Source organism: Parvibaculum sp. (assembly GCF_049671045.1).
Taxonomy (GTDB): domain Bacteria; phylum Pseudomonadota; class Alphaproteobacteria; order Parvibaculales; family Parvibaculaceae; genus Parvibaculum.
Genome location: NZ_JBATUH010000021.1, coordinates 1 through 57671 on the forward strand (window position 1 = coordinate 1; position 57671 = coordinate 57671).

Consider the following 57671-nt stretch of genomic DNA (forward strand, 5'->3'; position numbering starts at 1 on the left):
CCCAATCGCTGTCGCAGACGACCCAGTTCACGTGGCACTTGCGCGGGTCGGTCTGCCAGCGCGTTTCCTTCGACGTCGTGAAGTTGACGAAGGCCGTCGAGCCGGTGGGGTTGTAGGCGTCGAGGATTGCCTTGACCGGACGATCGCCGGCGAGCGTTTCGGTGATGGCGGCCTTGATCCGTTCGGCCGCCATGTCGGCGATCTCCTTGTAGATCAGCTGCGCGGGATAGGTGCCACCCGAGCACTTGAGATAACCGCCTTCGAGCCATTGGCGCGTGATGCGCTTGAGCTGCCCGAACAAATGGAGCTTCGGCTCCTCTCCCGGATCGCGGTACTTGTTGTAGAGCAGGTGTCGCGCGAGGTGGAACAGGACGGTCGAGGACCGCATGTCCTCCAGATGCGCGACAGTCAGATCGACGCCTTCGCCGATGATGCCCTGGTTCTTCGTGACCGACGGACCGACAAGTTCCGGCGTCAGATGGAGGACGTGATCCCGCCCGAAGGCCGCTTCCAGCCGCTCGTCGGGCAGTTCGACGCGATAGCCCTCTACGCGCGGAAACACGATCTCGAGCGCATCGTGGTCCGGTTTGACGGCATGGACCCGCACCGTCTCGCGCGGTTTGGCGGGTGGGGAGACGACCGGTTTGGCGGCAAAGTCGAACGGAATGCCGAGCACGTCGGCATACTCGACGTTGAACAGCCCCTCCTCGTTGAGGTCATAGGACTGTCGACGCAGGCCGCGACCGACCACCTGCTCGCACAGCAGCTGCGTGCCGAAGGCGCGAACGCCGAGGATATGAGTGACGGTGTTGGCGTCCCATCCCTCCGTCAGCATCGAGACCGAAACGACGCAGCGCACTTGCTCGCCAAGGCGGCCCTTCTTGCCGACGGTGTTCATCACCTCGCGCAGGAGCGTGGCGTCGTCGATGCTGTCGGCGGCGTGTACGTCGCCGGTACGCTCGATCATCTCCCGTCGGAAGCGTTCGATCTCGTCGCCCGCCATCTCGCGGAAGTCCTTGTCGAGGGCTTCGCCCGATTCGAGCTGGGCCGAGTCGATCAGGATCGTGTTCGGACGGGCGATGCGGTTTCCGTAGTCGTCATAATTCCGGAACAGCGCCAGGCGGCCGTTCTCCAGCGTGCTCGACCCGTCATCATTTTCGCGGTGGAAGCCGGCGATGTATTTGTAGATCAGCTCCGAGGTCGAGGTGTTATTGCACACCACGATGAAGACCGGCGGCACGCCGATGCCCTCATTCTCCCAGAGCTCGAACGTTTTCTGATAGTGACCATAGAGCGCTTCGAGCGCTGTGAGCAGCTCGGCTGGCAGGCTCAGCGGGTCGAGCGACTTGCCTGTGCCGCGACCTTTCTTCGGCAGCTTCTTGCCGATGTGCTCCCATAGATTGCGGAACTTGGGCGTGTCGCCGCCTGGAACATTGTCGGCGACCGGAACGCGCGGCAGCTTTACGATGCCGCATTCGATCGCGTCCATGAGGGAGAAGTCGCTCATGGTCCAAGGGAACAGGGTGCCTTCCGCATAGCCCGAGCCGCGCAGGAAAAAGGGCGTGGCCGAGAGGTCGTAGACGAGCGAAATTCCGAGCTTCCGCTTGACCGCCTCGAGCCCGGAGATCCACATCCGGGCTGCCTCGTTGTTGGCCTTTGCCTCGTCCTTATCCTCGCCCTTGAGGTCGGCCTCGGTTTCGCCTTCGGCGTCTTTCACCCGCTCGCGATAGCAGTGATGCGCCTCGTCATTCAGAACGACGATGTTCTTGAGCCCCATGAGTTCGGGCATGACTCGCTGGAGCATTTGGCCTTCGGTCTCCAGCGTCTGCAGCGTCTCGCCGCGCCAGCCTTCCAGAGCGGTGCGGGTGCCTTTGGCGACGGAAATGCGCTCGCGCAATTTGAAGGCGTGGTAGTTGGTGATGACGATTTTCGCCCTATCGATATCGGCGAGCATGTCGGGCGGCACGATCTCGCGATGCCGGTAGTAACTCTCCGGATCGTTGGGCAGAAGGACACGCAGTCGGTCCTTGATGGTGATGCCCGGTGCGACGATCAGAAACCCGCGCGAGAACTGCTTTCTGTTCGGATGCCGGACCGCATTCACCGTCTGCCAGGCGATCAGCATCGCCATCACGGTCGTCTTGCCTGCGCCGGTTGCGAGCTTCAAAGCCAGGCGCATGAGTTCTGGATTGGCCTGTGCGTTGCCGCCCTTGATATGGGCCCAGAATTTTTTCGTCCGGGGGCCGAGCTTCGGCGCAACCTCGGTCAGCCATATCGCGGTTTCGACCGCTTCAATCTGGCAGAAGAAGGGGCGGATGCCCTCGAAGTTGTGGTGGCGCCAATGCGTCAGAAGGCGCGCGGTTTCCGGCGTGACCAGCCATTGGTCGGGATTGGGCAGCTTGCGCCATTCCTCGACGTAGGTGCGAACCTCGTTGATAATTGGAGTCGGGTTGTACTCCTGCTCCTCCGATGACAGACCGTCTTCGTCGCTAAAGACCATCTGCGCCTGATTGCCCCGCCCCTGGCGACGCTTCTTCGGCTTCGGCACCGGCGTGATGAGGTCGGATCGGCGCCGCGTCTCGATGATTCGATTAGTTGGCTGCCCGTCCTCGTCGAGTTCCCAATGTCGGCGGGGATACTCGTAGGGCGAATTCAGGATCGGGCGTTCGAAGAATGTCTCGCTCATACCCGAGCCTCTCCATTGTCCTGCCGCGCCAAGCCCGGGCCAGTTGCATCCCGATTGAGCAGTACGATCTGTTGATCTTGAGGACGCCGCGCGGCCGGATCGGTATCAAGGCCGAGCCTGCGCAGCGCGTAGTAGAGCAGCGCCTTTCGAACCGGGATCTTGGCTTTACCGCCGCGCATTCCGTAGTCGAGGGCGATTACCTTTTTCTGAGTCTCGGAAAGATCGGGATGCGGGCCAATCTCCAAGGTTACCTGCTCGTTCCAGTCGGTATCGGCGTCAGGGCCAACCTCGCTCGGCTTGGTACCGCGAACCTCGATGATCCGCGAGAGCAAGAAGTCTTTGAAGCTGTGGTCAGTTGGGCAGAAGGCTCGCGTGTGCCAGCGGAACCCGTCGAACCCGATGGCGTGTGGCGCGATCCAGCGCCAGCGAGGCTCGGGCCGGGAGAGCGACTGATACTTCACCTCGATCGCCTCGGACCGGCGGATCGCAGCGACTACCGAGCGCAGCGTCTTGGCGTTGACGCCCCGCACGGGCGTCGGCGCGGCGTCGTAGGACGGAAACTGGCCGATCCAGGCGTCAGCCCGGTCAAGGATGCCGTCGGCGACGGAACGCAGCTGTGAGAGGTAGCGGCTGGCGTCTGGCTTCAGAAACAGAGGTTGGAACTCGGTGCCTCTGATGTAGGTCCGGGCGCTCTTGTCGTAGACCATGTTGTCCGGAGCCATACCGATGTAACGATTCAAGTCGGTGGACGCTTGGTTCACCGAGACGCCGAACGCATCCATCAGATCGCCCCGATTCACATGCCCCTCCCAAAACAGGCGGAACTCGATGAATTCGAGCCGGCGCTCGACGCCCCATCGAAGGTCAGCCTTCTCTGTTCCCACCATGCACTCCCAGTGACATGATCCGTCCCAAAACTAGGCGAGCCCAGTTTCTGGATTTTCCGGTCAAGCTATCCGAGAAGCGGAATGGGTTCAATCGAAATTGGGAGAATCTTCGCGCAGGCGCGAGTGCGGGGATAGCGGCGGTGTCTTGGCCCCCGCCATCCCGGAGCTGTGTCAGGCACCAGTTTGCTGAACTTGGCCAGGGTCTGAGGTGCTGGAGCGGATCATCGCCTGCTCATATTCCTCGACGTCGGACAGGCGGTAGACCACCCGGCCGCCGACCTTGAGGAACTTCGGTCCCTCACCGGTCCAACGCCACCGCTCAAGCGTGCGGTGGCTGATCCCCCATCGCACCGCCAGTTCAAGTTGGTTCATGCATGTTGCCTTCATTTTCGTGCCCTTTCGTTCTGGCAAGTTTGGCTGCGACACGACGAAGGCGTGGGCGGAAAACACTATCAAGGTAATACTTGGCCTGAGCGCCAAAACCGGGACGTTCGGCACCTCGTCTTGAACAGAGAAGTTCCACGAAAGCGAAGAATCACCTACGGTTACGAGGGCGTACTGGCGCGATGTGGGGCATACTTCGAGAGAGTTCGCCGGGAGGTGGTTTCCCTCCAAGATTTACGAAGCAATTCGCCACGATTCTCCTGGATTCACTCGTGAGCGCTATTCTTTGCACAAACCTGTCAGATTGTTGCGCAATGGTGAGCAGGGCTACGTGAAATGTCCGCATGAGCGCGGCTGGCCACTCGCGTTTGCGAACTGCGTAAAGCTGCGCATACGAGGAAATGCTTGGGAGTGGGCGGGAGTTGTGGGCGATTCGCCATGGCTTATCAGAGAGTTAGAGGATGAGTCCTCTCCCTCCGCCATTTTCCTTTGAAAACAATAAGTTGTTTGAACGTCGCGCCCTTCGGCCCGGGCGCGGGGCTGCGCCGGTACGGGCGGAGGTCAGTGGAAGTTCCGCCCCTTCGGCATGACGGCTCCCAGCCGCTCGGGATCGTGATCGTCATTATCCCCTTTTTCCGGAATGCTGACCCGCCAGACCGATCGAACACGGTCGATCGGCCGCCGCTTGCGGCCGGGCCTCAGATTTTTCGGCGGATGAAATGCTTCACAGCGCCTCTTTCTCCAGAGAGACATCAGCCGCAAGCTACTTCAGCCGCGTCATCTCGGCTAGGTCAACCCAGCGTACTTTTTTGTGCCGGTTGTAGTAGGTCGCCTCGGAAATAACCGCCTTCTGGCAGACCTCACCGACCGTAGCCCCTTCCTCCACCTGGCGTAAAATGAAGGCCATCTTTTGCTCGCTGAGCTTCGTCTTTTGCATGGAAGATCCTGTGCCTAGCCAGGGACGCTAAATTACTATTTTCCAGCTACAAACGGTTCAGTTCCCGGGGCTAGGTCAAAAATCAGATCCCCGCGTGCGCGGGGGAGCCTGGCCTTCGCCGTTGATCATGACCGGCATCATGGGTCGATCCCCGCGTGCGCGGGGGAGCCGAACAGACCGACGGATGAGCCGAGGTCGGACGAGGTCGATCCCCGCGTGCGCGGGGGAGCCAAGTATACGGCGGCCAGCTGGATGAATACTCCGGGTCGATCCCCGCGTGCGCGGGGGAGCCTCCGGTTCACCTCCGGCGCGGCGGTGGGCCTGAGGTCGATCCCCGCGTGCGCGGGGGAGCCACAACAGGATCATCCGCCACCCGACCGTGCGCGGGTCGATCCCCGCGTGCGCGGGGGAGCCCCGTCATTCGCCAACCGCACGACGCATAGATGAGGTCGATCCCCGCGTGCGCGGGGGAGCCTCAACGACCGTTCCGTCTGGCATGTCGGCGTGAGGTCGATCCCCGCGTGCGCGGGGGAGCCCGAGCCGCGCAATCGGCTGGGGAGATCGCATGAGGTCGATCCCCGCGTGCGCGGGGGAGCCATCAGATTGGCGTTGGCGTCCGCCCGGTCGAAAGGTCGATCCCCGCGTGCGCGGGGGAGCCCGTTCCTAAATTTGGGTACGCGCCGTAGCCACGGGTCGATCCCCGCGTGCGCGGGGGAGCCCGCCGAAGAAATGAAAGACCGCCTGCATCAAGAGGTCGATCCCCGCGTGCGCGGGGGAGCCAACAAGCTTGAACTGTCTAACTCGGAACTCGCGGGTCGATCCCCGCGTGCGCGGGGGAGCCCCATGGAGAAGGCGAGGCAGCGCGCGCCCTCGGGGTCGATCCCCGCGTGCGCGGGGGAGCCACCTCGCCAGAAGCCGTTAGTCGGGCCGGGACAGGTCGATCCCCGCGTGCGCGGGGGAGCCGCCGACCGGCTGCCGCGCGGCGAGGTGCTGACAGGTCGATCCCCGCGTGCGCGGGGGAGCCCGCGATTTGCTCGCGCTCTACGGGGACAAGCCGGGTCGATCCCCGCGTGCGCGGGGGAGCCTCGTCAATGTCACCAATGGAGGTCACGGGCCAGGGTCGATCCCCGCGTGCGCGGGGGAGCCTCGACAAGCACATCGGCAACCGCCTTGAAAAGGGGTCGATCCCCGCGTGCGCGGGGGAGCCGCCACCGGGATAAGACCGATACAGTTCATAGAGGGTCGATCCCCGCGTGCGCGGGGGAGCCAGTAGCCCCGTTCGTTATGCCCGCTATGGGCTGGGTCGATCCCCGCGTGCGCGGGGGAGCCCCGCCTATCTACGGACCCTAGCACCATGCGAACGGTCGATCCCCGCGTGCGCGGGGGAGCCCACCCACGACGGATCAAGCGCCATCTTGACGAGGGTCGATCCCCGCGTGCGCGGGGGAGCCATGCGTTGCGCTCCATTCAAAATCATCGAAGGGGGTCGATCCCCGCGTGCGCGGGGGAGCCAACTGCTCGACCAGCATGCCGACCTATCTCTATGGTCGATCCCCGCGTGCGCGGGGGAGCCATGAATTGCGTCTTCAGGAACTCCGCCGCGATGGGTCGATCCCCGCGTGCGCGGGGGAGCCTCAACGCGGCGAGCTTCGTCTTCAGCTCTTCGAGGTCGATCCCCGCGTGCGCGGGGGAGCCTCTGGCAGTCTGGCAAACCAGGCTGCGAACCAAGGTCGATCCCCGCGTGCGCGGGGGAGCCCGCGATTTGCTCGCGCTCTACGGGGACAAGCCGGGTCGATCCCCGCGTGCGCGGGGGAGCCGTAGCTCCGTTCGTTACGCCCGCTATGGGCTTGGGTCGATCCCCGCGTGCGCGGGGGAGCCGCGCGTGCCGGGCTCGTACACATACCGCGACGAGGTCGATCCCCGCGTGCGCGGGGGAGCCCTTGGCGGCAATTTCCTTGCGAATGCCCTCTTGGGTCGATCCCCGCGTGCGCGGGGGAGCCCTCGTGACGGGAAATCTGCAAGGCCCGCGTCAGGGTCGATCCCCGCGTGCGCGGGGGAGCCGCAACCCGCGTAAGGCGAAGTTCTAATGGCTGGGGTCGATCCCCGCGTGCGCGGGGGAGCCCCGCGCGAGAAAGAGCGCAAGGCGCGGGTGCGGGGTCGATCCCCGCGTGCGCGGGGGAGCCCCACATCGCGTTGAAGCGCACCTCGCCGGTGAAGGTCGATCCCCGCGTGCGCGGGGGAGCCGCCCGTGATCGGGTTCCACGTCGCATCGGTCCAGGTCGATCCCCGCGTGCGCGGGGGAGCCGAAGCGCAACCTTGCCCAACGAGTACCTGGCAGGGTCGATCCCCGCGTGCGCGGGGGAGCCGGGCTAATTGGGATCGGTACAAGTACTTCATCAGGTCGATCCCCGCGTGCGCGGGGGAGCCATCGCACCGACACGATAAGCGGTCTTTATCTCAGGTCGATCCCCGCGTGCGCGGGGGAGCCGTTCCTTGGGTCTGCGCCTCGATCGTCGCGAGAGGTCGATCCCCGCGTGCGCGGGGGAGCCGCGCCGAAATAGACCGGGTCGAAGCCCGCCCCAGGTCGATCCCCGCGTGCGCGGGGGAGCCTTGACCATCAGTGCGCCGGGCTCGGCGGTCGGCGGTCGATCCCCGCGTGCGCGGGGGAGCCAAGCCACCAGCCAATGAGACGAGAACGAACCGGGGTCGATCCCCGCGTGCGCGGGGGAGCCAAGGACCGGTTTTTCAAGGAACCGGGGTTCCTGGGTCGATCCCCGCGTGCGCGGGGGAGCCTGTGGCCGAAGCTCATAAGTCCGGGGACCCGCAGGTCGATCCCCGCGTGCGCGGGGGAGCCCGGGACGACGCTTGCACCGCTTTTCGATGCGATGGTCGATCCCCGCGTGCGCGGGGGAGCCTCTGTGCGTCAAGTGCCGGATTTTGCTTCACATGTCAAAGAACAAGCATCCCTCACACCTGAATTTCACTAACTGGGGCGAAAGCCAAGATAGAGGCCGTCTGCGTCAAATAGGCTATAAGGCGGAGAGCCGAGGGTTTCGATGCCTAGGTGTCCGGGCTGGCTGCGGTCGCGCCAACACATGACGATTGCGCCCCTGCCGATTTCGGTGAACCAGTCTTGCAGTACTGTCCATACGCGCAGACGTACGCCCTTGGTCATGCTTGGCGCCACATAGACGCCCGGCGCAATCTCAAGCATGACAGATGACAGGAAGCCTCGAAATCTGTCGGCGACATCTCTTGTCACAACAATCACCATGGAGGCTCCGCCGCTAAATTGGCCCCTGCCTGATTTCGGTGGGACCGTCAGTGTCGCCATCGTCCATGACGCCGGCGTCACGCTCCTGCGGCTCGAAAAGGATTTTGATCCGTTCGATCATCGCCGGGATGACAGTATCGGTGCGCAGCCTACGTCCAACATTCCGACGAACCTGCCGTTCGAGCGTTATCGACGGCTGTTTTTCATATTGCCGGACGCTTTCGAAGGCGGCAGGCAACGTCACCTGATCGCGGTAGAGATCCGCAATGTCGAGGATGAATGCGTTGCCGGAATCCTCATGAATGAAGCCCAGGGAGGGGATCGTTGCTGTCGCCGCGACCGCGATGGCGGCTGCCGCCTCAACGGCCGATGCGGCGTGATTGATGGCCTGGTTTGGCAGGTCGGCGGCCTGTGGATTTGCCCGGTCGTAGCGGCGGCCTTCCCAGCGCACGCCGAATTTTTGTGCAAGCAACCGGTAAGTCTCTTTCATGCGCGCACCCTCGATGCCCCGGAGTACGGCGATATCTTTGTGCGGCAGCACTTCGCCCAGACGCCAGGCATAGAGGCGCCGGGCTATTTCCAACCGGCCAGACCGCGCGGTCACTTTTGTGCTTGTCCGAATATCCGCCCACGCCAGTGCCTGCAGACGCGCCAGCCTGCTGTCGTCCTGCCCGATGGGAGGGGCCGTATAAATACGCACGCCATCCTCACCTATTGCAGAAAGGCCCGTGCCATGCCGCGCTAGCAGACGCAGAGCATCATGCGAGATCGTGCTGCCGGGTCCGAGCAGTAGGAGAGAGACAGACTGGAACGGGATGGCGTAATCACCTTGCGGCAAGCTGTCGCTTCCGGCGGAACGGAATCGTAACGTACCGTCCTCGACATAAAGATTGCCGCGCGACAGCCAGAGCAACCCTTCCCGGTCTGAATGCGGGACGCGAGCAGTTTCCAGGCCGAGCCGCCCTTTGAGCATGGCGGTTCATCCGTTCGACGGTTTCAATAAAATCATGCCGTATCCAAAAGCACGGTGGCGGCCAACGCCGCGCATGAGGCAGGCGCGGAAGGCTGCCGGGTCGCGTACGATCAAGGTGCCGGCCATGTCGATATCCGGCTGCTGCGTGGAAATGTGCCGAGTTCCGTCGGCGCGTTTACGTAGAAGGACGCTGCGCCGCCGGCGTACAGTCTCGATTGCGATCGTCTCCGCCCCACCGCGCGCAAGCCGCTCGTTTAGCCAGTTTTCATAAATGGTTTCGCGGTCCGGTTTTGACGCGGCGCGGTCTGCCTCGGCTTTCAGAAGGAACACATCCACTTCCGCCCCCGGCCTGAACGTCGGATGTTGTCTTCCCGCACGAGACATCGGCAGTATGCGGACGAAAAAATCAAGGCATTGATCCTGCCCAAAGTTGTCCGGCATGGGCTTCGAGGCCGCGGCCTCCCATCTCACGGTTTCATAGACATCAGGTGCGGCATAAAGCCGAGCTGCTTTCTCGAACGCATCCCAAGGCTGTGAGGCATAAGCAAGCAGGCTGGCATCTTGCCCCTTTCGCTGGAGGGAAAAGGGTTTGGGCGCGGCGGCATCGAACAGGGCAGAAAGCAGAGCGTGCAATATATAACCTTCATCCGTCTGATCGCGTCCCGATAACCCTTGGGATGCGGCGAAGGCATAAAGACGCCGCTCGTCGATCGGCAGTTTGAGCATGTAGAGAGGAGCATTCATCCGTCGACACCCCTGCGGTGGGAGATTGGCAAGAGGCCGAGTGCCACCAGCCTTTCGCCGCCATGAAACTGGTTCGACCAGTCACGCATGTCTATGACGGTTTCGATGCGGCAGCCTAGGGGGGCCTGGCTGGTGCCGGTGGGCAAGGGCCATTCTGCACGAAGGTCTGCCAGGTCACCGGGCTCGTTTTCCAGCTGAGGAAGGATCAAGCTGTGGCCTTCCATGAGTGCCGATACCGGATCGCCAGCCTCGAAACGCCCAGCCAGAATTGGGCGCGCGGGCAGGCATGTCTTGCGTCCGAGAAAGAGAGGGCGCGCGGGCTGCTCAACAGCATTGCCGAGCTCCTCGATGGTGGGGCTTTCCGCCGCCGGGTCGAGCGTCAATACGACAAGGCGCAGCGCGCTTGCCAGGTATTGCCGATAGCGGATGTGGGTGCCCGTCGCTGCAGTACCGCCTTCGCGGCCCTGAGGAATGCCGCGCGTTGTCCAGCCTGCCCGGAGAAAGGGCTGCCCGAGATCGACGGTGTGAAAATCGGTGAAACGATCGCCGGGGCGGAGGCTGAGCGTGGCATGTACGAGCCGTGATTGCAGTTTCTCGAGCTTGTCCGCCTCACGATGGTCGTAGCCGAGCGCATTGCCGAGCAGACCGGTCAGCATGGCGCGGCCGGGCATGTCGCGTGTGACGCCATGCTGGTCGATCATGGGGCCGCCGAAGCTCATCAGCGGCGCGTCGAAAATAAGAGCGAGCCAGACTGCCATGACGGTTCAGGCTTCGGGTTTGAAGGGCAGGGTGCCTGCTGCAATGGCACCCGCCCAGGCGGCGAGATCAGGGAGCGGCACAGGTGCGCGGCCGTCGATGGAGAAGTTGTCGATGAGCGACGATGCCTGCCGCATTTCGGCGCGGCCATACATGCCGTCGAGGCGAGTCAGATGCTTGAGCAACTCCCCGCTTGCGGCTTCACGGAGATCGTTTCTGGCAAGCACCGGCTTGTAGAAGGCATTGGCGAGGCTGCGCGGCTGACGATTGCCCGCTTCCACCACCACAGTGTCGGCGCTGCCATAGGGCGCTGTCGAGCCGAGCTTGGCGCCCGGCGATACGGTTGCGATCAGGCCGATGAGTTGTTCGACGACCTTTCCAGCCAGCGACCGGTCGGCGTTCGCCCAATCCCTCTGATGACAGCCTTGTAGGTTCGATACAAGCAGCGGCAGGTCGATGACGACATAACTGTAATAGAGGCCGCTGGTCAGCTCCGAGATGTTGATATGGCCACTGCCTTGTTCGCCCGAATCCTGCGTGATGTCATCGACAGCGGTGAAATAATCCGGCTCGGTTTCAAGCGCGTTGACGGTAAATGCATGGGCGACATGCACGGCCGCGTCGGAGCGGGCGAGAATGTCGCCTGTAATCATGCGGCCGAACAGCGCGGCGTCGAGGCCCGCTCCCTCTCGCATCGAGGCAAAGTTGGGCTTCTCCTTCTTGAGAAGCGCAGCGACGGCGGCCTTCAGTTCCTTCATGGAAGCGGTATCTGCGACCAGGGTACGGACCAGTGATTTCACATATTCGATCTCGGCGTGGCCTAGCACGATGACCTGGTTCGTCTTCAATTCGGCGACATAGTCTTCCGCTTTCTTTTTGGCTGCCGCCTTCTTGCTCTCGCCGAGGAGTTCCGCCTGGATGGCGAGGACGGCTTCCGCGACTTTCTCGGGATCCAGCCCCTCATCATTTGTGAGCGGTTCGGCGACATGCTTCACAAAAGTCTGGCGGGAGCGTATGGCCAGGTTGCCGAGCGGCATTAGCGACCATTCGCCGGTGGCGCGTCGCCAGTGTCTTTTCTGGCATTGAGATGAAACGCGTCCGCGAATTGTGCCGCCAAGCGGGAGCCTCTTGGCCTGGCCGACATCGTCCCGATTGAGAAGAACGCCGATATAGGGTGTCAGCGTATGGATCTGCAGAAAGCGTGTTTGGTCCGTCATCACTGGGCAACCTCTTTGCGGGATATGGCGGTGAAATAATCGCGGGCGATCTTGCGGGCGGTTCTGTGATCGCTGCCTTCTGTTGACTGGATTCGCGAGAAGACAAATCTGGCCAACTCAAGCCAGTCACAGCTCCGGCCATGCGCGGAAAGCCAACGAGCCGCTGCGGTGACCTCATCGGCGATACGTTCTCGATCGGCGCGCAGCAGCCGTAAAAGCCGTGGCTCGCTATAACCCGTCGTGGCAAGTGCACCTCCGATCGTCTCTCCGCGCCCGTTGCCGAGCGGAGCGAGCAGCGCAAATGAGGCAAGAAGCGCCGCCCAAAGATCCTCTTCGATCCGGCCAGAAGCGAATTCGTCGGGTACCTCATTTGTCAGCACACGCCAGAAGACTGCATTCTTTTCGCCGGTAACAAGGCGCCGCAAGGCAGCAAGCTCGCCGGGATCATTGCGCTCGCCGGAAAGGCGCGCCGTCAGTCTGCCGATGGTTGTTGCGAGGGTTGGCCGAGGCGCCTCTGCCTTCAGCAAGGAGGTATCTTCATTGGCGACATTCATGCAGCGCTGTCCTCCTCCTGGGTGGATTGTACTTCGAATGCTTTGGGCAGGTTCTTCCGTAGCATGGCGTGGAAGATGCTGGCGGCGGCGACACGAGCGCGCTCACGGCGTTCCGCCGGGGCGGGTAGACCGTCAATGCCTTCCTCGAAGCGGTTCGTGGCGCTCCGGGCCAGCCACGACTGCCAAGCGGCATGTGCGGCCTCCTCGTCCTCGGCCATGACGCGCCGCCAAAGCTGGTCCAGAAAAGCGTTGTCCATGTCGCGGTCGAATGCCTGCACAAAGGGCTGCACGCGCTCATCGGTGTAGTCGATATTCTCCGGTGCGCCTTGCAGATAGGCGCGTAGGCCGGTGCGTAGTGCACTGACGGCGAACTTGCCAACATCGTCGAGCATTTGCGCCGAGAGATATTTCAATCTTTCGTTGAAATCCGGATCGTCGAGGCGGTCAGCGATGCTGCGGGAAACGGGGACGATGCGCTCATGGAGGCCGTCGGTGCGACCTTGGCCGCGTACGAGCACGGAAAATTGAAGATCAAGTTCACTGTCGGGGTCGTCGTCAGATACGCGTAGCGAGGGCGGCAGGCCTGCTGTATCGGTCAGAATCTGCACGATGCGGCGATAGTCGAAGCCGCTGGCGCCGACTGTTATGGCCGTTCCTTTCCGCGTGTCGAGCGGCGCCCAGGGGTCGCCCAGCACGCCTTTTGCCTCGGCTGCCTCGATGCGCGCACTTTCGCTTGGTCTCGTCATGGCGCCGATTCCCCCGTCCTTCGTGACGAGACGGATGCGCCGGCAGATTTCGATGAAATAGGGATCGAGGTGGTCAAGCGTGATTGGGCTTTCCTCGTCCCACGCTTCGAGCCAGACGAGGCCGAGGCCGCCGCACTCCTGATAATAGGGAGCATATCGCTGCAGCAAACCGGTTCGTTTCTCGATCAGCATAGAGAGGTCGCGCCTGAAGCGCGCGGCCCAGCCGGGGCCGTTCACGCGATCGATAAAAACTCGACTTGAGAAACCACCATTCATTCGCGCAATGCCGTAATTTCCGCGACCCAGGAAACCTTGAAGCGTTTGCAGATTGAGCAGCGCATAGGCCCAGTGATGCGGCGCCGCGCTTGCGCCCCGCTGCATCTTCAAGTCGTGGTTTTTGGCAAGGATCAGGATATCGAGCGAATCGGGTTCTGTGACAGGCCCACGGAACTTGTCCCATGCGCCTTCGCTGCGGATGGGCGGTTGCAGGAAGGCTGGGCGGGAGGTGTCCTCTGTTACCAGTGTGAAGGCGGTATCCGCGTCGTCGCCCGCAAGCGCTGAAATCAGATCACGCCATCCGGCCTCGTCCTCCGGCAGTTCGTTTCGTTCTGCGTTAGATAGGGCCAGAGCACCAAGCTGGACGAGAAAACAGAACCATGCCTGCCGCTGATGCGCAGCGAGCCCGTTGAATGTGATTTCCCGGCCGGCGGACAACGTCGCAAGAATGCCGGCCAGGCTCAACGCAGGCTCCAATATTCCCTCTACCGGAAAAACCGGCTCTCTCAGTAAATCATGCATGAAAAGCCCCTAATTTAGGTACTTCACACTGAGTCGGGACTGAAAGTCTATCTTTGGGGCCCTGTTGAAAAAGAAAGGCCAAATTCCGTGTAAAGAAACTCTCTGTACCCTAGTGCAAAACTGAAGCCTCTGGGTATCTCGGTTATGTCGTCAGGCACGGCATCAAGCGGGATTTCCCTTACCATCCAGTTCGGTAATGTGAGTTCATGCACGGGCTCCCCGAAGGGGCCGGCCATGGGGACGGCAAATCGCACCGCGCGATTGCCGGTACCAAGCCGTGTCGCGATTTTGGCATCGAGGTCCACGGGCGGCATGATGCGCTCGTTGAATTCCAGAAAATTCAGGCGGGCAATCTGTGATTGGGCGGCCGAAAGCCCGGAGATGAGCCGATGATGCGCCACCCATGATGCGCCGAGATCATCTGCCATGCATGCGAGAAATGGTCTGTGGGTCGCGCGTTCGACCAATAATCTATTATGGCGTGGAATCTCGATAGTGCCGAGTTCCTGGAGAGTGCGGCGGGTTGAGGCGATGCCGACAAGATCGGGATAGACCTTGCCGAGGCCCAGCAGTGTGCCTCTTATCGAGCCGTCGGCCGCGAGCAGCGTGCCGAGCCGGTTCTCATCAGGAGCCAGAACGAGCGCTTGAGCACGATCAAAGCCCTCGGGCCGCTTCCGATCATGACGGTGCAATCGGCCGAGGCGCTGCAGAAGGACGTCGGCCGGACAAATATCCGTTAGAAGAATATCGGCATCAATATCGAGGCTTTGCTCAGCCGTCTGAGTTGTAACTGCGATGATGGGATGCGAGCTGGCGCGGCCGAGGGCACTTTCAAGTGCAGCGTCGAGCAAGCGCCGATCTGATGGTGCGAAGCGCCCATGATGGACCGTGCTGGCTCCCCGACACCGGAAAACGAGGTCCGGGCAGCCTCCCTCCTCGGCCAAGGCGGAGGCGAGTTGCGCTGTCTCCACTGCATCGTCAACCCTGTTGCGAATGACGAGAACCCGTGCGCCCGACAGAGCGGCAGCCACGGCGCGTTCTGCGAGCATCTGATTGGCATCCCCGGTGTCGAGCAGTTCGATGTCGATCTTCTTTGGCGGCATGGACGATACGGGTAGGGCGGGAATGTGTGCGCTCGCGGCATGAATGGCGGGGTAGGGGGCGGCAGCCAATTCCGCTACGGTCGGAAGGTTATTTGTTTCCCGCTCGCTGCTTCCCATCAGGCGCAATCGGCTGGCGGTGCCCAGCGTTGCAGACATCAGAAGCGCGTGTCCGCCCGCCATACGATGCTGTTCCAGCAGATGTCGCAGCACACGCTCCATATACGGATCGCTGGCGTGAACCTCGTCGATCGCGAGCAATTGGCGGAGCATGGGGCCGGAGCGCAAATGGGCGTGGCGCACATTGAGTGCGCCGAGCATGAGCTGATCGACGGTTCCCACAGCCACGGCTGATGCCATATATCGTTTGGGATGTTCCGCCGTCCAGGCGCGGTCCTTGAGGTAATCTGCGGGATCGTCAGGCCAATGGACATCAAAGGGAGCAAGCTTCATGCCGTCCTGATCGTCCACACGCAGATAGCCGGGCACGGCCAGAACGGTCGGTGGAGCCCGATCACCCAGCAGGGCTTTGAGCGCCTCGAATATCCGGCGATGAATCTGCACGGCAGCAGCGCGTGTCGGCAGTGCGAAGTAGAGGCCGTCCACCTGGCCGGCTCTGAAGAGATTGAGGAAATGGATAAGCGCCGCTTCGGTCTTGCCGGAACCCGTTTCCGCTTCGATGACAATGACGGAGCCGGGCTCGACCTCGGCTTTTGCAATGGCTGCCTGAGCGGGTCTGGGCGAGTGGCCGACACCGATGATCGGCGTCATCAAATCGGTGATACGTTGTACGGGCTGGCGGCTTGTCGTCGGATCGAGATGAAATGCCCTTATGATCTCGTCCGCCTTTGTGCGTGCAAAGTCGATCCGGTTCGGATCTGGCAAAGCCTCGAACCGGAAGAATTTTTCGTCCGATGCGATCCAGTCCGCGAGCATGACGAGGCCCGCGTAGGCATGAAGAAAGCGCTCCTTGATCGGCAAGGGCATGAGACCAGAGGTAAACGCCTCCGGATACCAGTGGTCGAGGGCTGAGCCCAGCCGATAAAGTTCTGTTGCCGGATCATATCCGTCCGCCTCCCGCCATAAGCCATCATTAATGTTGTGGCATTCTGGGAGTCTCCCATGATGCATGAGAACTGCATCGAGAAGAGGAGAAAATGCTTTTTGCCCGGCGGTCCAGGCGAAGAAGCGATCGAGTCCCAGGGCATCGGCGAATAGTGTGTGGCTTTTTGGTTTTGTTCGATAACCCTGGATATTTTTGGGGTGCATGAGATCAACGACAGGTCCGACATGCCCTGCCTTGAAGCTGATATCCCGCTCTGTGCCGCCGCTAGCCAGCAATCGTTTATTCCAGAAACCCCGATTGGCCTTGCCTGCGTCGTGAATGCCGGCGAGGAGGCAGAGGCGGGCTCTGGTCACCGGATCGAGCTCGCGAATTTCTAGCAGCCGCGCGAGTCGGTTCGCTATTGTCGGGATTTCAAGGAGGCGCTCCATGACGGCTGCGACGTCGGCACTATGAGCCACGAGGCTATGAGTTTCGATACCTGCCGCAGTTTTCTTGAGCTTTGCCCATGCGGTCATGATTGAAGATGCCTTTCATGTTGCCAACGTGAATCTGATCGTATTGCCAACTTGTTGGATAATGAAAAATCGCTTGTGTCTGAAGGAAGCTCGTTCGGGCTGACCTATTATCGTCTGGATTGGTTGGAGAACGGAAGACTTGGCTTCTGATCGCCTATGAGGAAAAATACGGCAGTGGCGCTACGAGATGGCTCCGTGCCACTATGGCTTTATCCGCATTGACCAATTTCCATAGTGAATATCGTGGCAAATGATTTCATCGCGGCTGCCGTGAGGGAGCTGGAGACGATACAAAGGCTGCCAATGCCTGGCAGGCAAGTGCCAAATGAGACACGCTGTTGCGCAACTCGACGACGGAGCGCTCACTAGACCTATCCTGAGTGCTAATTTCTTTAGTGTATTTTTGTAATTAGGATCTTCGCCGCAGATTTCGCGCAGGCTGGACTCCAGCGCGGCCAGAGCTCGCCGCGGCTTCATCCCGGCTGCCGTATCGGTCAGAACTGGGGTTTGAAAGACCCAAAGGTGATGGTGGTGTTCTGTGCCTGGCGAAATCGCGGTGCAGGGCTGGGAGAGCAAACTGCCTGGCAAACTCGGTCCGCCATTTTCCGCTTATTGCTTGCGGCACCTCTCCAGGGGCCAATTCACGCGCAGACGGAATAGTCCGCGATCGACGCCTTCTTCATCTCGATGCTGAAGCCCGGCACAAGCGGCGCGAGATAGCGTCCCTTCTCGACGATGCAGGGCGACACGAAGTGCTCGTGCAGATGATCGACGAACTCGATGATGCGCCCGTCCATCGTGCCCGAAATGGCAAGGTAGTCGATCATCGACAGGTGCTGCACATATTCGCAAAGGCCGACGCCGCCGGCATGCGGCACCACGGGTTTTCCGAACTTCGCCGCCAGAAGCATGATCGCCAGATTCTCGTTGAGCCCGCCCACGCGCGCGGCGTCGATCTGCACGACGTCGATCGCCTCCATCTGGAGGAACTGCTTGAACATGATGCGGTTCTGGCACATTTCGCCGGTCGCGACCCGGATCGGCGCGATGGCATCGCGGATTTCCCTGTGGCCGAGAATGTCGTCGGGGGCGGTCGGCTCCTCGACGAACCAGGGATCGAATTCGGCGAGCGCGCGCATCCAGCCGATCGCCTCATCGACCTCCCATACCTGATTGGCATCGACCATCAGCTTCATGTCCGGGCCGATTTCCTCGCGCAGGATGCGGCAGCGCCTGATGTCGTCCTGAAGGTTCTTCCCGACCTTGAGCTTGATATGGGTCCAGCCTTCCGCGCGCGCCTTGCGGCTCAGCATACGGAGCATTTCGTCGTCATAGCCGAGCCAGCCGGCGGATGTCGTATAGGCGGGATAGCCCGATGCGAGGAGCCTCGCCCGCCGCTCGTCCTTGCCGGCCTGCACATTTTCGAGGAGGCGGAGCGCTTCCTCCGGTGTCAGCGCATTGGTGAGATAACGAAAATCGACGCAGCTCACGATCTCTGCCGGCGTCATGTCGCCGACCAGTTGCCAGACCGGCTTTCCGGCGGCGCGCGCCCAGAGGTCCCATACGGCATTGACGACGGCGCCCGTTGCGAGGTGAATCACGCCCTTGTCCGGGCCGAGCCAGCGAAGCTGGGAATCGCCCGTGACATGGCGCCAGAAGCCGGCCATGTCGGCCTTGATCTCGGCCAGCGAAAGGCCGATCAAGCGTGGCATGATCGCGTCGATGGCGCGCACGCAGAGTTCATTGCCTCGCCCGATGGTGAAGGTGAGGCCATGTCCCTCAACTCCGGGGATCGAGGTTTTCAAAGTGAGGTAGGCGGCGGAATAATCGGGATCGGCGTTCATGGCATCCGAGCCATGCCGTCCGGCCGACGTCGGAAAGCGAATGTCGTAGCTTTGCCAGCCGTCGATCTTCAGTCCGTCGAGCACGTTCACTCCCGATGAATGTTTTATGAGTGAATGTGTATGTCATATATAAAACCACTTCGTCCACTGTGATCCGAGCAGGAAACTGAAACCATGGCCAAGAAAACCTCGGCAAAGCTCCCGGCGGCGGAGGCTGCGGCCGAGTTCCCGAGGGAAACGGGGCGCTATTCGGCCCCCGCGCTCGAAAAGGGGCTCGATATCCTGGAGTACCTTTCGGAACGCGGCGATGGCTCGACGCTGGCGCAGGTCGCCGACGGCATCGAGCGCACCAAGGGCGAGATATTCCGCATGCTCGCCGTTCTGGAGGCGCGCGGATATGTGGAGCGCGAGGACGAGCGCTACCGGGTGACGGACAAGCTCTTCCGGGTCGGAATGCGGCGCCCGAAATATCGCGCGCTCGCCGATATCGCCACGCCGCTCATGCGCGACTTTTCGGAAGCGACGCGCTATCCCTGCCATCTCGCCATTCCGACCGGCGGCCAGATCGTCGTCATCGCGCGGGCGGAGGGGCCGGACCTCGTGGGCGTGACGGTCCGCATCGGCTATCGCCAGCCATTCCTCGTCACAGGCTCCGGCTACTGCCTGCTCTCCTTCATGTCGGAAGCGAGCAGGCTCAGGGCCTTCGAGGCGATCCGGGCCGAGAATGACAGCGTCGACTGGGCGGCGCTCGAAACCCGCCTCGCGCAGATCCGCAAGCAGGGCCGGGTCGTCGAGCCGAGCCGCATCATGGACGGGGTCTGGGACGTCTCCTGCCCGATCCTCGGGCCCGACGGCAAGAGCGCCGTCGCGGCGCTTACGGTTCCCTATGTCCGCCTCGTTATCAATCCGGTCACCCCGGAGGCGGTGGGGGACGCGCTGTGCGAAACGAGCGCACAAATATCCGCCGCGCTCGGCGCTCTCTAGTTTACATATAAAATAGCAACGTATATATAAAACCAGAGGGGTGGCTAAAAAGCCAGACCGGGGGGGCATATGCTTGCGCGAAGTCGATTGCTCGGCCAATCGGGGGTCGAGGTGTCCGAACTCGGGTTCGGCGCCGCGCCGGTCGGCAATCTTTATCGCCGGATGAGCGATGAAACGGCGGGCGAGTTGCTTGCGGAGGCGTGGGGCGACGGTATCCGCTATTTCGACACGGCGCCGCTTTACGGCTTCGGCCTGAGCGAGGAGCGGATCGGCAAATTCCTGCGCAGGGTGCCGGCAGGCGAAGCCGTCATTTCCACCAAGGCAGGGCGCCGGCTCAGGCCCAATGCGGCATGGCACGCGGAGCGCGAGAATTTCATCGATGCCGCGCCATACGAACCCTGGTTCGACTATTCCTATGACGGCGTCATGCGCTCCTTCGAGGACAGCCTCGTCCGGCTGGGCGTCGACAGGGTCGACATTCTCTTCATGCACGATATCGGCGTGGCGACGCATGGCGAAGAGGCGCATCCCTCGCTGATGAAGACCGCCATGGAAGGCGGCTACCGCGCGCTCGACGAATTGCGTCGCGACGGCCGCGTGAAGGCGATCGGCCTCGGCGTCAATGAATGGCAGGTCTGCGCCGAGGCGATGGATCATGGCGACTGGGACTGCTTCCTTCTCGCGGGCCGCTACACGCTGCTCGAGCAGGAGCCGGTCGAGCATTTCCTGCCACGCTGCGAGAAGGACGGCATCGGCATCATCATCGGCGCGCCTTTCAATTCGGGCATCCTCGCAACCGGACCGCGCGAAGGCGCGCGCTACAATTACGGGCGGGCGCCGGAGGAAACGCTGCGGCGCGTTGCGAGCCTTGACGATCTGTGCCGCGCGCATGGGGTGCCGCTCGCTGCCGCCGCGCTGCAATTCCCGCTGGCGCATCCCGCCGTGGCATCCGTCATTCCCGGCATGGCGAGCGTCGCGGATCTCCAAAGCTGCCTCGCGCTCGCGGCGCATGTCATTCCCGGCGCCTTCTGGGCCGATCTCGCGGCGCGGGGGCTCATCCATCCTCGCGCACCCGTTCCGGCGGGGCCCGCTGCATGAGGATCGACGCGCACCAGCATTTCTGGCGTCTCGGCAATGGCTATTACGGCTGGCTGACGCCGGACCTTGCGCCGATCAATGTGGACTTCGGTCCGGCCGAGCTTCTGCCGCACATGATGGGCGCGAATGTGGACGGCACCGTGCTCGTGCAGGCAGCGGCCGATATGCGCGAGACGGAATTCCTGCTCGGGCTTGCGGCGGAGCATGGCTTCATTCGCGGTGTCGTCGGCTGGGTCGACATGGAAAGCGGGGAGTGCCGCGCGCAACTCCGCCGCCTCGCTGAAAATCCCGTCTTCAAGGGCATAAGGCCGATGATCCAGGACCTGCCGGACAGGGATTGGATGTTGAAGAGTGAACTCGATCCGGCATTCCGCACACTGATGGAGCTTGGACTCAGTTTCGATGCGCTGGTAAAGCCGGAGCATCTCGACAATCTCGCCATTCTCGTCCGGCGATATGACGGGCTTTCCTTCATCGTCGATCACGGCGGGAAGCCGGACATTGCGGGGGAAGGCGGGAAGGGCGATGGGTTCGACGCCTGGGCGGAGCGGATGGCGCGCCTTGCGACGGCGCCGAATGTCGCCTGCAAGCTTTCCGGCCTCGTCACGGAAGCGCGGCCCGGCGCCGGGCTTGGCGACCTCGCGCCATATCTCGACCATCTCTACGACGTCTTCGGTTCGGCGCGCCTGATGTGGGGAAGCGACTGGCCCGTGCTCCTTCTCAAGGGCAGCTATGCGGGCTGGTTCCGCATCTTCGCGGAATGGGCGGCGGGAAAATCCGCCGAGGACCGGCGCAATTTCTTCGGCGCAACGGCCGCGCGCTGGTATCGCCTTGACTTGCAGCCCGGCACGCAGCCCGAGGCGCCTCGCGGCACGCGCGCGCAAGACGGAGCCCGATGACCATGGCCCGGATCGAGCGCGTGGAAATCCTGAAAGTGCCTCTGGCGCCGAAGACCGCCCGGACCGATGCCATCCAAAGTTTCGTGTGTCAGGAAACGATCATCCTGCGCATCCACGATGCCGATGGTGCGGTCGGCGCGGGCTACAGCTACACGATCGGCACGGGCGGCTCTTCCATCCTCGCTCTTCTGGCCGATCATCTGGCGCCGAGACTCATCGGCGCGGAGGCCGAGGCCATAGAGAGCATGTGGTCCGACCTCAAGTTTCACACCCATGCGACCACGGTTGGCGCGATCACTTCGCTTGCGCTGGCTGCCATCGACACGGCGCTCTGGGATCTGCGCGCGCGCCGCGCCGCGATGCCGCTTCATCTGCTCGCAGGCGGCGCCAGGAAGAGCATTCCTCTCTACACGACCGAAGGCGGGTGGTTGCATCTTTCCGAAGATGCGCTGATCGAAGAGACGCTCGAAGCGCGCCGCCAAGGCTTTTCGGGCGCGAAGATCAAGATCGGCAAGCCGTCCATCGCCGAGGATATGAGGCGGCTCGAGGCTGTGCGGGACGCCGTGGGGCCCCGCTTCGAGATCATGACCGACTGCAATCAGGCCTTCCGGGTCGACGAGGCGATCAGGCGGGCGCGCCAAATGGAAGCTCTCGACATTGCATGGATCGAGGAGCCGCTGCCGGCAGACGACATTGCCGGGCATGTCAGGCTCTCCGCTCTCACATCGCTTCCCGTGGCAGTGGGAGAGTCGATCTATTCGATCCGCCATTTCCGCGACTACATGCAGCAGGGCGCGTGTTCGGTGGTGCAGGTCGATGTGGCGCGCATCGGCGGCATCACGCCGTGGCTCAAGGTTGCCCACGCGGCAGAGGCGTTCAACCTCGCCGTTTGCCCGCATTTTCTCATGGAGCTTCATGTGGCGCTGGCCTGCGCCGTGCCGAACGGGAGATGGGTCGAGTTCATTCCGCAGCTCGACGACATCACCGCATCCGGCATGACGATCGAGAACGGCCACGCCATTCCCTCGGAGGAGCCGGGCCTCGGCATCGACTGGGACTGGGATGCGATAGACGCGCGGCGGGACAGCTATTTCGACATCAGGCGGCCGGGTTAGGGGCGATCATGCAGCGAATGGGAATGGTCATTGGCGTAAGGCCCGAAAAGATCGCCGAATACAAGCGATTGCACGCGGCCGTCTGGCCGGAAGTGCTGGACATGATCTCGGCCTGCAACATCCGCAACTACACGATCTTTCTGCGCGAGCCGGAGAACCTCCTTTTTTCCTGCTGGGACTATGTGGGCACCGATTTCGAGGCGGACATGGCGCGCATGCGGGCGCATGAGCCGACGCAGCGCTGGTGGGCATTGACCGACCCCTGCCAGCAGCCGCTTGCAAGCCGCGAGGCGGGCGAACACTGGGCGCGCATGGAGGAGGTGTTCCATGTCGATTGAGGGAGCGGGCGGAAGGCTTTCGGGCAAGCGCATATTGGTGACGGCGGCGGCGCAGGGCATGGGGCGCGCAGCCGTGCAGGCGTTCCGGCGCGAGGGCGCGGAAGTGATTGCAACCGACCGCGACGCGGAAAAGCTCGCGACGGTCGAAGCGGCGCGACTTCTTCCGCTCGATGTGACCGATGCGCGCGCCATCGAAGCGCTGGCGGCGGAGATCGGCGCGGTCGATGTTCTCTTCAACTGTGCCGGCTTCGTTCATCACGGAACGATCCTCGATTGCGACGAGGACGACTGGGAGCGCTCGCACGCGATCAACATCCGCTCGATGTACCGCATGTGCCGCGCGTTCCTGCCGGCGATGATCGCGGCGGGCGGCGGGTCGATCATCAACATGTCATCGGTCGCGTCCTCCATCATCGGCGTGCCGAACCGTTTCGCCTATGGCGTGACGAAGGCGGCCGTCATCGGCCTTACGCGCTCCATCGCCGCCGATTTCGTCACACAGGGCATTCGCTGCAACGCCATCTGTCCGGGAACGGTCGATACGCCGTCTCTCGACGAGCGCATGCGCGCGCAAGGCGACTACGAAGCCGCCCGCGCCGCCTTCATTTCCCGTCAGCCCATGGGCCGCATCGGCAAGCCGGAAGAGGTCGCCGAATTGCTGGTCTATCTCGCCAGCGATGCCTCGGCCTTCATGACCGGCAGCACGCTCGTCATGGATGGCGGCTGGACAAACACATAGGAGACAGGCCGATGAAACTCTTGCGCTATGGCGAACGAGGAAAGGAAAGGCCGGGGGCGCTCGACCGGCAGGGGCGCATACGCAGCCTTGCCGGGCTCATCGACGATATTCAGGGCGACTATCTCGTTCCGGCGGAGCTTGCTCTGCTGCGATCGATCGATCTCGAGACGCTGCCGATCGTCACCGGGACGCCGCGTCTCGGCCCTTGCGTGGCGAATGTGGGCAAGTTCATTTGCGTCGGGCTCAACTATGCCGATCACGCGGCCGAATCCGGCATGGAGACGCCGAGCGAGCCCGTGCTGTTCTTCAAGGCGACGAGCGCGATCTCGGGTCCGAATGACGATGTCATCATTCCCCGCAATTCCAGAAAGACCGATTGGGAGGTCGAGCTTGGCGTCGTGATCGGGCAGGAGGCGCGCTACGTGTCCGAGGCCACGGCGATGGACCATGTCGCGGGCTATTGCGTCATCAACGATCTTTCCGAGCGCGAATTCCAGCTCGAGCGCGGCGGACAATGGGTGAAAGGCAAGAGCGCCGACACGTTCGGCCCCATAGGCCCCTGGCTCGTGACGAAGGACGAGGTGCCCGATCCGCACGACCTGCCCATCTGGCTCGAACTCGACGGGCGCCGCGTCCAGAACAGCAGCACACGGATGATGATTTTCGGAATTCCGTTTCTGGTGAGCTACATCTCGCAATTCATGAGCCTCCAGCCGGGCGACATCATTTCCACCGGCACGCCGCCTGGCGTCGGGCTCGGCATGAAGCCGGAACCCGTCTATCTGCGCGCGGGGCAGGTCATGCGTCTCGGTATTGACGGGCTCGGCGAGCAGCGGCAGCGGACCGTTCGCGCCGAGAGCGCCGAAGAACGTCTTCTTGCCGGAGTGGCGGCGCGATGAACGGAGAAAGCAGAATGACTTACGCGCCCGAACTTCAATCGCTCAACAACCGGCCTCTGCCTGAATGGTACGATGCCGCGAAGTTCGGCGTTTTCATTCATTGGGGTGTTTTTTCGATCCCGGCTTTTGCGCCGCAGCTTGGAAGCATTTCGGATGCGTTCAAGCTCGAATATGATCGCGCCGTGGCGATGGTGCCTTATACGGAATGGTATGCGAATGCAATCAAGGTGCCGGGCACGCCTTCGGCAAAGTTCCATGAAGAGCATTACGGCAATGCGCCGTATGAGAATTTCAAGGAGCCGTTTCTCGAGGCGCTGAAACAGTGGGACCCGGCCCAGTGGGCCGAGACGTTCCGCGACGCCGGGGCGCGGTATGTCGTGCTGGTGACGAAGCATCACGACGGGTTCTGCCTCTGGCCGAGCGCGGTTCCCAATCCCCATCGTCATGGCTGGCACAGCGGCCGCGACATTGTGGGCGAGCTTGCCGCCGCCGTGCGGGCGGCCGGCATGCGCTTCGGTGTCTATTATTCCGGCGGCATCGACTGGACCTTCAATCCGGAGCCCTTGCGCACCATCGCGGATTTCGTCGGCTCCGTGCCGGGCGGCGACTATCCGCGCTATGCGATGGCGCAGACGCGCGAACTCATCGAGCGCTACGAGCCGAGCGTGCTCTGGAACGATATTGCCTGGCCGACCAAACTTGATGAGCTTCTGCCGCTTTTTGCCGATTACTACAACGCGGTGCCGGATGGCGTCGTCAACGATCGCTGGCCTCATGTGAACTGGGGCACGAAGGTGATGCGGACGAAAGTTGGACGCAGGATTTTCGATCTGATCGCCAAACGTCACATCAGGCGCAACCCGGACGCGCTCGACGGCATGATCCCGCCCGTCGTTCCGCATAGCGACTTTCGCACGCCGGAATATGTGCGCTTCTCGACCATTCAGTCGAAGAAGTGGGAAGCGACGCGCGGCATGAGCTACTCCTTCGGTTACAACCGTCTGGATCGCGAAGCCGACTACCAGCCTTCGGAGCAGCTTTTGTCCGACTTCATCGATGGCGTTTCCAAGGGCGGCAACCTGCTTCTCAATATCGGCCCGCGGGGAGAAGACGCGCAGATTCCGCAGGCGCAATTGTCGCGCCTCAGGGATTTCGGCGGCTGGCTGCGCCGCAATGGCGAGGCGATCTACGGCACGCGGCCCTGGTTGCAGGCCGAGGCCGAGACGGCCGATGGCCTTTCCATCCGCTTTACCGACAAGGGCGGAGAAATCAACGCGATCGTGCTCGGGCGGCCCGCGGGCGAGGAACTGCGGATCAGGAATTTCAATTTCGCCGGGCGCGCAAGGCGCCTCGAGGACGGGAGTCCCGTCACATTGCATCAGCAAGGGGACGATCTCGTCCTCGGCTTCACGAGGCCGCTCGCGGGTGATTTCGCGCCGGTCGTCGTCATGACACCGGAGGCGTGAACGGAACCACGAAATTCGCGCCTTCGATATCGAATCAGGGGAGGCCGCCACATCGCGCAACGAAGGGTTTGAGAGGTGAGTTGCGGAGTGCGGAAGGAATGTTCGATTTCAATTCAATGGAGGGGAGGAAATGAATATGACGGATTTCCGGAGGGAGACGAGACGACGCTATCGGACGGGATTGCTGTGCGGGGGAACATTGCTCCTTGCAACGGCGCTGGGCGCGCCGGCCATGGCGGCCGAATGGACGTTCGGCGATGTCGAAATGCGCTTGAATTCGACGGTTTCGGCGGGTGCGGGTATGCGCCTCGTAAACCCGGACGCCGACTATGTCGGCGTCACGAATGGCGGCAAGGATCCGAACGGCGTCAATTTCGACGACGGCAATCTCAATTATCGCCGGGGCGATTTCTATTCGGCCTCGACGAGACTTCTGAACGAGCTGGAGATCACAGCCGGAAACTTCGGCGCCTTTCTCCGGGTCAACACCTTCTATGACGCCATCAACAACGATGCGGAGAGCACGCGGCGAACCGATCTGAGCAAGACCGCGCGCCATCGGATCGGACGCGGCGTCGATCTGCTCGATGCCTATGTGTCCGGGAATTTCGAGATCGGCAATTCGCCGCTCTCCATTCGTGCCGGCAATCAGGTGATCAACTGGGGCGAGGCGCTCTACACATCGGGCGGCATCTCGCAGACAAATGCGCTCGATGTCGTCAAGCTCGTCACGCCGGGCACGAACATTCGCGAGGCTTATCTGCCATCGCCGATGATCTACGGGAATATCGGCCTGTTCCCGAATTTCAATCTCGAAGCCTATTACCAGTTCCAGTGGCGGCAGGGCAAACTTCCGCCCGTGGGCACTTTCTTCGCCACCGACGATCTCTTCGGTCCCGGCGCGCAAGGCCTCTTCTACCTTGCCGATCCCGGCGGATCTGGGCTCGATCCGGCGACGCTTTTCGCCTTCGACCTCGGCATTCCCAAGGCTGAAGACAAGGCGCCGAAGGATCAGGGTCAGTTCGGCGTTGCGGCGCGCTATTTCGTCGAGGACATGTCGGCGGAACTCGGTCTGTTCTTCGTCCGCTACCACGCCAAGCTGCCATATTTCGCGGGCTCCGCGGAGGCTGTTCCGATTGTTGTCTTTCCGTTCATTGATATCGTGCCGACCAATTACTTCGCGGCGTTTCCTGAATCGATCGATCTCTGGGGCGCGTCGGTCAGCTTCCCGGTCGGTCAGTTCTCGGTCGCGGCGGAAGCGAGCTATCAGCCGGACTTCCCGGTGCCGACCAACGAGAACTCGCTCCTTGAAGCGGCAATGAAGGTTGCCGTCGATCCGTTCCTGCGGCCGGCTTCCGTCTTCACCTATCCCAAGGCGGAGCGCTTCAACATGATTGCGAATGCCGCGATCTCGATGGGGCCGACGGATCCGTTCTTCGGCGTTGCGACCACGGCCATCGGCGCGGACAGCATCGATGCCATCGTCGAAGTCGGGGCTGTGTCTTTCGACAAGCGGCCGATCGACACCGCGGGCGATCTCTTTGCCTGGGGATACAAGCTCTCTGCATCCGCCACCTACAGCAATGCATTCGGAAGCAGCGTGACGCTGACACCGCATGTCGCTTTCTCGCATGACGTTCACGGCACGCCCATCGATCGGACTGCCACCGGCAATTTCATCGAGGGGCGCAGGGCGGTCACCATCGGACTTGATGGCACGTACAACGCCAATCTCAAGGTTGGCGTCGCCTATACCAACAATATGGGCGGCGGACTCGTGTCCAGAAATTCCGATCACGACTACGCCACTGTGGCTGTGAGCTACGCATTCTGACCGGCCATCGACAGGGATCAATGAGCCAGGAGAAAGAAATCATGTCTTATTCAGTCAAACTGAGAAGTGTTCTGACGGCCGGTCTTTTGTCGGTTTCCTGCATCGCGATGGCCGAGGCGGCAAGCGTTGACGATCTCGGAAAATCGCTGACGCCGGTGGGAGCGGAGAGGGCAGGCAATGCCGATGGCACCATTCCGGAATGGGCGGGCGGCATCACCACGCCGCCTGCGGGATGGACGGTCGGGCAACCGCGCGTCAATCCTTACGCGGGCGACGCGAAGCTCTTCAGCATCGACGGTAGCAATGTCGATCAGTACAAGGATAAACTTTCCGAAGGCCAGATAGCGCTCATCAAGCGTTATCCCGGCTACAGGATGGACGTTTATCCGACGCGGCGGAGCTGCGCCTATCCCGAGCGCGTCTATGAACGCACAAAAGCGAATGTCGCCGAAACGAAGATGGACGAGAGCGGCCACATAACGGCTGGCTATGGCGGCTTCCCGTTCCCTATCCCGACGACCGGCTGGGAAGTCATCCAGAACCACCGCTCGGCCTATCGCGGCTATGGCGTCATCAGCTCCCCGGCCATGGCCGTGATGCAGGGTGGCGATCGCTATATTCTCAATGTGGGCGATCAGGTGTCCTACACGCCGCAATACGATCCGAAGACGACATCCTTTGCCGATACGAAGGGCTTCAGGGGCAAGTTCATCTATACGCAGACCCAACCTGCCGCGTCGGTCGGCGGCGTGCTGCTCGTGCATGAATATTACAACGGGCGGAAGGAGTCATGGGGCTACATCCCCGGACTTCGCCGTGTGAAGCAGGCGCCCAACGCCGCCTATGACAACCCGGTGCCGGGGCAGGACGGGCTGCGGACCTTCGACCAGACCTTCATGTTCAATGGCGATGGCGACCGCTATGACTGGAAGCTCGTGGGCAAGAAGGAACTCTACGTTCCCTACAATGCCTGGGCGCTCAAGGATCAGAAGCTCAAGCTCAAGGACATCGTCGGGCCGGATTACCCGAACCGCGATCTCATCCGCTACGAGCTGCACCGCGTCTGGGTGGTGGAGGCCACGGTGAAGCCCGGCATACGCAACGTCCTTCCGCGCCGCACATTCTATGTGGACGAGGATAGCTGGACGATTGTTCTGGCCGATCTTTACGACACGAAGGGCAATCTCTGGCGTACGCAGGAGAACAGCCTTTATGTGGCGTCGGAACTGCCTGCCTGCGTCACGGCGGCGGACTTCTATTTCGACCTCTCGGCCGGACGCTACATCGCCGACAACATGATCCTCGGCAATGCGACCGAGAATTATCTCGCCGGTGCCTCCGTCGATGGAGAGCGTTTCACGCCCTCCAGCCTGCGGCAAACGGGCATGCGCTAGATTTCCTCCTGCGAGACCTCCCGCTCGTAGACCTGCCGGCCGCAATCCCTCTTGCGGCCGGCTTTTTTATGTGCGGCGTTTCCTATCTGATGAATACGTGATTTCCGATGCGTACCGTCTCCTCGTTGTTTTCGGCCCATTGCGGCGGCGACTTGCGGAACTGGAGCGTGGAGTAAAATGATGTCGCGCCGCTCGTCGTGTCGGCGATCGTGCCAGCAATGAGCCTGTCGGCGATGGCCGAAGCGGCGCGCCACTGGCGCGACTTGCCCACGGCGACCTGTTTGCGCGATATGCGCCGCGTCCAGCCGAATTGCCCCGGCTCATAGACGACATCGCAAATGGTGGTGCCGGCCGGCCTTGCGCCGAGCCGGTTGAGGATCACATGGCCGACGCCGATCATGCCGTCGTCGCCTTCGCCATGTGCTTCGTAGTATATGGCGGCGGCGAGGCATGTATGCTCGCGCGAACCGAGATATCGAGGACGGGGGAGAGGAATTCGCAGCCCGGGTGCCGCATGCGCGGAGGTGAATGCCGTGCGCGCGTCGCTCTCGCCGATGGAGCTTGTTGTCGTCATGTCAGCCACAATTTCGTCTGTGGCTGCGCTCGCCGCGGCCGTGGCCGCAGGCGCTGCGCGTTCGTTCGAAGTCGCGCAAGCGCTTAGCGCCATTGCGATTGGAGCGGCTATGATCGGCGAGAGGCTGCGGCGCATTGACATCTCGTCATTGTGGAAAGGCGGGGGATTATGGCGTCACCCATCCACGGCCGATAGCCGGAAATATCGGAATAATATGATCGAAAACGCGCGAGATGTACCGAAACGGATCAGTTTCGCAAATCGTTTACATAATCAGCACACATAACTCGACATGATGGACGAAGGTCATTGTGCTCAAATCCGGAGCCTGAGCGCGTTCGGGGACAGGACATGCTGGAACGGAGAATAGGCGCCGCATTGCGCGAAGCGCGTTGCGAGAAAAATCTGACGCTGGCCGAGATAAGCGGGCGTCTGCACATCAGGGAATCCCATCTCGACGCCATTGAGCGCGGAGAGGCGGAGGCGTGCTTTCCGCGCTTCTATCTCGTCGCTCATGCGCGCAGCTACGCGAATGTGCTCGGCGTGGACATGGGCGACGATCTCGATGCGCTCTCGGCGGAACTGCGGCGCGAGCGCGATCAGACGGTGCCCGAATTCAAGGTTCCCGAAAGCACGAGCTTGTTCCGTCGCGCACAAGGCTGGGTACTGATGATCGGCCTGGCGTTCGGCGGACTGCTCTTCTATCTGGGCGCCGGCGATGCCGCGCCCGAGGTGCATGTCGCTGGCGGCGACACGGTAGAGGCGGTTGTCGATAAGGCACCGGAGCAAGCGTCCACATCGGAGCAAGCCCCCGCGTCGGCGCAAGCTTCTGCACCGGAGTCGCGCGCCGTGGAGGTTTCGTCCGCTCCCGCTCCCGTGGAGACGAAAGCGCCGGAGGCAGAGAAGGTTGCGGCGACGCCAGTGGTGGCCGCACCCGATGTGGCTGCTCCTGTCGCGGCGGCGCCCGATGCGGTGAGGGAGCGATCAGCGCCTGCCCGCACGAAGTTGGTGGCGAAGTCCGTCTATCTGCGGCAGGGGCCTACGGTTGCGAGCCCGGCCGTGGGCACCGTCATCCGCTGCACGCGCGTGGTGGTGGAGCGCGTCGATTCCAGATCGGGCTGGGTCGAGGTCGTGAATTCCGCCGAGCGCGGCTATCTCCACCGAAGCTTTCTCAAGGACGCGATGCCCGCCTGCCGCGAGGACGGGGCCGACGGGACCCGCTAGCCGGCGTCGCGACCTTCCGCTCGCGGTCAATTGCAGCGGCGGGCCTGTTGCGGGTAATCTCGCATACCGGGCCTGAGGAAGGAATATCATGCGGATGAACAGGGTGGGGCTGGCGCTCCTTGCGATGCTTGCGGTCGCGGGCTGTGACACGAATCTGGGTCGCTCGGCGGGGCTGAACGCGCCGGAGGATGTCGGCGCGCTGCCTGCCGACTACCGCGAACAGGCGGTCGCCTTCACGAGGGCGAAGCTCAACGATCCCAAGGCAAATATGACGGTGCTCGCGCCCTCGAGCGAGATTGCCGCCTGCAATGTCAGCGTCATCGGAAGCCATTTCGGCTGGATGGTGCCGGTCGTCTATGACGCGCCGGATGGCTGTGGCGATTGCGAAGGCCACAAGACCATTTATCTCTGGTTCAGCCACGGCAAGATCGAGCACATGTCCTATTTCCCGGACCAGTGCTGACGGACACATGACGGCCTAACGGCGCGCGTCGCCCTCAAGGCGCTCCACCGCGACGGCGGTGAGTTTGTATTCCGGCGCATGCACGACCCTGTCGCGACGCGGGCTCGTCACGCGATTGAGAGCGTTCTCCGGATCATGGAAGGTGGCGAAGACCTCGCCCGTCTTCATTCCCTCATCAAGGCGCAGTGTCAGGCACGCTTCGCCATGGCGGCTTCTGATGCGCACACGCGCGCCCGCTTGCAGGTCGAGACGGGCGGCATCCACCGGCGCCATGTCGAGCGTGTCGGCCGGCCGGAGCTTCGCATTTTCCGTGCGCATGGTCATGGTTCCGGCGTTGAACTGGTAGAGATCGCGGCCGGTCATGAGCAGGAACGGAAACACGTCATCGGTCACTTCCTCGCTCGGCATGTAGTCGATGCAGCGCAGGGGCGCCGCGCGGGCATGGGCGAATTGCGAAACATGCATGATCTCCGTGCCGGGATCGGCTTCGCTGCGGCAGGGCCATTGGAGGCCGCCCGCCTCGAGCCGGTCATAGGCGATGCCGCGACCGTCGGGCCAGAGCGCGCGGATCTCGTTCCAGATCGCTTCGGGCGACGCGAAGGAAAATGAAGAGCCATGCCCCATGCGCGCGGCGATTTCCTGAACGATCTTCCAGTCAGGCAGGGTCTCGCCCGGCGGCGCGACGGCCTTCCTCACGCGCTGGATGCGGCGTTCCGAATTCATGAAGGTGCCGTCCTTCTCGAAGGCCGAGGCGGCGGGAAGAACCATATTCGCGCAAAGGCGCGCGGTTTCGTTGATGAAGAGGTCCTGCACGACAATGAATTCGAGCCGGGAAAGGGCCTCGCGCGTCCTGTCCATGTTGGGGAGGGTCGCCAGAATATCGTAGCCGACGACCCAGAGCGCCTTGAGCCTGCCGGCTGCGGCGGCGTCGATCATGCCCATGAGGTCGAGGCCCGGGCGCGCAGGAATGGCGGTCTTCCAGATCGCTTCGAAGCGGCTTTGGCCTTCCTCGATGGCAATGGCGCCGGTGAGGCTTGCGGGCTCGCAGCCCATATGCGCCGCTCCCTGAACATTGTTCTGTCCACGGAGCGGATTGATGCCCGCGCCCGGCTTTCCGAGATTGCCCGTGAGGAGGGCGAGATTGGTGAGCGCCATCACCCCCTCGGTTCCCTGCGTGTGCTCGGTGAGGCCGAGCCCGTGAAACGCCATGGCGGGAGATGTTGCTGCATAGAGGCGCGCTGCGTCGCGGATCGCATCGGCCGGAACGCCGCAGATCGCCGCCGCGCGTTCCGGCGTTGAGCCTGCAATGAAGCGGCGGAATTCGTCCCATGCGGAGGCGCGCTCGCGAATGAAGGCCGCGTCGAACAGTTCCTCTTCGACGATGACATTGGCGAGCGCATTGAGCAGCGGCACATTCGTGCCCGGCCGGGGCGCGAGATGCAGCGTCGCATGATCGGCAAGCTCGATCCTGCGCGGGTCGATCACGATAAGTTTGGCGCCGTCGAGAACGCGCTGCTTGATGCGCGCGCCGACGACAGGATGATTGCCGGTCGGGTTGGCGCCGACGATGAGAAACGCACCCGCCTTCTCGATGTCGTCGAAGGAATTTGTCGCCGCGCCCGTGCCGAGTATGGCCTTGAGCGCGGCGGCGCTCGGCGCATGGCAGACGCGCGCGCAGCAATCGACATTATTGGTGCCGAGCACGGTACGGGCGAATTTTTGCAGGTGATAGTTTTCCTCATTCGTCGCGCGGGCGGAGCCGAGGACGCCGATGGAATCGGGGCCATATGTGCTGACAATGCGGGAAAATTCGTTTGCGCACTGATCGAGTGCGACATCCCAGGCGAGAGGCTCCCATCCATCACGGCCGCGCTTCAGCGGGTGCCGCAGGCGATCGGGTGAGGCGTTGAAGTCGAAGGCATAGCGCCCCTTGGAGCAGAGATGGCCCTTGCTGACGGGGCTGTCCGCAGCGGGCCGAATTTCCAGCACCTGCGCGCCGCGGCTATGGATCTCGATCTCGCATCCGACGCCGCAATAGGCACAGGTCGAGCGTGTCCATTTGTCGTCGTCGCGGAACGCCGCCGAGAAGATGTCCGTGAGCGCGGCCGTGGGGCAGGTGTCGACGCAGGCGCCGCAGGCAACGCAATCGCTCGAGGCGAGATCGGGCGCGTCGCCCGGCACGATCTCGGTTTCGGCGCCACGGCCGACCGCATGCCAGACGAATTGCCCCTGCACCTCGTCGCAGATGCGCACGCAGCGGAAGCAGTCGATGCACTGCGCCATATCAACCTTGATGATCGGGTGCGAAAGATCGCGCTCGCGCTTCGGCGATTGTTGCCCGCGCGGTTCGACGCCGTAGCGGCGCATGAGCATGTGAAGCTCCTTGCCGGGCAGCGCGTCGTAGCTTGCCGGTGAAACACGATCCGCTATCCAGGCGAGGATGGTCTTTCTGAACCCGTCGAGCGCGGGCGAACGGGTCGTGATGGCCATGCCTTCGGCTGCCGCTGTCGTACAGGCCATGCGAGGATGCGGTTCACCGGCGATCTCCACGGCGCATATGCGGCAGTCGCCGGCGGGGCGCAGGCGCGGATCGTGGCAAAGCGCCGGGAGGTCGATGCCGATATGGCGCGCTGCCTCCAGAACGGTGGTGCCGGGGGCTACGTCCAGTTTGCGGCCGTCAATTTCCACGACAGGCATGAGCGGCTCCGGTTCGCCGGCCGGGTGCGGAACCATGCGAACGGGATCATTCTAGGCGCGGGCGGCTGCCGGGTCTTTAGGGAATGACCCGGCTTGACAAGGGGCTTGAGCGGCGCGCAACGCCGCTCAGATTTCAGCCTCCAGCTCGCCTATCTCGTCTTCCTCTCCCGCGATCGCCTGGTGGTCCTCGGCAATGAGCATGTACATGGCCGGGACGACGAAGAGCGTGAAGAGCGTGCCGATGGCGAGGCCGCTTGCGATGACGAGGCCGAGATTGAAGCGGGAGACGGCGCCCGCGCCGCTCGCCAGAATGAGCGGCATGACGCCGAGCACCATGGCGGCCGTCGTCATCAGAATTGGCCGCAGGCGGATGCCCGCCGCTTCCTCGATCGCCTCGCGCTTCGACCGGCCCTGAAGCTGAAGATTGTTCGCAAACTCGACGATGAGAATGCCGTGCTTGCTGATAAGGCCGATAAGCGTGACGAGGCCGACCTCGGTATAGATGTTGAGGCTCGCGCCGCCGAAGCCGAGATTGATGAAAAGGAGAGCGCCGCAGAGCGACATGGGCACGGTGATGAGGATGATCACCGGGTCGCGGAAGCTCTCGAACTGGGCGGCGAGAGTGAGGAAGATGATGACCAGCGCGAAGAAGAAGGTGATGAGCAGCGCGCTGCTTTCCTGCACGAACTGGCGCGACTGGCCGCCGAAGTCGATCGTGTAGCCCGTCGGCAAGGTCCGGCCTGCGAGGTCCCTCAGATAGTTGAGGGCTTCGCCGGTCGTGATGCTGGGATTGGGCACGCCGTTGATCGTCGCCGCGTTGAGCTGCTGGAAATGGTTGAGCGTCTGCGGAACGGTCTTCGTCTCGATATGCGCGACCGTCGATAGCGGTATCGAGGCGCCGGAGGCCGCGCGGATATAGTAGTTTCCGAGCTGATCCGTGTTGAGACGGAACTGCTGCTGCACCTGCGGTATGACCTTGTAGGAGCGGCCGGAGAGGCTGAAATAATTGACATAACCGCCGCCGAGCATGGAGGAGAGCGCCGCGCCCACATCGGTCATGGTGAGCCCCATCTGGGCCACCTTGTCGCGGTCGATCACGATTTCGGCCTGAGGCTTGTCGAATTTCAGATCGGTGTCGAGGAAGATGAAGTTGCCGCTCTTCTGGGCCTCGGCGAGAAACTGCTGCGACACCTCATAGAGCTGCTCGAAAGGCTCCGTCGTCTGGATCACGAAGTTGACGGGAAAGCCGCGCGCGCCCGGCAGGGGCGGCGGCTGGATGGCGGCGATGCGGGCGAGCGGGATCTTGTTGAGTTCAGCCTGCAACTCGTTCTGAAGCTTCGTTGCCGATTTGGTGCGCTCGTCCCACGGCGTCGTGACAAGGCCGGCGAAAGCCTGCGTCGGAAGGATGTTCTGGAAGACGTGATCCGTCTCCGGATGCTTCGCATAGATGTCATAGATCTCGCGCATGGCGATCTGGCGCTGCGCAAGCGTGGCCGAAGGGGAGGACGACACGATGCTGACGACGATGCCCTGATCTTCCTGCGGGGCGAGTTCCGTCTTCGCGGTGGTGAAGAGGAAATAGAGGCTGCCGATCACGATCAGCGCGAAGACGACAACGACCGAAATCTGCTCGTGGCTCGCATGGAGCATCCGGGCATATCCGTGGCGAAGCCTCTCGAAGCGCTCGTCGATGAAGGCGACGAGGCGCTGCTCCCAGTGGGCGCGCTCGGCATCGTGCGGCTTGAGGAAGCGCGCGCACATCATGGGCGAGAGGGTCAGCGCGACGGTGGCCGAAACGGTGACGGCGGCAACGAGCGTGAAGGCGAATTCGGTGAAGAGCGCGCCCGTCAGGCCGCCCATGAAGCCGATGGGCACATAGACCGCGATCAGCACCACCGTCATGCTGACGATGGGGCTGCTGAGTTCGCGGGCCGCGATAATGGATGCCTTGAGTGGCGGCAGGCCCTCTTCCAGATGCCGGTTCACGTTTTCGACGACGATGATGGCGTCGTCGACGACGAGGCCGATGGCGAGAACGAGCGCGAGCAGCGTCAGAAGATTGATCGAGAAGCCGAACACCACCATGAAGGTGAAGGCGCCGATAAGCGACAGCGGAATGGCCAGCGTCGGAATGAGCACGGATCGGGGCGAGCCGAGAAAGGCGAAGACGACAAGGGTGACGATGACGAGCGCCTCCACCAGCGTGCGGATCACTTCGTTGATCGAGCTGTTGACGAATTTCGTCGCGTCATAGGCGATGGCGCCGTGCAGCCCCTCGGGAAGCTGCGCCTGGATCTCGGGGAAGATGTTGCGCACCCGCTTCATCACATCGAGCAGGTTGGCGGTGGGCGCGACCTTGATGCCGATCTGGACGGAGGGCTTGCCGTCGAATGCGGCGGCGGTTTCGTAGTCCTCCGCGCCGAGGGTCACATTCGCCACGTCCTCCAGCCGGACGGAAGCGCCCTTCTTGTCGCGGATGATGAGGTTGCGGAACTCGTCGAGCGAGTGAAGGCTCGTCGAGGCGGTGAGGTCGATCTGGACCATCTGGCCCTTGGTCGTGCCGACGGCCGACAGGAAGTCGTTACGGGCGAGCGCGGCCGAGACGTCGGTCGCCGTCAGGCCATAGGCGGCGAGTTTGTCCGGGTCCATCCAGACGCGGAGCGCGAAGCGCTTTTCGCCGAGAAATTCCGCCTGCTGGACGCCTTCCACCGCCTGCAGCTTCGGCGTGACGACGCGCAGGAGATAATCGCTGATCTGGTTGTTGGCCAGCACGTCGCTCGAGAAGCCGATATACATGGAGTCGATCGTCTCGCCGACGGCGATGCTGATGACCGGCTCCTGCGCTTCCGGGGGAAGCTGGTTCTTGACCGCGTTGACGCGCGTGTTGATCTCGGTCAGCGCCTTGGCGGAGTCGTAGTTCAGGCGTATTTGCACCTGAATGAGCGAAAGGCTCTGCGAACTCGTCGAGGTGATGTAGTCGATGCCGTTCGCCTGGGCGATCGAGGTTTCGAGCGGCGTCGTGATGAAGCCGGCCACGACGTCGGCGCTGGCGCCGAAATAGGCCGTCTGCACGGTGACGACCGCGTTTTCAGTGCGCGGATATTGCAGCACCGGCAGCAGCGACACCGACCTGAGGCCGAGCACGAGGATCATCAGGCTCACGACCGTGGCGAGAACCGGACGGCGGATGAAGATGTCCGTGAACTTCATGGCCTGCTCCGGTTACCGGTCGTGAACGACGGGATTGATCTCGTTTGGCAGCTTCACCTCGTTGTTGATCGTGACCGCCATGCCGTTCTTGAGCTTGAGCTGGCCGGTGGTGACGATCATGTCGCCTTCCTTGATGCCGCCGGTGATGGCGACCTGATCACCCCGGGTCTCGCCCGTGGTGACGAAGGTTTCGCGCGCCGTCAGGACCGGCTTGCCGTCGGCGCCGGGCTCGCCCTTGCTGATGACGTATACGGATTGACCATAAGGATTGTAGGTGATTGCTGTCTGCGGCAGGGTGAGGCGCTTTTCGGGCGTGCCGGTCGTGATGTTGATCGAGGCGAACATGCCCGGAAGAAGCCGGCGGTCGGGATTGGAGAGCTGGGCGCGAATGGCGACGTTGCGGGTCTCCGGGTCGAGCTTGGGGTCGAGGGCGATGATCTCGCCGCTGAAGCTCTCGCCCGGGAAGGCGTCCGTGCTCACCATAACCTTCTGCCCGGCCGCGATCTGCCTCACATTCCGCTGGGGCAGGGAGAAGTCGATATAGATCGGGTCCAGCGCCTGCAGCGTCGTGACTTTGGTGCCGGCGGCGAGATATTGCCCGACATCGACGAGGCGGATGCCGGCGCGGCCGTCGAAGGGCGCAACGATCCGCTTCTTGTTGACAATGGCCTGCTGGGCGGCGACCTGGGCCTGGGCGCTCTTGTAGGTGGCGATAGCGTTGTCGAGCGCGGCCTGGCTCACCGTGCGGGACTTCACGAGCTGCTTGTTGCGCTCATAGGTGATGCGGGCAAGCTCGGCCGACGCCTTGAGCGCATTCAGATTGGCGACATCGTCCTCGTCGACGAGCCTGAGAATGACGTCTCCGGCCTTCACGTCGTCGCCCGACTTGAAGGGAACCTCGGCCACGATGCCGGCAAGCTGGGGAGCGATGTCGGTGCCGCGGACGGCGCGAAGCGTGCCGACGGCTTTCAGAACCGGACTCCATTCCAGCTCTTCGGCGGGCATGGCGGAAACCGTCGCGGTCTGGTGGCTCATGGCCGCGAGGAACTTCCGGGTCATCATGCCGACAAACAGTTTCCAGCCGACGAAGCCCGCCAGGATGACGCCGACTACGATGAGCATGGTGGCCATGCGCTTGGTCATCATGGACTTCTCCGCGTTCGCAAAGACCGAAGGCTACCCGAGAGTGCGTAAAGGGGCGGTGAGCGGCCGATGAGGCGTAGGATACAGGCAGGCCGCCGCCGCGCCAAAAATAGTTGGGGACATTTACTACGTCCGCGCCGCATACAGGGCAAGGGGGTGGATGAGGCCAGAAGGGCGGAAATATGGTTTCTGTCGATTTACTGTCTTTCTCCGGTGGATCGGCTCTGCCGCCTTCGCAGCTTTTGGTTGGTTCGTCAGGCGCCGGCCGATCCCGGCCTTCGGGACCGACCGCGCGGATGGCGGGCGAGGGGCGGGACCGTCCGGGCGCTGCCTATTTGACGTATTTGCGGAATTCCGGCTTCCGCTTCTCCTTGAAGGCGTTGGTCCCTTCCTGCGCCTCGTCGGTGTCGTAATAGAGCGCGACGGACTGCATGCCCATGGCGCCGATGCCTTTGATGTGATCGGTATCGGCATTGAAGGAGCGCTTGGCGATGGCGATGGCGGTCGGGCTTTTTTCGAGGATTTCGGCGCACCAGCGAGCGATTTCGGCGTCGAGCTCCTCATGCGGCACGACGGCGTTGACGAGGCCCATGGCGAGCGCCTCGGCGGCCGAATAGCGCCGGCAGAGATACCAGATCTCGCGGGCCTTCTTTTCGCCGACGACGCGGGCGAGATAGGCGGTGCCGAAGCCGGGATCGACGGAGCCGACCCGGGGCCCGACCTGGCCGAAGATCGCCTTTTCCGAGGCGATCGTGAAATCGCAGACCGTGCAGAGCACATTGCCGCCGCCGATGGCATAGCCCTGCACGCGGGCGATGACGGGCTTCGGCGCTTCGCGGATGAGGCTGTGCACCTCCTCGATGGGCAGGCCGATCGTGCCGCGGCCGTCATATTTTCCCGAATGCGCCGACTGGTCGCCGCCGGTGCAGAAGGCGCGCTCGCCCGCGCCGCCGAGCACGATGACGCCGATCTCCTTCGACCAGGCGGCCCGGTTGAGCGCGTCGATCAGCTCCTCGCAGGTCTGGGCGCGAAAGGCGTTCATCTTGTCCGGGCGGTTTATGGTGATGGTCGCGATGCCGTCCGCCTCGGCGTAAAGGATGTCGGTGTAGCTCATGCCTGCCTCCTGATTCACTGTCTGCCGAGCGTAAGGGCGTGAGGGGCCTTGGCAAGTGTCCCGCGCGGGCGTAGATTTGCGGACGTCCCGGCAGAAGCCGGGCGAGCGTGACTGGACGATGGAAATGACGCACGGATTTCTTTTCGTGAAGGGCTGGTGGACCACCTGACGGGTGGCCCAGTCATGTCGTCTATCGACCTGCCGGATCGGCCGCCCCATTTGGAGGCGGCCTTTTTGTTTCCGTGTTCGGATCGAGGCCGCCCTTCCGGGGGAGCGGCATCCGGCTCGAACATGGAGTGCAGGATGATCAAGGAATGCAATCGGCCAAGGGAGTTCGCTTTCGAGGGCGTCGCCCCGTGGGGGCGGCGGCTTGAGGAATATCGCGCCTTTTTCGCGCTCGATGATGTCGCGCCCGGCGTAAGCGTGCTCGACGCGGGCGGCGGGCCCGCTTCCTTTGCGGCCGAAGCCTGTGCACTCGGCGCAAATGTCATCGCCGCGGACCCGATCTACGAGCTACCCGGCGAAGCGATCCGGCAATGTTTCGAGGCGACGCGGGCTGCGATGATGGAGAGCCTGCGCCTTGCGCGCTATCGCTTCAGGTGGAGCCGCTACGGCTCGCCGGAGGCGCTCGAGCGCATCAGGCGCGAGGCGCTGGAACTCTTTCTCGCCGATTACGAAGCGCGGCGGGGAACACGCTACGTCCCGGCGTCCCTGCCGCATCTGCCGTTCGCAAACGATGCCTTCGACCTCGCGCTTTCGTCGCATCTGCTGTTTCTCTATGGCGACGATCTCGACTGCGATTTCCATGTCGCGGCGGTGCGCGAGCTTGCACGCGTGGCGCGGGAGGTCCGCATCTTTCCGCTGGTCAATCTCGATGGCCGCCCGTCGAGCCATCTTCCGGCCGTGATGGCCGAACTCGAGGCCGCGGGCCTTTTCGCCGATCTCGTGTCCGTGCCGTTCGAATTTCAGATCGGCGCGACGAAGATGCTGCGCGTGAGGCGGGCGTGATGCGCCTTCAGAACTGCTCGAAGAAGGCGTCGATGGCGGCGAGCGCTTCCGGCTCGTCGAGGAAAGGGGCGTGGCCGCGATCCTTCACCGTCACGCATTGCAGATTGCGATGGCGCATCTCCATGCGCCGGGCCGTCTCGGCCGAAAGAATGTCGGAATTCTCGCCGCGTATGACGAGCACGGGCACGGCGGTAAGCACGTTGAACTGCGCCCACATATCGGGGATTTCGCCCTTCGCGGCCTCCAGCGTCTTGCGGAGCATGGTGCCGATCCGCGCATCATAGTCGAATTTAGGTGCGCCGTTTTCCTCCGCATAGGTGCGGTGCGCGAAGGCGTACCATTCCTCGTTCGTCAGCGCGGGGAATTCGCGCTCGTTCATCATTCGGAGACGAAAGGCGGCCTCGGTCCAGCTTGCAGGCGCGTCACCGACGCCCGCATATTCCGCTATGCGTTTCAACCCCGCGATCTCCACTTCGGGGCCGATATCGTTCAGCACCGCGCCTTGCACCGCGTTGGGGCGCTGCGCGGCCATGAGCATGGTCACGATGCCGCCGCGCGAAGTGCCGATGAAGACGGCGCGGTGAATGCCAGCCGCGCCCATCAGGTCGAATATGTCGAGCGCCTCATTGGTGGGCGTATAGTCGGCGGCGTTTCTGCAATATTCCGAACGGCCGCGGCCACGAAGATCGGGGCAGAGCACGCGCCGCGAGGCGGAGAGGCGTTCTGCCAGAGCCGCGAAATCCTTGGAATTGCGCGTGAGGCCCGGCAGGCAGATGACGGGCGCCCGCTTCGACGCTCGCGAGCCATAATCTCTCGCGAAGAGGCGCAGGCCATCCTGCGACGTATAGAACAGTTCGCGGCAGGGCATCGGCTTCACTGCTTCGAGTAGCTGCGCCGAGGCGCGAGGGGCGTGCGGCTCGGCACCTCCATTGCGGAGGTCTTCGTCGTGGCATCGGCGAGTTTGGCGTCATTTACGCTGCCGCCATCGCCCGTGGAGGGGCGGTCCTCCTGCTCGACGACAGGCGCCATTGCGGGGCTTGCCTCCAACGGCGAGATCGACGGCGCCTTGCCAGGGGTGGGCGCCGGGGTCGTGATCGGCGCGCCGGTGTTGCGGCGCAGGTCCTTGGACAGGCGGATGCGCTCGGCCTTGCCGCTGAGGCGGGTTCTGTACACTTCGAGATTTTCCATCACGCGCTGCACATAGTTGCGCGTTTCGGAGAAAGGAATGTTTTCGATCCAGTCGATCGGATCGACCGCAGGCGAACGCGGATCGCCGAACTGGCTCGTCCAGTCGGAGACGCGGGTTCCGCCCGCATTGTAGGCGGCGACGCTCATGACATAGGAGCCTGTGTAATTTTCAACCAGGTCGCCGAGATGCGCCGAGCCGAGCATCGCATTATACGCGGGATCGGTCGTCAGCCGGGACGGCGAGTAAGGCACGCTGATCTTGCGCGCGACCTGCTTGGCGGTGGCGGGCATGAGCTGCATCAACCCGCGCGCGCCGGCGGGGCTCACCACGGCCGGATCGAATTCGCTTTCCTGGCGCGAGAGGCCATAGACGAGCGCCTTTTCCACCGACGGCCCTCTTTCCGGAAATTTCGGCATCAGCGAAACGGGGTAGGCGCGCTGCGCGAGCACGATGTTTCTCTGCGCGGCAGCCTTGGCGATGCGGAGCGAGAGCTTCGGGTCGCCGAATTTGACGGCGAGATCGGAGAGCGCCGCGATCTGCGCCGGCTCGTCCAGAATGTCGGCGAGGTGGAGCATGAAGCTCCACATCTGATCGTTGCGGTTGAAATCGTGCAGGATGTGTACTGCATGCACGAGTTCGAGCCGCTCGAAACCCGCCTTGATGTCCTGTGTCGGCTTCGGGTCGCTTGCGAGGTGCAGGCGTGGCTCGCCGCCGCTCATGCTCGCGAGTGCCGCCGCGCCGAGCTGGCCGTAGAAGGTCGTGGGGTAGGCAGACGCCTTGCGGTAATAGAGTTCCGCCACCTTCTTGTCGCCCCGGGCCGATGCGGCGCGGCCGCACCAATATTCGGCCCGCGCCTTGCTGATCGGCGTCGACACGGCTTCGTTGAGCTTTGCGAAGTGGGAAAGCGCGGCGCCGGCATTGTTGAGATACTGAAGCGCGATCCAGCCGGACATGAACTCGGCGTCGGCATAGTCCGCGCCGCTCTTCAGCCCATGCGAAGAGACGATCTGATAGGCGTCCTGGTAGCGGCCCTGCGCCAGCGCCTTCCGGGCCGCGATCCGGCGTTCGATCCACCATGCGTTCGGATCGACCATGCCATGCGGTTTGTTCGGCGCGGTCAGGATGAGCGGCAGCGATGCCTCGTCATTGCCCCGCCGGCGCTCATAGCGGATGCGGTCGAAAATGAGGCCCGGATCGTCGTTGAAGCGCGAAGGCACGCGCGAAAGCGCGCTGCCCGCGTCGTTCGATCCCGACATGAGCTTGATGCGGGCATTGGCGAGCGCCTGCGCGTCGGCGCCGATAAGGGCGGCGGTCGTCTGTGCATCGCCCGTCCGCTCGTTCCAGAGGAGCCGGTCGAGCCGGGCCTTGTGCGTCGAGGCCGTGAGATAGGGGCGGAAACTGGCGAGGATTTCTTTCTGCCGCGTGGGCGTAAAATCGTCCTCGACCCAGGCGCGCTGGATCCAGCCCTTGCCTTCCTCCGCCCGCCCGGCGGCGATCAGCGCCTGACCGAAGCGGATCTTGCCCTCGCCGGTCACCGGCGGGTGGGCCGAAAACCAGCCGAGCCGGTCCTGATCCGTGATGGCATAGGCAAGAAGGGCCTCCTCCGCGCGGCGCGAGAGGAGCGCCTGGCGCGGCCAGTCGGGGTTCTGCTCCTGGAAGGCGACGATCTCGCCAAGGGTTGCGCCGGAATCCTGCGCGACGAGGCGGTTCCAGAGAACGAGCTTCGCGGCGACCGGGTCCTTCAGGCGCTTCATGTGCCGCATCGCTTCCGGCCAGTTCTTCCGGTCGCCTTCGGCGTAGGCATCAGTCAGGGCCGCGATGTCGTCTCTGGTGAGAAGGGTGGACGTGACGGTGGCGAGCTTGTGCTTCGGGCGGGTCGGCGCCTTCGCATGCTTCTTCTTGTGCGTGGTCGTGTTCTTGTGCGCGGTCGTTGCGGTGTGCTTCGCCGGCTTGGCCTTGCTTGAGGAGGCGGCGCTCTTTTTTGTGGTCTTGTTTGTGGTTTTGGCCGGCTTGTGCGCGGTTTTGGCCGCGGAGGGCTTTTCGGCCGGCAGGGGCGCGGCGAGAAGCGTGCCGGCCGGGCCGACAAAAAAACAGACCGAAGCCAGAACGGCGGCGGCGAAGGCGAAACGCCGGCCGAGACTCAGGCCCCTCATGCGAAACTGCCCCCGATCGTGCAACGGCGCGGTCCAATTCATGCTTCTGCGGCCGTTCACGCTCCCCGGTGGAACGATCGAGCCCCTTAACATCAACCCCTACTTACGCTATTCCGCGTCGGATTGTCCTTCGTCGAGATTACCTTTCTGCTATCAAGCAGGGCAACATGTCATGGACGAAGGATTTGCCGGATTTGTTGCCGCTTTCGCGGGTTATGGTTATCGTGCGCGCCGCCTCAAAGGCGGTCAACAAGCCCCGTGGCGGGGCATTGGAGCTATAGAAAATGTTCAAGGGATCGTACGTCGCCCTCATCACCCCATTCCGTGACGGCAAGGTGGATGAGGAGGCGTTCGCCAAATTGATCGAATGGCAGATCGCCGAGGGCACGGACGGTCTGGTGCCTTGCGGGACGACGGGCGAGTCGCCCACGCTCTCGCATGAGGAACATCGGCGCGTCGTCGAAATCTGCGTCGAGGTCACGCGCAAGCGCGTGCCGGTCATCGCAGGCGCCGGCTCCAACAACACTGCCGAGGCGCTCGACCTCATGCGCCATGCGAAGTCCGTTGGCGCGGACGGCGCGCTCTGCGTGACGGGCTACTACAACAAGCCGTCGCAGGAAGGGCTCTATCAGCACTTCAAGGCGCTGAATGACGCCGTCGACATCCCGATGATCCTCTACAACATTCCCGGCCGCACGATCGTCGACATCAGCGTCGAGACGATGACCCGGCTCTTCGCCCTGAAGAACGTGGTCGGCGTCAAGGACGCGACCGCGAATCTGGCGCGTGTGAGCCTTCAGCGGCAGGCGATGGGCGCCGAATTCATCCAGCTTTCGGGCGAGGATGCGACCGCTCTCGGCTTCAACGCTCATGGCGGGCAGGGCTGCATCTCCGTCACGGCCAATATCGCGCCGAGGCTTTGCGCCGAGTTCCAGAAGGCGACGCTCGCCGGCGACTACGGAAAGGCGCTCGAATATCAGGATCGCCTGCTGCCGCTTCACCATAATCTTTTCGTCGAGCCGAGCCCGGCGCCGGTCAAGTATGCGGCGAGCCTGCTTGGCCTTTGCCGCGAGGAATTGCGGCTTCCGCTGGTGCCCGTTACCGCGGAGACGCGCGAAAAGATTCGCGGTGCGATGCGGCATGCCGGTTTGATTGACTGACGCCAATCGGGACAGAAGGACCATGTCCTCCAAGAGCGGCGGTGCGAAAAAGAAGCTCGGAGACGGCCGGAAGATCATCGCCGACAACCGCAAGGCGCGCTTCAACTATACGATCACCGATACCTTCGAGGCGGGGATCGAGCTGAAGGGTACCGAGGTGAAGTCGCTGCGCGTGGGGCAGGGAAGCCTCAACGAGGCCTATGCGCAGGCGACGAAGCAGGGCGAGATCATGCTCGTCAACGCCTATATCCCCGTCTATCTCCAGGCCAACCAGTTCAACCACGAGACGCGGCGGCCGCGTAAGCTCCTGCTTCACCGCCGCGAGATCGACAAGCTCTCCCAGGCGGTTCTTCGTCAGGGGATGACGCTCGTTCCGCTCAAGATGTATTTCAACGAAAAGGGACGGGTTAAGGTGGAAATCGGTCTGGCGCAGGGCAAGAAGCTCGCCGACAAGCGCGAGACGGAGAAGAAACGCACCTGGGAGCGCGACAAGGCGCGGGTGATGCGCGAGCGCGGCTAGGTTCGATCGGACGACATGCACGGGGAGCGGCCATGAGCGAAGAGGGCAAGCCCGGCCTGCTTGGCCAGATCAAGGACAGGCTGATCCGTTCCAAGGAAAGGACGGCGGCGGAGGGCCGGCACATCACCGGCAGCCCCGATCGCGGCCATGAGCGCCGATTGCCGCCGGGCCAGCACCTGGTCGAGAAGTGGCCCGTGCTCGATCTCGGCATCCAGCCCGAAGTGCCGCTCGATGAATGGCGGCTCGTCATCGACGGCGCGATCGAAGCGCCGCTGACGCTGACCTTCGATCGGTTCATGGCGCTGCCGCAGTCGCATTTCGTCAGCGACATTCACTGCGTCACCACCTGGAGCCGCTATGACAATCGCTGGGATGGCGTGTCGTCGCGTTCGATCCTCGAAATGGTGAAGCCGAAGCCCGAGGCGCGGCATGTCATCTTTCATTCCTATGACGGCTACACGACGAACATTGCGCTCGAGGCTTTCGCGGCGCCCGATGTGATCCTCGCCCATAGCTGGGAAGGCGAGCGGCTCACGCGCGAGCATGGCGGACCCGTCCGCATGGTGGTGCCGCAATGGTATTTCTGGAAGAGCGCGAAGTGGGTCCGGCGCATCGAGTTCAGCGCCGTCGACAGGCCGGGTTTCTGGGAGCTGCGCGGCTACCACAATGAAGGCGATCCGTGGACGGAGCAGCGCTACAGCTGAACTTCAGGCCTTGTCCAGAAAGGCCCTGATGTCGCGGAACACGGCGTGGAACATCTCCGTCGTGAGGCGCCCGGTGTTCGTGTTGTAGCGCGAGCAGTGATAGCTGTCGAAGAGCCGCACGCCGCCGCCTATGTCGTGGCTTGCCTGATGGGCGAAGGCGGCCTGCGTGCGCTTCACCTGCCGCTCGATGAGCACGCTGTCATGGGCGATGCGGCCGAGCGCGAGCACGGCCTTGAGGCGCGGCAGGGCGGCGATGCGTGCGGAAAAGAAGGGCAGGCAGGTTCTGGCCTCGAGCGGGGTCGGCTTGTTCTGGGGCGGCACGCAGCGCACGGCATTGGTGATCATGGCGTCGATGAGCGTGAGCCCGTCATCCGGGCGCGCGGCATAGGCGCCCTTCGCGAAGCCGAATTCGATAAGCGTCGAATAGAGAAGATCGCCCGCATAGTCGCCGGTGAAGGGCCGGCCGGTCCGGTTCGCGCCCTGAAGGCCCGGCGCGAGGCCGACGATCAGGAGGCGCGCCTTTTCGCTGCCGAAGGAGGGCACGGGCCCGTTGAACCAGTCCGGATGCGCGGCGCGATTGGCCTGCCGGAAGGCGACGAGGCGGGGGCAAAGCGGGCAGTCATGCGGTGGCTCCGCTTCCCACTGCTGCAGGGCTTTCATGAGTGCAAATCCGGATTTCAGGCGCGGGCGGGGAGGTCGTCGTCCTCGTCTTCGTCGTCGTAATAGTCGTCGTCATCCTGCGCGTGGAGCGGCGCATGGCTGCGATTGTCCTGATTGCGGCCGAGGGAGCCGCGCAGCGTGTCGAGGTCGATGAACTGGTCGGCCTGACGGCGCAGCTCATCGGCGATCATGGGCGGCGCGCTGCGGATCGTCGAGACGACGGTGACGCGCTTCCCCTTACGCTGGATGGCGTCGACGAGGCGGCGGAAGTCGCCGTCGCCGGAGAAGAGGACGAGATGGTCGACCTTGTCGGCAAGCTCCATGGCATCGACGGCGAGCTCGATGTCCATATTGCCTTTGACGCGGCGTCGGCCGGTGGAATCGGTGAATTCCTTGGCGGGCTTCGTCACCACCGAGTAACCATTATAGTCGAGCCAGTCGATCAGTGGCCGGAGCGGAGAATACTCCTGATCCTCCAGAAGAGCCGTGTAATAAAAAGCCCGAACCAATATGCCTTTTGACCGAAAAAGCTCCAGAAGTCGCTTGTAATCTATGTCAAACCCAAGTCCACGCGCGGCTGAATAAAGGTTGGCGCCGTCGATGAAAAGGGCAATACGTTCCTGCGGGTAAAAGCCCATACTTCTCTCCTTGAAACCCGGTACTAGCGGAGATCGGAAAATCCATTTTTCACGCAAGCTTCGGTTGCGCGTGTGAATAGCGCCAAACTATAGAAGTACTCATGTTTTGGGAACGGATATTGAAATCGTGTTGAGCGGGCCGCAATGATCCTTGTTGGAATGGGCGCAAATCTGCCCACGGCGCATGGCGACCCTCTTGCGACGCTGCATGCGGCGATCGAGGCCATGCCTTCATTCGGCGTCGATGTCGTCCGGCGCTCGTCTTTCTACCGGACGCCCGCCATGGCTGCCTATGCGCAGCCTCCTTATGTGAATGCCGTGATCGTGGTGGAGAGCGCCTTGCCGGCGGAGGAACTTCTCCAGACGCTCCACCGGATCGAGTCGCATTTCGGGCGGGTGAGGCTCGTCCGCTGGGGGGAGCGCACGCTTGACCTAGACCTTTTGGACTATGGCGGCGTCGTGAGGCCCTCGCAGCATCCCCAGGGCCTTCAGGCGGGGACGGGGCCCATTCCGCTCTGCCTGCCGCATCCCGGCATTTGCGAGCGTGGCTTCGTGCTCGTTCCGCTGGCTGAGGTCGCGCCGGAATGGCGCCATCCGGTCAATGGCGAGGGAGCGGCGGCCCTCCTGGGGCGCCTCATTGCGGATCAGGGCGAGGCCGCGACGGCCGGGATCGAGCGCCTGACGCCCGGATAAACCCGTGGAACGGGCCAAATCCGGGGCCTAACGCCCTGTTTTTTCTTGCTTCCCCGAGGGCCAGACCCTACATACTCGGCAAAACCCTTTCCCTGACCTATTGCGGAGTTCCGATACATGGCGCGTGTGACCGTTGAAGACTGCGTCGACAAGGTGCCGAATCGTTTCGAGCTCGTGCTGCTTTCGGCCCATCGTGCCCGGGCCATGTCGGCTGGCGCGGAGCTGACGGTCGATCGCGACAACGACAAGAACCCGGTTGTGGCCCTGCGCGAGATCGCGGAGCGGACCATCGCGCCGGACGACCTGCGCGAGGACCTGATCGGCAGCATGCAGAAGCGCGTCGAGACGGAAGAGCCCGAGGTCGAGAGCCTGCAGCTTCTGACCTCCGGCGAGGTCGCGGCCTCCGAGATCGACACGTTCGGCGCGGCCGGCGGCGGCGACCGGATGAGCGAGGAGGAGCTTCTGCGCGCGATCCAGAACCAGATCGACTCTCCGCAGCAGAAATCGGCCGATGCCGACGACATGGATGCGGAAGACTGAGAGAAGGCCAAAGGCGGAAGGATGAGGTTCCGCTGCCGAGCGTAATCGAGCGCCGCCCCGGCCGGAAGGTGAGGGCGGCGTTTTTGTGTGCGTGAGGCGTATCGGGTGGACGAACGGGTGAGCGATGCTGCGCCAGTACGAACTGGTTGATCGGATTCTGGGCTACGATCCGAAGGCGGACGAAGCCCTCATCAACCGCGCCTATGTCTATGCCATGAAGCAGCATGGCAATCAGATGCGGGCGAGCGGCGACCCCTATTTCTCGCATCCGATCGAGGTCGCGGGCATTCTCACCGATCTCAAGCTCGACACGGCGACCATCGTCACCGCGATCCTGCACGACACGATCGAGGATACCGGCGCGACCATGGAGGAGCTGACCAAGCTCTTCGGCGGCGAGGTCGCCAATCTCGTCGATGGCGTGACGAAGCTCACGCGGATCGAGATCACCTCGGAGCGCTCCAAGCAGGCGGAGAATTTCCGCAAGTTCCTGCTGGCCATGTCGAACGACATCCGCGTACTGCTCGTCAAGCTTGCGGACCGGCTCCACAACATGCGGACGCTGCATTTCATTCCGTCCCCGGAAAAGCGCCGCCGCATCGCACAGGAAACGATGGACATCTATGCGCCGCTTGCCGGCCGCATGGGAATTCAGGAAATCCGCGAGGAGCTGGAAGACCTCGCCTTCAAGGAACTCAATCCTGAGGCGCGCGAAACGCTGCTGAAGCGGCTCAACGAGTTCCATTCGGCAAGCTCGGAAACGCTCAAGCGCATCGCGGAGAGCCTTCAGGCGCGGCTGGAGGAGGGAGGCCTTGCCTGCAAGGTCGACGGGCGGCTGAAGCGCGCCTATTCGATCTGGCGCAAGATGGAGCGCCGGGCGATCTCGCTCGAGCAGCTTTCCGACATTTTCGGCTTCCGCGTCATCGTCGACGATGTCGCGGATTGCTATCGCGCCGTCGGCATTCTGCATACGAACTGGCCGATGGTTCCGGGCCGGTTCAAGGATTACATCTCGACGCCGAAGAACAACGGCTATCGCTCGATCCACACCACCATGATCGGGCCCGAGAACAAGCGCGTCGAGGTGCAGGTCCGCACGCACAAGATGCATGAGGTGGCCGAACTCGGCATCGCCGCGCACTGGCTCTACAAGGACGGTTCGAGCGGCGCGGAGCGGTCGGAGGAATTCGCGAGCACCTTCCGCTGGCTGCGCCAGCTCATCGAAATGCTCGAGCATGGCGGCACGCCGGAAGAGTTTCTGGAGCACACCAAGCTCCAGATGTATTCGGACCAGGTCTTCTGCTTCACGCCCAAGGGACTTCTCATCACGCTGCCGCGCGGCGCGACGCCGATCGACTTCGCCTATGCCGTCCACACGGAAGTCGGCGATAGCTGCGTCGGCTGCAAGATCAACGGCCGGCACATGCCGCTGCGCTCGATCCTTCAGAACGGCGATGAGGTGGAAATCATCCGCTCGCAGGCCCAGCGCCCTTCGCCGGGCTGGGAGGCTTTCGTCGCGACGGGCAAGGCGCGCTCGGCCATCCGCCGCGCCATCCGCCAGGCGAAGCAGGCCGAGTTCGGCAGGCTCGGGCGGCAGATCATCAAGGGTGTGTTCGAGGCGGCGGGCAAGGAGGTGACGGATGTCATCCTCCAGCGCGCCATCGGCCCTCTGCATATGGACGATCTCGGCGACCTTCTCGCCTCTGTCGGCGACGGCACGCTGACCGGCCAGCAGGTGCTCGAAACGGTTTACCCGGAACTTCCGGCGAAGAAGACCCCGGCGCGCAAATCAGCCAAGGCCAATGGCGCCGGCGACCACCGCGCCGTGGTGCGGCTGACGGGCCGCGGGCACGGGCTTGCGATCCGCATGGCGCCGGACAGCCAGCCGCTGCCCGGCGAGCGCATCGTCGGCATCATCACGCCGGGCGAAGGCGTCACCGTCTATCCCATCGACGCGCCCGCTCTGGCCGAGTTCGACGGCGAGCCGACGCGCTGGCTCGACGTGAAATGGGATATCGACCCCGACCATCCGCAGAGCTTCCCCGCGCGCCTCAACATCACGGCGCGCAACGAGGTCGGCGCGCTCGGCCACATCACGTCGCTCATCGCCGACTATGGCAGCAACATCACGAATCTGAGCATGACGCAGCGGGATTCCGATTTCTACGACATGCAGGTCGATCTCGAGGTCCGCGACTTCAAGCACCTGACCCGGATCATGTCGGCGCTAAACGGACTTTCCGTCGTGAGCAAGGTCATCCGGCCCCGCCGCTAGGGGCGCGCGGGGGCTCGCATCAGCCTGTCCGGGGCCGCGCAGGGCGCGTAATTTTCGGGCCATGGCAGCCGAAATCTGCTATCCCGAAGCGCCATAACGAGGGGCGCCATGAAAGAAGCGAAAGTTCTCAAGGAATTCGAAAAGGCCGGAGCCCTGCTCAGGGGCCACTTCATCCTGTCCTCCGGATTGCACAGCCCGATGTTCCTGCAAAAGGCATTGGTGTTCATGAATCCGAAGCGGACCTCGCGGCTCTGCAAGGCGCTCGCCGCCAAGGTGAGGGACGAGGTGGACGACGATATCGACGCCATCGTCTCCCCGGCCGTCGGCGGCATCATTCCGGGCTATGAGACCGCGCGGCATCTCGGCGTGCCCGCCATGTATGTGGAGCGCGAGGATGGCGAATTCGTCGTCCGCCGCGGCTTTCCGCTGAAGAAGGGCATGAAGGTGCTCATGGTCGAGGACATCGTGACGACCGGCCTTTCCTCCCGCGAATGCATCGCTGCGATCAAGAAGACCGGCGCGCGCGTCGTCGCGGCGGCTTGCCTCATCGACCGCTCGGGCGGCCGGGCCAATGTCGGCGTCAAGCTCGTCTCTCTGGCGCAGATCGACATTCCGGCCTATCCCGCAAGCGAACTCCCGCCCGAACTGGCGGACATCCCGGCCACCAAGCCAGGCAGCCGGGGCCTCAAATAAGGAATGATCGGTGTTCCGGCGTAGGGTCCAGCTTTCGGCCTTGCAGAAAATGCGGGAGTCATTGTGGCCCCGCATCGGCTGGAAGCGTGCGAGCCTTTATGTCTGGCGACGCGTCTGGCGGCTGAGCGGCACGCCTCATGCGATCGCGCTCGGGGTCGCGGCGGGGGCGTTCGTCTCCTTCACGCCCTTTCTCGGCTTCCATGTCATGATGGCCCTGCTCATCGCATGGGTGCTGCGCGGCAATCTCATCGCGGCGGTTTTCGGCACGATGGTCGGCAACCCCGTTTCCTATCCGCCGATCTGGTTCGCCACCTATGATCTCGGCAATCGGCTGCTCGGCCTGTCGGGGCGGCCAAATGTGAACCTCACCGAGCTGCTGATGGGCGGCAAGGCGTTCGACGTGATCCTGCCGGTCATGGTGCCGATGGCGATCGGCGCCGTGCCGCTCGGTCTTGCGGGCGCGCTCGCCGCCTATTTCTTCGTCAAGACGGCCGTCTCGGCCTATCAATTACGCAGGCGCGAGCAGCTTGAGGAACGGGCGCTTTCGCGGCATGTGGAAGACGCCGTGCCGGCAGCGGCAGGCAATGAGAGCGAAAACGACGAGCAGGAATAGAATTATCCGGCATTGATCGCGCGATCCGCGCTGCCGGCGGAGATGGAAGACATGAGCGGACAGAAGGCGGCGCATCTGCGCCTCGGCGTGAATATCGACCATGTGGCCACGATCAGGAACGCGCGTGGCGGCGATCATCCCGATCCGGTGCGGGCGGCCGAGACCGCCGCCGCGGCGGGCGCCGATGGCATCACGGCGCATCTGCGCGAGGATCGCCGGCACATCCGCGACCGCGACATCGAGCAGTTGATGGGCACGATCGGGCTGCCGCTCAATCTTGAAATGGCGGCGACGGAGGAAATGCTTGAAATCGCCCTCCGGCACCGCCCGCATGCATGCTGCATCGTGCCCGAGCGGCGCGAGGAGGTGACGACCGAGGGCGGCCTCGACGTTGCGGGGCACCGCGATCATCTGGCGCCTTACGTGGCGAAGCTGCGGGATGCGGGCATCCGCGTCTCGCTCTTCATCAATCCCGACCGCCACCAGCTCGAGGCTGCTGTCGCTCTCGGCGCGCCCGTGGTGGAGCTTCACACCGGCGCCTATTGCGATGCGGGGGGAGCGGCGCGCGCGGCCGAGCTTGCCCGCCTCACCTCAGCGGCCCGCGAGGGCGGTGCCATGGGGCTCGAGATCCATGCGGGACATGGCCTCACATTCGCCAATGTCGCGCCCGTGGCCGCGCTGCCGGAGGTGGCGGAACTCAATATCGGGCATTTCCTCATCGGCGAAGCGATATTCACCGGGCTCGATCAGGCGATCAGGCGCATGCGTGCCCTGATGGAGGAAGCGCGCGCGGAGGCGCTTTGCGCACCGAAGGCATGATCTCGAGGGCATGGCCATGAGCATGATCATCGGTATCGGCAACGACATGATCGACATCAGGCGGGTCGAGCGGACGCTCGAGCGTTTCGGCGACCGCTTCACCGAGCGGATTTTCACCGAGGTGGAGCGGCAGAAATCCGACCGCCGGAAAAACCGGGCCGCCTCCTATGCCAAGCGTTTCGCGGCCAAGGAGGCATGCGCCAAGGCGCTCGGCACCGGGCTCAATCGCGGCGTCTTCTGGCGGGATATGGGGGTCGTCAACCTGCGCGGCGGCCAGCCCACCATGGCGCTGACAGGCGGCGCGCGCGCGCGGCTGGAGGCGATCACCCCGGCCGGCATGGAGGCCGTCATCCATATAACGATTACGGATGATCATCCGCTCGCCCAGGCTTTTGTCATAATTTCGGCTATTCCGGCGGGGAATATGGCCGGCCGATAGAAGCCGTTGGTCGGGCCGAGGTCTATGCTATTGTCCGCCTGTCCCGGGACGGGAATGGAAGGACCGGGACGCAGGAGCTGGATAATGTCGATGAGTGAACAAGCAAATACTGGCCGGGGCGGCGCTATAGGCGAAAATATCCGCACCATAGGCTACGCACTTCTGATCGCCCTCATTATCAGGGCGTTTTTTTTCCAGCCCTTCAACATCCCGTCGAGTTCCATGGTGCCGACGCTGCTCGTCGGCGACTACCTCTTCGTTTCCAAATTCAGCTACGGCTATTCGAAGCACTCGCTGCCCTTCAGCCCGCCGATTTTTGACGGGCGCATTCTCGCCCGCCAGCCGCACAGGGGCGATGTCGTCGTCTTCAAGAAGCCGACCGACAACAGGACGGATTTCATCAAGCGGCTGATCGGCCTTCCAGGCGACCGGATTCAGATGAAGGACGGGGTGCTCTATCTCAACGACACCGCGGTTTCCAAAGTCAGGATCGAGGATTTCGTCGAGCGCGACGAGTTCGGCAGCGTCATTCGCGTGCCGCAATATCGCGAGACGCTTCCCAACGGTGTGACCTACACGACGCTGGATTTCCAGCAGAACGGCGATCTCGACAACACCGACGTCTATGTCGTGCCGCCCGGTCACTATTTCATGATGGGCGACAATCGCGACAATTCGATGGATAGCCGCGTGCCGAGCGTGGTCGGCTACGTGCCGTTCGAGAACCTCGTCGGAAAAGCCGAGATCATTTTCTTCTCCACCGATGGCAGCGCGCATTTCTGGGAGTTCTGGCGGTGGCCGTCCTCGATCCGCTGGAACCGCATTTTAATGTGGGTCGATTGAGCCGGAATCGCAGTTCCCAATATCGGGCGCTCACGGCCCGCCTGGGACACAGCTTCAAGGATGAGAGCCTGCTCGATCTCGCGCTCAGCCATCCGAGCGCGGTGAGCGGCGCGGCCGAGGGCGCGAGCAATCAACGGCTCGAATTTCTGGGCGACAGGGTGCTCGGCCTCGTCATCGCCGAATGGCTGCTCGGCGAGTATCCTGCGGCGGAGGAGGGCGAGCTTGCCGTGCGCCTCAATGCGCTCGTCCGCAAGGAGGCTTGCGCGGGCGTGGCCGAGAGGATCGCGCTCGGTCCCTGCCTTGCGCTCGGCCCGGGCGAGGAGCGCGGGGGCGGGCGGGAAAAAACGGCGATTCTGGCCGATGCCTGCGAGGCGGTCATCGCCGCGCTCTATCTCGATGGCGGGCTTGGCGCGGCCGAGCGCTTCATCAGGACGGAATGGGCGGGGCTCATCGTGGGGCCGGCGCACGCGAGGCGCGATGCGAAAACCGCGCTTCAGGAATGGACGCAGGCGCGCGGACGTGGCATCCCCACATACAGGGAAGTCGGGCGCTCCGGTCCCGATCATGCGCCCGTCTTCACGGTGCAGGTGGAGATTTCCGGGCTCGAGCCCGTAACCGGCGAGGGCGGATCGAAGCGGCAGGCCGAGCAGGCGGCCGCTGGCGCCATGCTGATCAGAGAAGGTGTCTGGAACGACGATGAGTGAGACGGCAAACAGGAGCGGTGAGACGCGATGCGGCTTCGTCGCCATCATTGGCGCGCCCAATGCGGGCAAATCCACGCTGCTCAATGCGCTTGTTGGCTCCAAGGTCGCCATTGTCACGCATAAGGTGCAGACGACGCGCAGCCGCATTCGCGGCATTGCCATCGAGGGTGATGCGCAGATCATTTTCGTCGACACGCCGGGCATCTTCAAACCCAGGCGCCGGCTCGATCGCGCCATGGTGGAAGCCGCCTGGGGCGGGGCGGGCGACGCCGACCTCATCGTGGTGATGGTGGACACCGAGCGCGGCCGCACCGCCGACGTCGAGCGCGTGCTCGAGGGCCTGCGCGATCAAGGCCGCAAGGCGATCCTCGTCCTCAACAAGACGGACGCGCTCGCCAGCGACAAGGGGCGCGAGAAATTGCTGAAGCTCGCGAGCGATCTCGATGCGACGGGGCTTTTCAGCGACACCTTCATGATCTCGGCGCTCACCGGCGACGGTGTCGCCGATCTGAAGAGGCATATCGCGGAGCGCATGCCGAAGGGCGCGTGGCACTATCCGGAGGATCAGGCGGCCGACGTGCCCCTGCGCTCTCTCGCGGCGGAAGTCACGCGCGAGAAGCTCTTTCTCAGGCTCCATGATGAACTTCCCTACGAGCTCACCGTGGAGACGGAGCAGTGGGAGCACAAGAAGGACGGCTCGATCCGCATCCAGCAGGTGATCTATGTCCAGCGCGAGAGCCAGCGCAAGATCGCGCTCGGCGCCGGCGGGCAGACGATCAAGACGGTCGGCCAGCTCGCGCGCGCCGAACTCGAGGAAATGCTCGGAACGAAAGTGCATCTCTTCCTGTTCGTGAAAGTGCGCGAGAACTGGGGTGAGGATCGCGAGCGCTATCGCGAGATGGGCCTCGATTTCCCGAAGGATTGAGGGGCGCGCGATCCGCGTCCGCCCTTGGCGACCATCCTGGCGTCGCAGGGGCGGCCGAAGTGAGGTGAACGCTCTTGGAATGGCGTGACGAAGGCATTGTGCTCTCCGCGCGGCCCTACGGCGAAACGGGCGCGATCGTCGAGCTTTTGACGCGCGCGCATGGCCGCCATCTCGGCCTTGTGCGCGGCGGCGCGGCGCGGCGTCACAAGAGCATGCTGCAACCGGGAAACAGCCTCGCGGCGCATTGGCGCGCGCGCCTCGCCGAACATCTCGGCACCTATACGGTGGAGACGCAGAAGCCGCGCGCGGGGCTCATCATGGAAAATGGCTTCTCGCTTCTCGGGCTGAGCGCCGCTTGCGCGGTGGCGGGCGTCATTCCCGAGCGGGAGGCGCATCCCGCGCTCTATGAGGGCTTCGAGCTTCTGCTCGACACGATGGAGGATGCGGATATCTGGCCCGCCGTCTATGTGCGCTGGGAGCTTGGCCTGCTTCAGGAGCTTGGCTTCGGGCTCGATCTCGGCCAATGCGCCGCGACAGGCGCGCGCGAGGATCTCGTCTATGTCTCGCCGAGAAGCGGCGCGGCGGTCAGCCGCGCGGCGGGCGAACCGTGGCGGGACCGCCTCTTTCGTCTGCCGCCGTTTCTCGTCGGCTCGCAGGCGGGCGAGGCGACGGCCGAGGATGTGCTGGAAGGGCTTCGCATCACCGGGCATTTTCTCGACAGGCATCTCTTTTCCGCGCAGCAGCGTCACCTGCCCGATGCGCGGATCAGGCTTCAGGAGCGCATCGCGGCGCGGTCCCGAGGCCAGACGGCGGGGCACGGCGAATCGCTGATATAATCGCCATCCGCCGACATCCAATCGTCATGGCCCGTTCCCGCCGGGCCGTTCGTGTCGTCCGCCCGGCATCGAGGGAGCGGCACGATGATCCGAAACGAAGAGTCGCAAGCCGATCCTTGCGCCGTAAAAAGTGCCGATGAAAGCTGAACCGATATGACCAAACTTGCCCCGCCGCCCCATGGGCCCGAGCATGAGATCAAGCTTCGCGACGCGCTGGAAGAGCGCTATCTCGCCTATGCGCTCTCGACCATCATGCATCGCGCGCTGCCCGATGTGCGCGACGGGCTGAAGCCGGTCCACCGCCGCGTCCTCTATGCCATGCGTCAGCTCAAGCTCGATCCGGGCTCGGGCTTCAAGAAGTCCGCGCGTGTGGTGGGCGATGTCATCGGCCGCTATCACCCGCATGGCGATCAGTCCGTCTATGACGCGCTGGTGCGTCTCGCGCAGGATTTCTCCGTGCGCTATCCGCTCGTCGACGGCCAGGGCAATTTCGGCAATGTCGACGGCGATAACGCGGCGGCGATGCGCTACACCGAAGCGCGGCTCACCGATGTCGCAGCGCTCCTGCTCGACGAGATGGACGACGA

50 protein-coding genes and 1 CRISPR repeat array (1 of these 51 running past the window's edge) are annotated in these 57671 nt (G+C 63.2%); of the genes, 28 read left to right on the top strand and 22 right to left on the bottom strand.

Annotated features, from left to right (window positions below; all coding sequences use genetic code 11):
- The 13 genes from WBG82_RS02610 to WBG82_RS02670 form a co-directional block, all read right to left on the bottom strand.
- A partial coding sequence (locus WBG82_RS02610) for a BPTD_3080 family restriction endonuclease (protein WP_424421015.1) occupies positions 1 to 2686 on the bottom strand: 2686 nt, incomplete at its 3' end.
- Positions 2683 to 3573 (bottom strand): WYL domain-containing protein, encoded by an 891-nt coding sequence (locus WBG82_RS02615; RefSeq protein WP_424421018.1) that lies wholly within the window; start codon positions 3571 to 3573, stop codon positions 2683 to 2685. The genes WBG82_RS02615 and WBG82_RS02610, both read right to left, overlap by 4 nt.
- 171 nt (positions 3574 to 3744) lie before the next feature.
- Positions 3745 to 3945 (bottom strand): helix-turn-helix transcriptional regulator, encoded by a 201-nt coding sequence (locus WBG82_RS02620; protein WP_424421020.1) that lies wholly within the window; start codon positions 3943 to 3945, stop codon positions 3745 to 3747.
- 775 nt (positions 3946 to 4720) lie between these two features.
- Positions 4721 to 4894, bottom strand: coding sequence for a transposase (locus tag WBG82_RS02625; RefSeq protein WP_424421023.1), 174 nt, complete (start codon positions 4892 to 4894; stop codon positions 4721 to 4723).
- 81 nt (positions 4895 to 4975) lie between these two features.
- A CRISPR array of direct repeats spans positions 4976 to 7809; the repeat unit is 28 nt; unit sequence GGTCGATCCCCGCGTGCGCGGGGGAGCC.
- Between the two features lie 68 nt (positions 7810 to 7877).
- On the bottom strand, positions 7878 to 8168 hold the full coding sequence (cas2e, locus tag WBG82_RS02630; RefSeq protein ID WP_424421025.1) for a type I-E CRISPR-associated endoribonuclease Cas2e: 291 nt from the start codon (positions 8166 to 8168) through the stop codon (positions 7878 to 7880).
- Positions 8169 to 8181: 13 nt separating this feature from the next.
- The gene (gene cas1e, locus WBG82_RS02635) at positions 8182 to 9141 is read right to left on the bottom strand and encodes a type I-E CRISPR-associated endonuclease Cas1e (RefSeq protein WP_424421028.1); all 960 of its coding nucleotides are present in this window, start codon (positions 9139 to 9141) and stop codon (positions 8182 to 8184) included.
- Between the two features lie 6 nt (positions 9142 to 9147).
- Positions 9148 to 9867 carry a type I-E CRISPR-associated protein Cas6/Cse3/CasE gene (locus WBG82_RS02640; RefSeq protein ID WP_424421030.1) on the bottom strand — a complete coding sequence of 240 codons (720 nt, stop codon included), beginning with the start codon at positions 9865 to 9867 and terminating at the stop codon, positions 9148 to 9150.
- Between the two features lie 14 nt (positions 9868 to 9881).
- On the bottom strand, positions 9882 to 10643 hold the full coding sequence (gene cas5e, locus WBG82_RS02645; RefSeq protein WP_424421033.1) for a type I-E CRISPR-associated protein Cas5/CasD: 762 nt from the start codon (positions 10641 to 10643) through the stop codon (positions 9882 to 9884).
- A gap of 6 nt (positions 10644 to 10649) precedes the next feature.
- Positions 10650 to 11858 (bottom strand): type I-E CRISPR-associated protein Cas7/Cse4/CasC, encoded by a 1209-nt coding sequence (gene cas7e / locus WBG82_RS02650; protein ID WP_424421035.1) that lies wholly within the window; start codon positions 11856 to 11858, stop codon positions 10650 to 10652.
- Positions 11858 to 12412: a type I-E CRISPR-associated protein Cse2/CasB gene (casB, locus tag WBG82_RS02655; protein WP_424421038.1), complete on the bottom strand. Its 555-nt coding sequence runs from the start codon at positions 12410 to 12412 to the stop codon at positions 11858 to 11860. The genes cas7e and casB overlap by 1 nt, the downstream gene beginning before the upstream one ends.
- Positions 12409 to 13956 (bottom strand): type I-E CRISPR-associated protein Cse1/CasA, encoded by a 1548-nt coding sequence (gene casA / locus WBG82_RS02660; protein WP_424421041.1) that lies wholly within the window; start codon positions 13954 to 13956, stop codon positions 12409 to 12411. Before casA ends, casB begins: the two co-directional genes overlap by 4 nt.
- A gap of 47 nt (positions 13957 to 14003) precedes the next feature.
- Positions 14004 to 16637: a CRISPR-associated helicase Cas3' gene (gene cas3, locus WBG82_RS02665; RefSeq protein ID WP_424421043.1), complete on the bottom strand. Its 2634-nt coding sequence runs from the start codon at positions 16635 to 16637 to the stop codon at positions 14004 to 14006.
- A gap of 641 nt (positions 16638 to 17278) precedes the next feature.
- Positions 17279 to 18565: an L-fuconate dehydratase gene (locus WBG82_RS02670; RefSeq protein ID WP_424421046.1), complete on the bottom strand. Its 1287-nt coding sequence runs from the start codon at positions 18563 to 18565 to the stop codon at positions 17279 to 17281.
- Between the two features lie 90 nt (positions 18566 to 18655).
- Here WBG82_RS02670 and WBG82_RS02675 point away from each other — a divergent pair, with 90 nt between their 5' ends.
- From WBG82_RS02675 to WBG82_RS02720, 10 genes are all read left to right on the top strand, one after another.
- On the top strand, positions 18656 to 19465 hold the full coding sequence (locus WBG82_RS02675) for an IclR family transcriptional regulator (RefSeq protein WP_424421048.1): 810 nt from the start codon (positions 18656 to 18658) through the stop codon (positions 19463 to 19465).
- A gap of 69 nt (positions 19466 to 19534) precedes the next feature.
- A complete protein-coding gene (locus WBG82_RS02680) occupies positions 19535 to 20563 on the top strand; it encodes an aldo/keto reductase (RefSeq protein ID WP_424421050.1) in 1029 nt (342 codons plus the stop codon).
- Positions 20560 to 21462 (top strand): amidohydrolase family protein, encoded by a 903-nt coding sequence (locus WBG82_RS02685; RefSeq protein ID WP_424421053.1) that lies wholly within the window; start codon positions 20560 to 20562, stop codon positions 21460 to 21462. Before WBG82_RS02680 ends, WBG82_RS02685 begins: the two co-directional genes overlap by 4 nt.
- A 2-nt stretch (positions 21463 to 21464) precedes the next feature.
- A complete protein-coding gene (locus WBG82_RS02690; RefSeq protein WP_424421132.1) occupies positions 21465 to 22577 on the top strand; it encodes a mandelate racemase/muconate lactonizing enzyme family protein in 1113 nt (370 codons plus the stop codon).
- A gap of 8 nt (positions 22578 to 22585) precedes the next feature.
- Positions 22586 to 22915 (top strand): L-rhamnose mutarotase, encoded by a 330-nt coding sequence (locus tag WBG82_RS02695; RefSeq protein WP_424421056.1) that lies wholly within the window; start codon positions 22586 to 22588, stop codon positions 22913 to 22915.
- Positions 22905 to 23654: an SDR family oxidoreductase gene (locus tag WBG82_RS02700; protein WP_424421058.1), complete on the top strand. Its 750-nt coding sequence runs from the start codon at positions 22905 to 22907 to the stop codon at positions 23652 to 23654. Before WBG82_RS02695 ends, WBG82_RS02700 begins: the two co-directional genes overlap by 11 nt.
- Positions 23655 to 23665: 11 nt before the next feature.
- Positions 23666 to 24553, top strand: coding sequence for a fumarylacetoacetate hydrolase family protein (locus WBG82_RS02705; protein ID WP_424421061.1), 888 nt, complete (start codon positions 23666 to 23668; stop codon positions 24551 to 24553).
- Between the two features lie 14 nt (positions 24554 to 24567).
- Positions 24568 to 26019, top strand: a complete 1452-nt coding sequence (locus WBG82_RS02710) for an alpha-L-fucosidase (protein WP_424421063.1) — start codon at positions 24568 to 24570, stop codon at positions 26017 to 26019.
- A 136-nt stretch (positions 26020 to 26155) separates the two neighbouring features.
- Positions 26156 to 27853 (top strand): DUF1302 domain-containing protein, encoded by a 1698-nt coding sequence (locus WBG82_RS02715; protein ID WP_424421066.1) that lies wholly within the window; start codon positions 26156 to 26158, stop codon positions 27851 to 27853.
- A gap of 41 nt (positions 27854 to 27894) precedes the next feature.
- Complete coding sequence (locus tag WBG82_RS02720) at positions 27895 to 29247, top strand: DUF1329 domain-containing protein (protein WP_424421069.1); 1353 nt, start codon at positions 27895 to 27897, stop codon at positions 29245 to 29247.
- Positions 29248 to 29329: 82 nt separating this feature from the next.
- Here the strand turns inward: WBG82_RS02720 and WBG82_RS02725 are convergent, their stop codons facing one another.
- Positions 29330 to 29821, bottom strand: a complete 492-nt coding sequence (locus WBG82_RS02725) for a cell wall hydrolase (RefSeq protein WP_424421071.1) — start codon at positions 29819 to 29821, stop codon at positions 29330 to 29332.
- A gap of 351 nt (positions 29822 to 30172) precedes the next feature.
- Here WBG82_RS02725 and WBG82_RS02730 point away from each other — a divergent pair, with 351 nt between their 5' ends.
- Positions 30173 to 31045 (top strand): helix-turn-helix domain-containing protein, encoded by an 873-nt coding sequence (locus WBG82_RS02730; protein ID WP_424421074.1) that lies wholly within the window; start codon positions 30173 to 30175, stop codon positions 31043 to 31045.
- Positions 31046 to 31133: 88 nt separating this feature from the next.
- A complete protein-coding gene (locus WBG82_RS02735) occupies positions 31134 to 31508 on the top strand; it encodes a hypothetical protein (RefSeq protein WP_424421077.1) in 375 nt (124 codons plus the stop codon).
- 15 nt (positions 31509 to 31523) lie between these two features.
- On the opposite strand, the gene fdhF is transcribed toward WBG82_RS02735, so the two are convergent.
- The 4 genes from fdhF to badI all read right to left on the bottom strand — a co-directional run bounded on the left by fdhF (position 31524) and on the right by badI (position 39672).
- Positions 31524 to 34205: a formate dehydrogenase subunit alpha gene (gene fdhF / locus WBG82_RS02740; RefSeq protein WP_424421079.1), complete on the bottom strand. Its 2682-nt coding sequence runs from the start codon at positions 34203 to 34205 to the stop codon at positions 31524 to 31526.
- Between the two features lie 126 nt (positions 34206 to 34331).
- Complete coding sequence (locus WBG82_RS02745; protein ID WP_424421081.1) at positions 34332 to 37415, bottom strand: efflux RND transporter permease subunit; 3084 nt, start codon at positions 37413 to 37415, stop codon at positions 34332 to 34334.
- A 12-nt stretch (positions 37416 to 37427) separates the two neighbouring features.
- Positions 37428 to 38561: an efflux RND transporter periplasmic adaptor subunit gene (locus WBG82_RS02750; protein WP_424421083.1), complete on the bottom strand. Its 1134-nt coding sequence runs from the start codon at positions 38559 to 38561 to the stop codon at positions 37428 to 37430.
- Positions 38562 to 38889: 328 nt separating this feature from the next.
- Positions 38890 to 39672 carry a 2-ketocyclohexanecarboxyl-CoA hydrolase gene (badI, locus tag WBG82_RS02755; protein ID WP_424421085.1) on the bottom strand — a complete coding sequence of 261 codons (783 nt, stop codon included), beginning with the start codon at positions 39670 to 39672 and terminating at the stop codon, positions 38890 to 38892.
- Between the two features lie 303 nt (positions 39673 to 39975).
- Between badI and WBG82_RS02760 the strand changes: the two genes are divergently transcribed.
- Positions 39976 to 40680 (top strand): class I SAM-dependent methyltransferase, encoded by a 705-nt coding sequence (locus WBG82_RS02760; protein ID WP_424421088.1) that lies wholly within the window; start codon positions 39976 to 39978, stop codon positions 40678 to 40680.
- 7 nt (positions 40681 to 40687) lie between these two features.
- Here the strand turns inward: WBG82_RS02760 and WBG82_RS02765 are convergent, their stop codons facing one another.
- On the bottom strand, positions 40688 to 41548 hold the full coding sequence (locus WBG82_RS02765; protein ID WP_424421090.1) for an alpha/beta fold hydrolase: 861 nt from the start codon (positions 41546 to 41548) through the stop codon (positions 40688 to 40690).
- 5 nt (positions 41549 to 41553) lie between these two features.
- A complete protein-coding gene (locus WBG82_RS02770; protein WP_424421092.1) occupies positions 41554 to 44022 on the bottom strand; it encodes a lytic transglycosylase domain-containing protein in 2469 nt (822 codons plus the stop codon).
- Between the two features lie 284 nt (positions 44023 to 44306).
- Here WBG82_RS02770 and dapA point away from each other — a divergent pair, with 284 nt between their 5' ends.
- From dapA to WBG82_RS02785, 3 genes are read left to right on the top strand one after another with little or no spacing between them, the layout of a single operon-like run.
- The gene (gene dapA, locus WBG82_RS02775; RefSeq protein WP_424421094.1) at positions 44307 to 45182 is read left to right on the top strand and encodes a 4-hydroxy-tetrahydrodipicolinate synthase; all 876 of its coding nucleotides are present in this window, start codon (positions 44307 to 44309) and stop codon (positions 45180 to 45182) included.
- A 22-nt stretch (positions 45183 to 45204) separates the two neighbouring features.
- The gene (gene smpB / locus WBG82_RS02780; RefSeq protein ID WP_324297286.1) at positions 45205 to 45702 is read left to right on the top strand and encodes an SsrA-binding protein SmpB; all 498 of its coding nucleotides are present in this window, start codon (positions 45205 to 45207) and stop codon (positions 45700 to 45702) included.
- A 32-nt stretch (positions 45703 to 45734) separates the two neighbouring features.
- The gene (locus WBG82_RS02785) at positions 45735 to 46406 is read left to right on the top strand and encodes a sulfite oxidase-like oxidoreductase (RefSeq protein ID WP_424421097.1); all 672 of its coding nucleotides are present in this window, start codon (positions 45735 to 45737) and stop codon (positions 46404 to 46406) included.
- A gap of 3 nt (positions 46407 to 46409) precedes the next feature.
- Here the strand turns inward: WBG82_RS02785 and WBG82_RS02790 are convergent, their stop codons facing one another.
- Positions 46410 to 47066 carry a uracil-DNA glycosylase gene (locus tag WBG82_RS02790; RefSeq protein WP_424421100.1) on the bottom strand — a complete coding sequence of 219 codons (657 nt, stop codon included), beginning with the start codon at positions 47064 to 47066 and terminating at the stop codon, positions 46410 to 46412.
- A gap of 17 nt (positions 47067 to 47083) precedes the next feature.
- A complete protein-coding gene (locus WBG82_RS02795) occupies positions 47084 to 47704 on the bottom strand; it encodes an NYN domain-containing protein (RefSeq protein WP_424421102.1) in 621 nt (206 codons plus the stop codon).
- Between the two features lie 144 nt (positions 47705 to 47848).
- Between WBG82_RS02795 and folK the strand changes: the two genes are divergently transcribed.
- From folK to parC, 12 genes are all read left to right on the top strand, one after another.
- Positions 47849 to 48397 carry a 2-amino-4-hydroxy-6-hydroxymethyldihydropteridine diphosphokinase gene (folK, locus tag WBG82_RS02800; RefSeq protein WP_424421105.1) on the top strand — a complete coding sequence of 183 codons (549 nt, stop codon included), beginning with the start codon at positions 47849 to 47851 and terminating at the stop codon, positions 48395 to 48397.
- Between the two features lie 117 nt (positions 48398 to 48514).
- Positions 48515 to 48937, top strand: coding sequence for a DNA-directed RNA polymerase subunit omega (gene rpoZ / locus WBG82_RS02805; protein WP_324297291.1), 423 nt, complete (start codon positions 48515 to 48517; stop codon positions 48935 to 48937).
- 124 nt (positions 48938 to 49061) lie between these two features.
- Complete coding sequence (locus tag WBG82_RS02810) at positions 49062 to 51212, top strand: RelA/SpoT family protein (RefSeq protein ID WP_424421109.1); 2151 nt, start codon at positions 49062 to 49064, stop codon at positions 51210 to 51212.
- Positions 51213 to 51320: 108 nt separating this feature from the next.
- The gene (gene pyrE, locus WBG82_RS02815) at positions 51321 to 51905 is read left to right on the top strand and encodes an orotate phosphoribosyltransferase (protein WP_424421112.1); all 585 of its coding nucleotides are present in this window, start codon (positions 51321 to 51323) and stop codon (positions 51903 to 51905) included.
- A 49-nt stretch (positions 51906 to 51954) separates the two neighbouring features.
- Positions 51955 to 52518: a DUF2062 domain-containing protein gene (locus WBG82_RS02820; protein ID WP_424421115.1), complete on the top strand. Its 564-nt coding sequence runs from the start codon at positions 51955 to 51957 to the stop codon at positions 52516 to 52518.
- A 51-nt stretch (positions 52519 to 52569) separates the two neighbouring features.
- Complete coding sequence (locus tag WBG82_RS02825) at positions 52570 to 53337, top strand: pyridoxine 5'-phosphate synthase (protein WP_424421117.1); 768 nt, start codon at positions 52570 to 52572, stop codon at positions 53335 to 53337.
- Between the two features lie 22 nt (positions 53338 to 53359).
- Complete coding sequence (gene acpS, locus WBG82_RS02830) at positions 53360 to 53776, top strand: holo-ACP synthase (RefSeq protein WP_424421135.1); 417 nt, start codon at positions 53360 to 53362, stop codon at positions 53774 to 53776.
- A 90-nt stretch (positions 53777 to 53866) separates the two neighbouring features.
- The gene (gene lepB / locus WBG82_RS02835) at positions 53867 to 54619 is read left to right on the top strand and encodes a signal peptidase I (RefSeq protein ID WP_424421120.1); all 753 of its coding nucleotides are present in this window, start codon (positions 53867 to 53869) and stop codon (positions 54617 to 54619) included.
- Entirely contained in the window at positions 54607 to 55323 is a 717-nt protein-coding gene (gene rnc / locus WBG82_RS02840) for a ribonuclease III (RefSeq protein WP_424421123.1), read from the top strand. Before lepB ends, rnc begins: the two co-directional genes overlap by 13 nt.
- A complete protein-coding gene (gene era / locus WBG82_RS02845; protein WP_424421125.1) occupies positions 55316 to 56248 on the top strand; it encodes a GTPase Era in 933 nt (310 codons plus the stop codon). Before rnc ends, era begins: the two co-directional genes overlap by 8 nt.
- Positions 56249 to 56322: 74 nt before the next feature.
- The gene (gene recO / locus WBG82_RS02850; RefSeq protein WP_424421127.1) at positions 56323 to 57084 is read left to right on the top strand and encodes a DNA repair protein RecO; all 762 of its coding nucleotides are present in this window, start codon (positions 56323 to 56325) and stop codon (positions 57082 to 57084) included.
- A gap of 153 nt (positions 57085 to 57237) precedes the next feature.
- Positions 57238 to 57671: the beginning of a DNA topoisomerase IV subunit A gene (gene parC / locus WBG82_RS02855; RefSeq protein WP_424421130.1), read on the top strand. It continues 1816 nt past the right edge of the window; 434 of the gene's 2250 nt are visible here — the first part of the coding sequence; its start codon is at positions 57238 to 57240; its stop codon lies off the right edge, out of view.

Bases quoted from the DNA above. Each gene is read 5' to 3' on its own strand.
- WBG82_RS02615 (WP_424421018.1), bottom strand. From the start codon at position 3,573: ATGGTGGGAACAGAGAAGGCTGACCTTCGATGGGGCGTCGAGCGCCGG.
- WBG82_RS02620 (WP_424421020.1), bottom strand. From the start codon at position 3,945: ATGAACCAACTTGAACTGGCGGTGCGATGGGGGATCAGCCACCGCACG.
- WBG82_RS02625 (WP_424421023.1), bottom strand. From the start codon at position 4,894: ATGCAAAAGACGAAGCTCAGCGAGCAAAAGATGGCCTTCATTTTACGC.
- cas2e (WP_424421025.1), bottom strand. From the start codon at position 8,168: ATGGTGATTGTTGTGACAAGAGATGTCGCCGACAGATTTCGAGGCTTC.
- cas1e (WP_424421028.1), bottom strand. From the start codon at position 9,141: ATGCTCAAAGGGCGGCTCGGCCTGGAAACTGCTCGCGTCCCGCATTCA.
- WBG82_RS02640 (WP_424421030.1), bottom strand. From the start codon at position 9,867: ATGCTCAAACTGCCGATCGACGAGCGGCGTCTTTATGCCTTCGCCGCA.
- cas5e (WP_424421033.1), bottom strand. From the start codon at position 10,643: ATGGCAGTCTGGCTCGCTCTTATTTTCGACGCGCCGCTGATGAGCTTC.
- cas7e (WP_424421035.1), bottom strand. From the start codon at position 11,858: ATGACGGACCAAACACGCTTTCTGCAGATCCATACGCTGACACCCTAT.
- casB (WP_424421038.1), bottom strand. From the start codon at position 12,412: ATGAATGTCGCCAATGAAGATACCTCCTTGCTGAAGGCAGAGGCGCCT.
- casA (WP_424421041.1), bottom strand. From the start codon at position 13,956: ATGCATGATTTACTGAGAGAGCCGGTTTTTCCGGTAGAGGGAATATTG.
- cas3 (WP_424421043.1), bottom strand. From the start codon at position 16,637: ATGACCGCATGGGCAAAGCTCAAGAAAACTGCGGCAGGTATCGAAACT.
- WBG82_RS02675 (WP_424421048.1), top strand. From the start codon at position 18,656: ATGGCCAAGAAAACCTCGGCAAAGCTCCCGGCGGCGGAGGCTGCGGCC.
- WBG82_RS02680 (WP_424421050.1), top strand. From the start codon at position 19,535: ATGCTTGCGCGAAGTCGATTGCTCGGCCAATCGGGGGTCGAGGTGTCC.
- WBG82_RS02685 (WP_424421053.1), top strand. From the start codon at position 20,560: ATGAGGATCGACGCGCACCAGCATTTCTGGCGTCTCGGCAATGGCTAT.
- WBG82_RS02690 (WP_424421132.1), top strand. From the start codon at position 21,465: ATGGCCCGGATCGAGCGCGTGGAAATCCTGAAAGTGCCTCTGGCGCCG.
- WBG82_RS02695 (WP_424421056.1), top strand. From the start codon at position 22,586: ATGCAGCGAATGGGAATGGTCATTGGCGTAAGGCCCGAAAAGATCGCC.
- WBG82_RS02700 (WP_424421058.1), top strand. From the start codon at position 22,905: ATGTCGATTGAGGGAGCGGGCGGAAGGCTTTCGGGCAAGCGCATATTG.
- WBG82_RS02705 (WP_424421061.1), top strand. From the start codon at position 23,666: ATGAAACTCTTGCGCTATGGCGAACGAGGAAAGGAAAGGCCGGGGGCG.
- WBG82_RS02710 (WP_424421063.1), top strand. From the start codon at position 24,568: ATGACTTACGCGCCCGAACTTCAATCGCTCAACAACCGGCCTCTGCCT.
- WBG82_RS02715 (WP_424421066.1), top strand. From the start codon at position 26,156: ATGACGGATTTCCGGAGGGAGACGAGACGACGCTATCGGACGGGATTG.
- WBG82_RS02720 (WP_424421069.1), top strand. From the start codon at position 27,895: ATGTCTTATTCAGTCAAACTGAGAAGTGTTCTGACGGCCGGTCTTTTG.
- WBG82_RS02725 (WP_424421071.1), bottom strand. From the start codon at position 29,821: ATGACGACAACAAGCTCCATCGGCGAGAGCGACGCGCGCACGGCATTC.
- WBG82_RS02730 (WP_424421074.1), top strand. From the start codon at position 30,173: ATGCTGGAACGGAGAATAGGCGCCGCATTGCGCGAAGCGCGTTGCGAG.
- WBG82_RS02735 (WP_424421077.1), top strand. From the start codon at position 31,134: ATGCGGATGAACAGGGTGGGGCTGGCGCTCCTTGCGATGCTTGCGGTC.
- fdhF (WP_424421079.1), bottom strand. From the start codon at position 34,205: ATGCCTGTCGTGGAAATTGACGGCCGCAAACTGGACGTAGCCCCCGGC.
- WBG82_RS02745 (WP_424421081.1), bottom strand. From the start codon at position 37,415: ATGAAGTTCACGGACATCTTCATCCGCCGTCCGGTTCTCGCCACGGTC.
- WBG82_RS02750 (WP_424421083.1), bottom strand. From the start codon at position 38,561: ATGATGACCAAGCGCATGGCCACCATGCTCATCGTAGTCGGCGTCATC.
- badI (WP_424421085.1), bottom strand. From the start codon at position 39,672: ATGAGCTACACCGACATCCTTTACGCCGAGGCGGACGGCATCGCGACC.
- WBG82_RS02760 (WP_424421088.1), top strand. From the start codon at position 39,976: ATGATCAAGGAATGCAATCGGCCAAGGGAGTTCGCTTTCGAGGGCGTC.
- WBG82_RS02765 (WP_424421090.1), bottom strand. From the start codon at position 41,548: ATGCCCTGCCGCGAACTGTTCTATACGTCGCAGGATGGCCTGCGCCTC.
- WBG82_RS02770 (WP_424421092.1), bottom strand. From the start codon at position 44,022: ATGAGGGGCCTGAGTCTCGGCCGGCGTTTCGCCTTCGCCGCCGCCGTT.
- dapA (WP_424421094.1), top strand. From the start codon at position 44,307: ATGTTCAAGGGATCGTACGTCGCCCTCATCACCCCATTCCGTGACGGC.
- smpB (WP_324297286.1), top strand. From the start codon at position 45,205: ATGTCCTCCAAGAGCGGCGGTGCGAAAAAGAAGCTCGGAGACGGCCGG.
- WBG82_RS02785 (WP_424421097.1), top strand. From the start codon at position 45,735: ATGAGCGAAGAGGGCAAGCCCGGCCTGCTTGGCCAGATCAAGGACAGG.
- WBG82_RS02790 (WP_424421100.1), bottom strand. From the start codon at position 47,066: ATGAAAGCCCTGCAGCAGTGGGAAGCGGAGCCACCGCATGACTGCCCG.
- WBG82_RS02795 (WP_424421102.1), bottom strand. From the start codon at position 47,704: ATGGGCTTTTACCCGCAGGAACGTATTGCCCTTTTCATCGACGGCGCC.
- folK (WP_424421105.1), top strand. From the start codon at position 47,849: ATGATCCTTGTTGGAATGGGCGCAAATCTGCCCACGGCGCATGGCGAC.
- rpoZ (WP_324297291.1), top strand. From the start codon at position 48,515: ATGGCGCGTGTGACCGTTGAAGACTGCGTCGACAAGGTGCCGAATCGT.
- WBG82_RS02810 (WP_424421109.1), top strand. From the start codon at position 49,062: ATGCTGCGCCAGTACGAACTGGTTGATCGGATTCTGGGCTACGATCCG.
- pyrE (WP_424421112.1), top strand. From the start codon at position 51,321: ATGAAAGAAGCGAAAGTTCTCAAGGAATTCGAAAAGGCCGGAGCCCTG.
- WBG82_RS02820 (WP_424421115.1), top strand. From the start codon at position 51,955: ATGCGGGAGTCATTGTGGCCCCGCATCGGCTGGAAGCGTGCGAGCCTT.
- WBG82_RS02825 (WP_424421117.1), top strand. From the start codon at position 52,570: ATGAGCGGACAGAAGGCGGCGCATCTGCGCCTCGGCGTGAATATCGAC.
- acpS (WP_424421135.1), top strand. From the start codon at position 53,360: ATGATCATCGGTATCGGCAACGACATGATCGACATCAGGCGGGTCGAG.
- lepB (WP_424421120.1), top strand. From the start codon at position 53,867: ATGAGTGAACAAGCAAATACTGGCCGGGGCGGCGCTATAGGCGAAAAT.
- era (WP_424421125.1), top strand. From the start codon at position 55,316: ATGAGTGAGACGGCAAACAGGAGCGGTGAGACGCGATGCGGCTTCGTC.